This is a genomic window from Roseibium sp. (assembly GCF_965232425.1).
In the GTDB taxonomy this organism is placed as follows: domain Bacteria; phylum Pseudomonadota; class Alphaproteobacteria; order Rhizobiales; family Stappiaceae; genus Roseibium.
The window spans coordinates 5058908-5113897 of the sequence record NZ_OZ246971.1; the positions used below are offsets into that span (position 1 = coordinate 5058908).

General features: G+C 59.9%; 62 protein-coding genes and 3 tRNA genes (2 of these 65 only partly in view). 51 read left to right on the forward strand and 14 right to left on the reverse strand.

Translation table 11 applies throughout. The features are described from left to right. Positions 1 to 93, reverse strand: partial view of a hypothetical protein gene (locus ACO08A_RS23020; RefSeq protein ID WP_422038252.1) — the 5' portion only. It extends 936 nt beyond the left edge of the window; the window shows 93 of its 1029 coding nt (coding positions 1–93); the start codon lies at positions 91 to 93; its stop codon lies off the left edge, out of view. A 385-nt stretch (positions 94 to 478) separates the two neighbouring features. Between ACO08A_RS23020 and ACO08A_RS23025 the strand changes: the two genes are divergently transcribed. The 5 genes from ACO08A_RS23025 to ACO08A_RS23045 all read left to right on the forward strand — a co-directional run bounded on the left by ACO08A_RS23025 (position 479) and on the right by ACO08A_RS23045 (position 5533). Continuing rightward, positions 479 to 1075 carry a nitroreductase family protein gene (locus tag ACO08A_RS23025; protein WP_422038253.1) on the forward strand — a complete coding sequence of 199 codons (597 nt, stop codon included), beginning with the start codon at positions 479 to 481 and terminating at the stop codon, positions 1073 to 1075. 1 nt (position 1076) lies between these two features. Then, entirely contained in the window at positions 1077 to 1679 is a 603-nt protein-coding gene (locus tag ACO08A_RS23030; protein ID WP_422038254.1) for a flavin reductase family protein, read from the forward strand. 309 nt (positions 1680 to 1988) lie between these two features. Beyond that, positions 1989 to 3245: a transglycosylase SLT domain-containing protein gene (locus ACO08A_RS23035; protein ID WP_422038255.1), complete on the forward strand. Its 1257-nt coding sequence runs from the start codon at positions 1989 to 1991 to the stop codon at positions 3243 to 3245. Between the two features lie 223 nt (positions 3246 to 3468). Then, positions 3469 to 4500 carry a DUF2336 domain-containing protein gene (locus tag ACO08A_RS23040; RefSeq protein WP_422038256.1) on the forward strand — a complete coding sequence of 344 codons (1032 nt, stop codon included), beginning with the start codon at positions 3469 to 3471 and terminating at the stop codon, positions 4498 to 4500. Between the two features lie 139 nt (positions 4501 to 4639). Continuing rightward, positions 4640 to 5533: a DMT family transporter gene (locus ACO08A_RS23045; protein ID WP_422038257.1), complete on the forward strand. Its 894-nt coding sequence runs from the start codon at positions 4640 to 4642 to the stop codon at positions 5531 to 5533. Between the two features lie 19 nt (positions 5534 to 5552). Here ACO08A_RS23045 and ACO08A_RS23050 read toward each other — a convergent pair whose 3' ends face one another. From ACO08A_RS23050 to phnX, 4 genes are all read right to left on the reverse strand, one after another. After that, positions 5553 to 6077 carry an Hpt domain-containing protein gene (locus ACO08A_RS23050; protein WP_422038259.1) on the reverse strand — a complete coding sequence of 175 codons (525 nt, stop codon included), beginning with the start codon at positions 6075 to 6077 and terminating at the stop codon, positions 5553 to 5555. 104 nt (positions 6078 to 6181) lie between these two features. Next, positions 6182 to 6994 (reverse strand): NAD kinase, encoded by an 813-nt coding sequence (locus ACO08A_RS23055; protein ID WP_422038260.1) that lies wholly within the window; start codon positions 6992 to 6994, stop codon positions 6182 to 6184. Positions 6995 to 7117: 123 nt separating this feature from the next. Beyond that, entirely contained in the window at positions 7118 to 7951 is an 834-nt protein-coding gene (locus tag ACO08A_RS23060) for a trypsin-like serine peptidase (RefSeq protein ID WP_422038261.1), read from the reverse strand. A 217-nt stretch (positions 7952 to 8168) separates the two neighbouring features. Beyond that, positions 8169 to 8951 carry a phosphonoacetaldehyde hydrolase gene (gene phnX / locus ACO08A_RS23065; protein WP_422038262.1) on the reverse strand — a complete coding sequence of 261 codons (783 nt, stop codon included), beginning with the start codon at positions 8949 to 8951 and terminating at the stop codon, positions 8169 to 8171. Positions 8952 to 9537: 586 nt separating this feature from the next. Between phnX and cyoA the strand changes: the two genes are divergently transcribed. The 5 genes from cyoA (at position 9538) to adhP (ending at position 14514) form a co-directional block, all read left to right on the forward strand. Then, positions 9538 to 10428 carry a ubiquinol oxidase subunit II gene (gene cyoA, locus ACO08A_RS23070; RefSeq protein WP_422038264.1) on the forward strand — a complete coding sequence of 297 codons (891 nt, stop codon included), beginning with the start codon at positions 9538 to 9540 and terminating at the stop codon, positions 10426 to 10428. Then, positions 10428 to 12467 carry a cbb3-type cytochrome c oxidase subunit I gene (locus ACO08A_RS23075; protein WP_422038265.1) on the forward strand — a complete coding sequence of 680 codons (2040 nt, stop codon included), beginning with the start codon at positions 10428 to 10430 and terminating at the stop codon, positions 12465 to 12467. Before cyoA ends, ACO08A_RS23075 begins: the two co-directional genes overlap by 1 nt. Next, positions 12467 to 13072 carry a cytochrome o ubiquinol oxidase subunit III gene (gene cyoC / locus ACO08A_RS23080; RefSeq protein WP_422038266.1) on the forward strand — a complete coding sequence of 202 codons (606 nt, stop codon included), beginning with the start codon at positions 12467 to 12469 and terminating at the stop codon, positions 13070 to 13072. Before ACO08A_RS23075 ends, cyoC begins: the two co-directional genes overlap by 1 nt. 8 nt (positions 13073 to 13080) lie before the next feature. After that, positions 13081 to 13386, forward strand: coding sequence for a cytochrome o ubiquinol oxidase subunit IV (cyoD, locus tag ACO08A_RS23085; RefSeq protein WP_422038267.1), 306 nt, complete (start codon positions 13081 to 13083; stop codon positions 13384 to 13386). Positions 13387 to 13497: 111 nt separating this feature from the next. After that, complete coding sequence (gene adhP, locus ACO08A_RS23090) at positions 13498 to 14514, forward strand: alcohol dehydrogenase AdhP (RefSeq protein WP_422038268.1); 1017 nt, start codon at positions 13498 to 13500, stop codon at positions 14512 to 14514. Between the two features lie 67 nt (positions 14515 to 14581). Here the strand turns inward: adhP and mscL are convergent, their stop codons facing one another. Beyond that, positions 14582 to 15016, reverse strand: coding sequence for a large conductance mechanosensitive channel protein MscL (gene mscL, locus ACO08A_RS23095; protein WP_422038270.1), 435 nt, complete (start codon positions 15014 to 15016; stop codon positions 14582 to 14584). A gap of 233 nt (positions 15017 to 15249) precedes the next feature. On the opposite strand from mscL, the gene ACO08A_RS23100 reads away from it, so the two are divergent. From ACO08A_RS23100 to ACO08A_RS23120, 5 genes are all read left to right on the forward strand, one after another. Then, complete coding sequence (locus tag ACO08A_RS23100; RefSeq protein ID WP_422038271.1) at positions 15250 to 15519, forward strand: hypothetical protein; 270 nt, start codon at positions 15250 to 15252, stop codon at positions 15517 to 15519. A gap of 115 nt (positions 15520 to 15634) precedes the next feature. Continuing rightward, complete coding sequence (locus ACO08A_RS23105) at positions 15635 to 16561, forward strand: TAXI family TRAP transporter solute-binding subunit (protein WP_422038272.1); 927 nt, start codon at positions 15635 to 15637, stop codon at positions 16559 to 16561. Positions 16562 to 16638: 77 nt separating this feature from the next. Then, complete coding sequence (locus tag ACO08A_RS23110) at positions 16639 to 18531, forward strand: TRAP transporter permease (RefSeq protein WP_422038273.1); 1893 nt, start codon at positions 16639 to 16641, stop codon at positions 18529 to 18531. 16 nt (positions 18532 to 18547) lie between these two features. After that, complete coding sequence (locus ACO08A_RS23115) at positions 18548 to 19132, forward strand: cupin domain-containing protein (protein WP_422038274.1); 585 nt, start codon at positions 18548 to 18550, stop codon at positions 19130 to 19132. Positions 19133 to 19168: 36 nt separating this feature from the next. Next, entirely contained in the window at positions 19169 to 19693 is a 525-nt protein-coding gene (locus ACO08A_RS23120; protein ID WP_422038275.1) for a ricin-type beta-trefoil lectin domain protein, read from the forward strand. 41 nt (positions 19694 to 19734) lie between these two features. Here the strand turns inward: ACO08A_RS23120 and ACO08A_RS23125 are convergent, their stop codons facing one another. Continuing rightward, on the reverse strand, positions 19735 to 20724 hold the full coding sequence (locus tag ACO08A_RS23125; RefSeq protein WP_422038276.1) for an ester cyclase: 990 nt from the start codon (positions 20722 to 20724) through the stop codon (positions 19735 to 19737). A 150-nt stretch (positions 20725 to 20874) separates the two neighbouring features. Here ACO08A_RS23125 and ACO08A_RS23130 point away from each other — a divergent pair, with 150 nt between their 5' ends. The 16 genes from ACO08A_RS23130 (at position 20875) to ACO08A_RS23205 (ending at position 39227) form a co-directional block, all read left to right on the forward strand. Continuing rightward, positions 20875 to 21930, forward strand: a complete 1056-nt coding sequence (locus ACO08A_RS23130) for an ABC transporter ATP-binding protein (RefSeq protein ID WP_422041797.1) — start codon at positions 20875 to 20877, stop codon at positions 21928 to 21930. A 77-nt stretch (positions 21931 to 22007) separates the two neighbouring features. Beyond that, complete coding sequence (locus ACO08A_RS23135; RefSeq protein ID WP_421983478.1) at positions 22008 to 23213, forward strand: ABC transporter substrate-binding protein; 1206 nt, start codon at positions 22008 to 22010, stop codon at positions 23211 to 23213. 132 nt (positions 23214 to 23345) lie between these two features. Continuing rightward, positions 23346 to 24371, forward strand: coding sequence for a carbohydrate ABC transporter permease (locus tag ACO08A_RS23140; RefSeq protein ID WP_422038277.1), 1026 nt, complete (start codon positions 23346 to 23348; stop codon positions 24369 to 24371). Continuing rightward, positions 24368 to 25525 carry a carbohydrate ABC transporter permease gene (locus ACO08A_RS23145; RefSeq protein WP_422038278.1) on the forward strand — a complete coding sequence of 386 codons (1158 nt, stop codon included), beginning with the start codon at positions 24368 to 24370 and terminating at the stop codon, positions 25523 to 25525. The genes ACO08A_RS23140 and ACO08A_RS23145 overlap by 4 nt, the downstream gene beginning before the upstream one ends. Before the next feature lie 41 nt (positions 25526 to 25566). After that, entirely contained in the window at positions 25567 to 26103 is a 537-nt protein-coding gene (locus tag ACO08A_RS23150; RefSeq protein WP_422038279.1) for an ester cyclase, read from the forward strand. A 146-nt stretch (positions 26104 to 26249) separates the two neighbouring features. Then, positions 26250 to 27560, forward strand: coding sequence for a histidinol dehydrogenase (gene hisD, locus ACO08A_RS23155; protein WP_422038280.1), 1311 nt, complete (start codon positions 26250 to 26252; stop codon positions 27558 to 27560). A gap of 1 nt (position 27561) precedes the next feature. After that, positions 27562 to 28611, forward strand: a complete 1050-nt coding sequence (locus ACO08A_RS23160; protein ID WP_422038282.1) for an ester cyclase — start codon at positions 27562 to 27564, stop codon at positions 28609 to 28611. Continuing rightward, on the forward strand, positions 28608 to 29375 hold the full coding sequence (locus ACO08A_RS23165; protein ID WP_422038283.1) for an SDR family NAD(P)-dependent oxidoreductase: 768 nt from the start codon (positions 28608 to 28610) through the stop codon (positions 29373 to 29375). The genes ACO08A_RS23160 and ACO08A_RS23165 overlap by 4 nt, the downstream gene beginning before the upstream one ends. Next, on the forward strand, positions 29375 to 30406 hold the full coding sequence (locus tag ACO08A_RS23170) for a LacI family DNA-binding transcriptional regulator (protein WP_422038284.1): 1032 nt from the start codon (positions 29375 to 29377) through the stop codon (positions 30404 to 30406). Before ACO08A_RS23165 ends, ACO08A_RS23170 begins: the two co-directional genes overlap by 1 nt. After that, complete coding sequence (locus ACO08A_RS23175) at positions 30393 to 31361, forward strand: ester cyclase (RefSeq protein WP_422038285.1); 969 nt, start codon at positions 30393 to 30395, stop codon at positions 31359 to 31361. Before ACO08A_RS23170 ends, ACO08A_RS23175 begins: the two co-directional genes overlap by 14 nt. 19 nt (positions 31362 to 31380) lie before the next feature. After that, the gene (locus ACO08A_RS23180) at positions 31381 to 32346 is read left to right on the forward strand and encodes a cupin domain-containing protein (protein WP_422038286.1); all 966 of its coding nucleotides are present in this window, start codon (positions 31381 to 31383) and stop codon (positions 32344 to 32346) included. A 42-nt stretch (positions 32347 to 32388) separates the two neighbouring features. Beyond that, positions 32389 to 33522, forward strand: a complete 1134-nt coding sequence (locus ACO08A_RS23185; RefSeq protein WP_422038287.1) for a cobalamin-independent methionine synthase II family protein — start codon at positions 32389 to 32391, stop codon at positions 33520 to 33522. Next, entirely contained in the window at positions 33519 to 34214 is a 696-nt protein-coding gene (locus tag ACO08A_RS23190) for an alpha/beta fold hydrolase (protein ID WP_422038288.1), read from the forward strand. Before ACO08A_RS23185 ends, ACO08A_RS23190 begins: the two co-directional genes overlap by 4 nt. Continuing rightward, entirely contained in the window at positions 34211 to 34906 is a 696-nt protein-coding gene (locus ACO08A_RS23195) for an RraA family protein (protein ID WP_422038289.1), read from the forward strand. Before ACO08A_RS23190 ends, ACO08A_RS23195 begins: the two co-directional genes overlap by 4 nt. 258 nt (positions 34907 to 35164) lie before the next feature. Beyond that, complete coding sequence (locus ACO08A_RS23200; RefSeq protein ID WP_422038290.1) at positions 35165 to 37957, forward strand: bifunctional aconitate hydratase 2/2-methylisocitrate dehydratase; 2793 nt, start codon at positions 35165 to 35167, stop codon at positions 37955 to 37957. A gap of 472 nt (positions 37958 to 38429) precedes the next feature. Then, positions 38430 to 39227 (forward strand): outer membrane protein, encoded by a 798-nt coding sequence (locus ACO08A_RS23205; RefSeq protein ID WP_422038291.1) that lies wholly within the window; start codon positions 38430 to 38432, stop codon positions 39225 to 39227. A 61-nt stretch (positions 39228 to 39288) separates the two neighbouring features. On the opposite strand, the gene fumC is transcribed toward ACO08A_RS23205, so the two are convergent. The 7 genes from fumC to ACO08A_RS23240 form a co-directional block, all read right to left on the reverse strand. Further along, entirely contained in the window at positions 39289 to 40683 is a 1395-nt protein-coding gene (gene fumC / locus ACO08A_RS23210; protein ID WP_422038292.1) for a class II fumarate hydratase, read from the reverse strand. A gap of 342 nt (positions 40684 to 41025) precedes the next feature. Then, positions 41026 to 41664, reverse strand: coding sequence for a hypothetical protein (locus tag ACO08A_RS23215; protein WP_422038293.1), 639 nt, complete (start codon positions 41662 to 41664; stop codon positions 41026 to 41028). 541 nt (positions 41665 to 42205) lie between these two features. Further along, positions 42206 to 42763, reverse strand: coding sequence for a hypothetical protein (locus ACO08A_RS23220; RefSeq protein WP_422038294.1), 558 nt, complete (start codon positions 42761 to 42763; stop codon positions 42206 to 42208). 326 nt (positions 42764 to 43089) lie between these two features. After that, positions 43090 to 43165, reverse strand: a tRNA-Thr gene (locus ACO08A_RS23225). Between the two features lie 280 nt (positions 43166 to 43445). Further along, positions 43446 to 44267, reverse strand: coding sequence for a TrmH family RNA methyltransferase (locus ACO08A_RS23230; RefSeq protein ID WP_422038295.1), 822 nt, complete (start codon positions 44265 to 44267; stop codon positions 43446 to 43448). Between the two features lie 242 nt (positions 44268 to 44509). Then, positions 44510 to 45013 carry a PaaI family thioesterase gene (locus tag ACO08A_RS23235; RefSeq protein WP_422038296.1) on the reverse strand — a complete coding sequence of 168 codons (504 nt, stop codon included), beginning with the start codon at positions 45011 to 45013 and terminating at the stop codon, positions 44510 to 44512. Between the two features lie 24 nt (positions 45014 to 45037). Then, the gene (locus ACO08A_RS23240; protein WP_422038297.1) at positions 45038 to 45535 is read right to left on the reverse strand and encodes a MarR family winged helix-turn-helix transcriptional regulator; all 498 of its coding nucleotides are present in this window, start codon (positions 45533 to 45535) and stop codon (positions 45038 to 45040) included. A 408-nt stretch (positions 45536 to 45943) separates the two neighbouring features. On the opposite strand from ACO08A_RS23240, the gene ACO08A_RS23245 reads away from it, so the two are divergent. From ACO08A_RS23245 to rplF, 20 genes are all read left to right on the forward strand, one after another. Next, positions 45944 to 46028 (forward strand) — tRNA-Tyr (locus ACO08A_RS23245). A 22-nt stretch (positions 46029 to 46050) separates the two neighbouring features. Then, positions 46051 to 46124: transfer RNA gene (locus tag ACO08A_RS23250), tRNA-Gly, on the forward strand. A 169-nt stretch (positions 46125 to 46293) separates the two neighbouring features. Next, the gene (gene tuf / locus ACO08A_RS23255; protein ID WP_422038298.1) at positions 46294 to 47484 is read left to right on the forward strand and encodes an elongation factor Tu; all 1191 of its coding nucleotides are present in this window, start codon (positions 46294 to 46296) and stop codon (positions 47482 to 47484) included. Between the two features lie 72 nt (positions 47485 to 47556). Further along, positions 47557 to 47865, forward strand: coding sequence for a 30S ribosomal protein S10 (gene rpsJ / locus ACO08A_RS23260; RefSeq protein ID WP_006936455.1), 309 nt, complete (start codon positions 47557 to 47559; stop codon positions 47863 to 47865). 22 nt (positions 47866 to 47887) lie between these two features. Next, a complete protein-coding gene (gene rplC, locus ACO08A_RS23265; RefSeq protein ID WP_306143911.1) occupies positions 47888 to 48598 on the forward strand; it encodes a 50S ribosomal protein L3 in 711 nt (236 codons plus the stop codon). Continuing rightward, complete coding sequence (gene rplD / locus ACO08A_RS23270; RefSeq protein WP_422038299.1) at positions 48598 to 49218, forward strand: 50S ribosomal protein L4; 621 nt, start codon at positions 48598 to 48600, stop codon at positions 49216 to 49218. Before rplC ends, rplD begins: the two co-directional genes overlap by 1 nt. Next, on the forward strand, positions 49215 to 49508 hold the full coding sequence (locus tag ACO08A_RS23275) for a 50S ribosomal protein L23 (RefSeq protein WP_319382503.1): 294 nt from the start codon (positions 49215 to 49217) through the stop codon (positions 49506 to 49508). The genes rplD and ACO08A_RS23275 overlap by 4 nt, the downstream gene beginning before the upstream one ends. 18 nt (positions 49509 to 49526) lie before the next feature. Further along, the gene (gene rplB / locus ACO08A_RS23280; protein WP_319382502.1) at positions 49527 to 50360 is read left to right on the forward strand and encodes a 50S ribosomal protein L2; all 834 of its coding nucleotides are present in this window, start codon (positions 49527 to 49529) and stop codon (positions 50358 to 50360) included. Between the two features lie 11 nt (positions 50361 to 50371). Next, positions 50372 to 50650 carry a 30S ribosomal protein S19 gene (rpsS, locus tag ACO08A_RS23285; protein ID WP_148632529.1) on the forward strand — a complete coding sequence of 93 codons (279 nt, stop codon included), beginning with the start codon at positions 50372 to 50374 and terminating at the stop codon, positions 50648 to 50650. Between the two features lie 2 nt (positions 50651 to 50652). Beyond that, complete coding sequence (gene rplV / locus ACO08A_RS23290) at positions 50653 to 51033, forward strand: 50S ribosomal protein L22 (RefSeq protein ID WP_319382501.1); 381 nt, start codon at positions 50653 to 50655, stop codon at positions 51031 to 51033. Then, positions 51033 to 51761: a 30S ribosomal protein S3 gene (rpsC, locus tag ACO08A_RS23295; protein ID WP_299481553.1), complete on the forward strand. Its 729-nt coding sequence runs from the start codon at positions 51033 to 51035 to the stop codon at positions 51759 to 51761. The genes rplV and rpsC overlap by 1 nt, the downstream gene beginning before the upstream one ends. A gap of 47 nt (positions 51762 to 51808) precedes the next feature. Next, positions 51809 to 52222 carry a 50S ribosomal protein L16 gene (rplP, locus tag ACO08A_RS23300; protein WP_319382500.1) on the forward strand — a complete coding sequence of 138 codons (414 nt, stop codon included), beginning with the start codon at positions 51809 to 51811 and terminating at the stop codon, positions 52220 to 52222. Positions 52223 to 52242: 20 nt separating this feature from the next. Continuing rightward, positions 52243 to 52443 (forward strand): 50S ribosomal protein L29, encoded by a 201-nt coding sequence (gene rpmC / locus ACO08A_RS23305; RefSeq protein ID WP_319382499.1) that lies wholly within the window; start codon positions 52243 to 52245, stop codon positions 52441 to 52443. Positions 52444 to 52453: 10 nt separating this feature from the next. Then, on the forward strand, positions 52454 to 52684 hold the full coding sequence (gene rpsQ / locus ACO08A_RS23310) for a 30S ribosomal protein S17 (RefSeq protein WP_421983450.1): 231 nt from the start codon (positions 52454 to 52456) through the stop codon (positions 52682 to 52684). Positions 52685 to 52752: 68 nt separating this feature from the next. Beyond that, positions 52753 to 53121 (forward strand): 50S ribosomal protein L14, encoded by a 369-nt coding sequence (gene rplN / locus ACO08A_RS23315; RefSeq protein WP_008191626.1) that lies wholly within the window; start codon positions 52753 to 52755, stop codon positions 53119 to 53121. Then, entirely contained in the window at positions 53121 to 53438 is a 318-nt protein-coding gene (rplX, locus tag ACO08A_RS23320) for a 50S ribosomal protein L24 (RefSeq protein ID WP_319382497.1), read from the forward strand. Before rplN ends, rplX begins: the two co-directional genes overlap by 1 nt. Then, positions 53431 to 53988 carry a 50S ribosomal protein L5 gene (rplE, locus tag ACO08A_RS23325; protein ID WP_319382496.1) on the forward strand — a complete coding sequence of 186 codons (558 nt, stop codon included), beginning with the start codon at positions 53431 to 53433 and terminating at the stop codon, positions 53986 to 53988. Before rplX ends, rplE begins: the two co-directional genes overlap by 8 nt. 21 nt (positions 53989 to 54009) lie before the next feature. Beyond that, positions 54010 to 54315: a 30S ribosomal protein S14 gene (rpsN, locus tag ACO08A_RS23330; protein ID WP_319382495.1), complete on the forward strand. Its 306-nt coding sequence runs from the start codon at positions 54010 to 54012 to the stop codon at positions 54313 to 54315. 12 nt (positions 54316 to 54327) lie between these two features. Further along, a complete protein-coding gene (rpsH, locus tag ACO08A_RS23335) occupies positions 54328 to 54726 on the forward strand; it encodes a 30S ribosomal protein S8 (protein ID WP_306143904.1) in 399 nt (132 codons plus the stop codon). 41 nt (positions 54727 to 54767) lie between these two features. Continuing rightward, positions 54768 to 54990, forward strand: the beginning of a protein-coding gene (gene rplF / locus ACO08A_RS23340; protein ID WP_421983449.1) for a 50S ribosomal protein L6. Its footprint extends 311 nt past the window's final position; the window shows 223 of its 534 coding nt (coding positions 1–223); it begins with the start codon at positions 54768 to 54770; the stop codon falls past the right edge of the window.

Here is a 54990-nt window from a genome sequence, read left to right on the forward strand (position 1 = left end):
CGGGTCCGGTTTTACCCTTGGAGGCATCGGCGCTTCCGCGGTCTGCGCAGGCACGGTGGCACTTGTGAAGATCGCGACCGGAAAAACCATCATTGTTGCGCAAACGACGTTTCTCGCCAAACGCTTCGCCGACGCGGTAAATGGTGTCGAACCTTTTTCCAACATGCCCACTTCTTATTCTTGTTGACTGTGAAAAGTGACAGTCCTTTGACTTTTATACCAATTCAGGCCGGAACGATATACCGCTTTGTGTCCAACCTTCTTTCAAGGTGAAGCATGCCCGGTCACATGCGCTCGCCGAGGTGATTCCGGTCAAATGAACACGGGCCGGGAACGGAGACGCTCCGGCAGCAGGATCCAACCTTTTCAGATGCGCCTGAAAATCGGGCAAATTCAAGACATCGAATCTAAAGTTGACAATTGCCGTCAATGAATTACGTGCAGGATCACAATCGAAACACCGAGAAGTACGAGGCTCATGTCCACTTTCAGCCCCCGTGCACCAAGCGTCCTGGACTTCCTGCGCAAGCGGCGTTCACATCCCTCGATCACCATGGCGGAGCCTGGACCGAGTGCGGACCAGATCAAGGACCTGCTGACGATCGCCGCCCGCGTTCCGGATCACGGCAAGCTTGCGCCTTGGCGCTTCATCCTTTTTGGCGCCGCACAGGGGGAGGCCGTCGGACGCAGGCTTGCAACGATACACGAGCAGCGGCAAGGTCCTCTTGACGAGGACCAGAGGCAGAAGGAACTGACCCGTTTCACGCGTGCCCCGCTCGTGATCGGTGTTGTCAGCACGGCAGCCGAACACCCGAAGATCCCGGTCTGGGAGCAGCAATTGTCTGCGGGGGCCGTTTGCATGAACCTGGTCACGGCCGCGGCTGCGGCCGGATTCGCGTCCCAGTGGCTGACCGAATGGTACAGTTTCGACAAGGAAGCCGCGCGGTTTCTGGGCGCCGGGGACAATGAGCAATTTGCCGGGTTCGTGCATGTGGGCACACCGACACAGGCGCCGGTGGAAAGACCGCGTCCAGACCTTTCAGCCCTTGTCAGCGAATGGAGCGAAGACAACTGACATGTTTTATGAAACCGCAAAAAACGACCATGGTCTTCCTCACAATCCCTTCAAGGCGATCGTTTCTCCAAGGCCGATCGGCTGGATCTCTTCGCTCGACGGGGAAGGGCGCACGAACCTCGCTCCCTACAGCTTCTTCAACGCCGTCGGTGATCGCCCGCCGATCGTGATGTTTTCGTCGTCCGGCTACAAGGACAGCGCTGCCAATGTGGATGCAACGGGCGAGTTCGTCTGCAACATGGCAAGCTGGGATCTAAAGGATGAAATGAACGTGTCCTCGGCTCCCGTTTCCGGCGACACCTGCGAGTTTGAACTGGCCGGCCTGGAAATGGCGCCCTCGCGGCTGGTCAAGACCCCACGAGTTGCCAAGGCCGCGACGGCACTGGAATGCAGGCACCTTCAAACGATCAAGCTGAAAGACCTCGATGGCGTCGAAACCGACAACTGGATCGTGTTCGGACAGGTTGTCGGCGTTCATATCGACGAGACGATCCTCGTTGACGGCAAGGTCGACGTCACCCGCTTCAAGCCGCTGTCGCGTCTGGGTTACATGGAGTATGCCGCGGTCACCGAAGTGTTCGAAATGGTTCGCCCGAACGTCTAGGGTACGGACCCATTAATAAAGCGAAATGGTCTTCGGCGAAGTGGCCCGCACCGTGGCCAGTTCCGCATCCCGGCGAATCCGGCTGCCGGAACCGTCCGCTCGGGCATCTTTTCCGTTGTGAACGCAAACAATGCCCGCCCTCCGCGCATAGATTTGGCCGGATGTATTGAGAGATTTGCTGAAGCAGCAATTCTTTCAGCTCCGATTTCCCAAAGAATGAACGCGCACTGTGTACTGTTAAGACTTTGTTAACCATTTCGGCGCGAAGGTTAACAAAGTCATAATCAGTTCCGTCGAGGAGACTAGGTCATGCATGTGACTGACACACCCTCGGTCGCGTCTCGGATCGAGCTAGCGTTTCAGTCTGCGAGTAGTTCCACGGGTACTTCGTTCGAGTACCTGGTGAAGACCGCTGCGCGCGAGTCGTCTTTCAATCCGTCGGCGAAGGCCAGGACATCGAGTGCGACCGGATTGTTCCAGTTCATCGAATCGACCTGGCTGGAAACGATGAAGGAGGCGGGCCCCAAACACGGACTTGAGAAATATTCGGACCAGATCCTGCAAACGAAAAGCGGCAAGTATTACGTCAACGATCCCCAGGTGAAGCGCGAGATCCTGGATCTGCGCAAGGATCCGGAGATCTCGTCGATGATGGCCGGTGCGCTGACACAGAAGAATGCGGCTTACCTGGAACGCAAGATCGGACGCGAGCCGACGGACGGCGAACTTTACATGGCGCACTTTCTCGGCGCCCACGGCGCCAGCCGCCTGATCGACGCGACGAATGCCAATCCGGACATGCGCGCGGACAAGATGTTTTCGGCGCAGGCACGGGCGAACAAGCCGATATTCTTTCATGGCAACGGTAAGGCCCGATCCATGCAGGAAGTCTACGAGGTCATCGTTTCAAAGCATGATGCCGTGACAATGATCGCCCAGGCGAGCGGCAAGACCGATCTTCGCAACTCCGGTGAACTTCTCAATGTCGCTGCCCTGCCGACGGCGAAGCCCGTGCAGGCGATGCCGGGTGCCGATCCGCAAAATTTCGACCATCTTGCGGGCGATACGGCAGCCTCCTTTGCGATGCGGTCCAAACCGCCGGGTCCGGAAGAGCTGGCGCGTGCACAGGCAGCACTGCCAGACGGCAATCCGGTCGAGCTGGCCGAAGCGGCAACGTCCCTTCCGCGAGGAGGGGAGACGCAAGCTGCTGAGGGGAATCGCGGCAATTCCGCGCCACAGGATCCCCGGACCGCCTCGATAAACCCGGCAGATCCGGCGGCGTCACAGCGTGTTGTTTCCGCATTCCAGGCAACGGAAACGGAGAGCCCCTTCGAAGCTCTTTTCAGAAATGACCAGGGATCCTCCCAGGCAGACCTGAACCCGCGATTCGCTTCCGCCTTTGCGGCGGTCGAGGAGGCTGGAATGTTCAGCACCTTTACCGGTGTTTCCAGTCAGGTTGCCGCTCAGGAACTTGCACTCGCCGATCAGGGTGGCCCCCTCGATCTGACGAGATTCTTGAGATTGAAAGCGGAAGAGGAGCAGAAGGATCTGCTGCCACCAGCCTGATTGCGTATTTTTACAGGCATCGTGAAAATTATGGTGAACAGATCGTTAAGTGTTTGCTGTCAGTGTGTGAGTCGAAACTCAAACAGCACTGATTGCCACCATGACCGCACACGACCTTTTGCTTTTCGAAGATGATCACACTCCCGAGCGCGACGTCGATGCCGCTAGGGAATTCGCAGAACGTTATTTGCAAGCCGAACACGGCAGTCAGGAACGGGCCAGCATGGCGACAGCTCTCACAGTTCTTCTGGACGATCCGAGCCGGGCGATCCGCAAGGCGATCTCCAAGACCTTGGCGTCGAGCGCCTACGCGCCCGCTCACGTGGTGCGCTCTCTTGCCAGCGATGTCGATGATGTTGCTGTTCCCGTTCTGAAGGAATCTCCCATTCTCACCGACGCGGAGCTTGTGGACCTGCTTGCGCAGGGCAGCGAAACCGTTCAATGCGCCATTGCGGGCCGCGCAGGTCTGCCTGCATCCATCAGCGCGGCCATCTGCGAGGTCGCTAGCGAACGCGCCTGTCAGGTTCTCCTCGACAATGGCAGTGCGGAAGTGTTGCAGTCTTCACTCTTGCGTCTGGCTCAGCGGTTCGAGAACCGGCCCGACATCTGCGACCAGCTGCTGCGCACCCGGGATCTGCCTCTTGCGAATCGCTACGAGCTGCTGATGCGGCTTGCCGAAAGTCTTGATGATCACCCGATCGTGCTGGAGCGTGTTCCCGAGAACCAGAGACACACGTTCCTGAGCGACGCGGAAGACAAGGTTGTTCTCAGGCTGGCTCTGGAGGCAAGCGTGGAAGAGCTCCCGGATTTTGTCGAACATCTGCGGAGCCGGGGCAAACTGAATACGCGGCTTCTGCTGCGCTCGGTATGCTGCGGCCGCCTGCGGTTTTTTGCGGCCGCTCTCGCGAACCTCGGACAGGTGCCGTTGCCGCGGCTCTGCAAGCTGCTCGTCACGGTCCGGCGTTCGGCCCTTCAGGCGATCCTGCGCAAGGCGGGCCTGCCGATCCGGTCCCATCAGGCGTTCCTGCTGGCCATCGACATCGCCCGCCAGGCCGAGGCCGATTTCACCTACGATCTGGCGCTTGACGAAGCCAGGATGCTGACCGAGACCCTTCTGGAAGAAATGCAGGACGGGGCACTGGGAGCGGACGAAGATGTCGCCGCCTTCCTGCGCCGTTTCGCGATTGAAGTCGCGCGGCTGGAAGCACGCCTTCTGGTGAAGAACGGTTCGCTGCAGATCACCGCCGCCGCCTGATCTTCTTTCAGGCCTTGCAAGGCCGGTGCGCGTACCAAGGTCCGCTTCCATTCGAACTGTACGTTTCTAAGCAAAATGTGGCTTGCCGCCTTCATCGGGCAATGGTTATGTGCCTGCCCGATTTCAAAAAGGTGGCGTCATGCAATCTGCGACGGGCGGCGTGCGGTCCCAAGCCTCGATGGGCATTCTCCTCATGTGTGCTGGCATTGCCAGCCTGAGCGTGAGCGACGCGATCGCAAAGGCTCTGACGTCGGGCTACACACCCATCCAGATCCTGTTCATGCGCAATCTGATCGCTTTGCCGTTTGCGGTGCTGATTGCTTTGCGAATGGGCGGTACCGGTGCCTTGCGCTCCTATCGTCCAGCGGCGCACCTGCTGCGCGGTGTTCTTTGGCTGTTCGCGGCCGGCCTGTTTTTCACCAGCCTGAAATATCTGGAAATCGCAGAGGCAACGGCCCTTGTTTTCATGGCACCCGTGTTCATCACCGCCATTTCCGCACTCGCGCTCAAGGAGACCGTCGGCTGGCGCCGTTGGCTCGCCGTTCTTGCCGGTTTCGCCGGGGTCCTGATCGTGGTCAGACCGGGTGCCGGGACGTTCCAGAATGCGTCATTGCTGCCGATCGTGGTCGCGTTTTTCTATGCGGTTCTGATGATCAGCGCACGCTGGGTCGATCCGCGCGAAAGCGTGTGGACATTGATGCTTTACCTTGTGGGGGCAGGCGCCCTGTTGAGCGCGCTGGTGGTCCCCTTCGTCTGGGTCGCGATCCGGCCGGAAGATATGTGGCTGTTCATCGGAATAGCGATCTTCGGAACCGCGGGCATAACGCTGATCACGCAGGCTTTCCGATTTGCACGCTCTGCGACGCTCGCACCATTCGAGTACAGCGCGCTGATCTGGGCGACGCTGCTTGGATGGCTGATCTGGAACGAGATTCCGGACCTGCTGACTTACGTCGGCGCAGCGTTCATCATCCTCAGCGGATGCTACATCGTTTTCCGGGAGCAACGGCTGGCAACCGATGCCGCGGACTGAGCTGTCGGGTGTTTGAAGGTCACGCGTCGTCCGGTTCGGGCGGAAACTGCTTCAGGAACTCGTCCGTGACGCTTTCCAGCGTTTCGAGCAAGGCGACACCGGTGGAGTTGCCTTCGTCCTTGGCGCCTTCCATGACCATTGCACGGATGGCTTCGACGTAACGTTCCGCAAGTTCCAGCGGGAGCTTGTCGGGCGAGGGCACCGTCTCGATCAGATGGCAAAAGCTTGCGGCAACCTGTCCGACGAGCGGAAAGCCGAGGGTCAGGGCCTGGCCCTTGATGTTGTGAGCGGCCTGAAAGAGGGGCGCGATCGTTTCTTCCGTGAGACCGTCGGCCGGCACGTTTTCCCATGCCTGATTGAGCGTCACGGTTTCGTTCACCATCCAGTTGCCGAAGTGGCTCGACAGCCGGCTTATGGCGGCTTCAGCGGCCTTGACCGGATCGAATTTCTTGGCTTCCCGCGGTGTCAGTTCCCGAACCTTGCTGCGCAGGTTGGTCGGGGGAGTCAGGATTTCGTAATCCTTGTCCTCGGCAGTTTCGGCCATGCTAGCAATGCCCTTTGTCAACGGGTGCGGGTTCAAACGTCTCCGGAGTATGATCTCAGTCGCTTAACAGGCTGTTGCCAGGAGCGGTTTTTTCTAAGAAACGTTCAGTAACGGAACATCTCCGACAGGATGCGCTCGTCCCAGCCGTGATCGGAGTCGAACATGATCACGCCCTTCGCCCGGGTGGATTCCCGCACACTCACGCGCGTCACGCGGCGGATTTCCGTGTGATCGGCGGACGCACTCACCGGGCGTTTGTCCGCCTCGAGGATCTCGATGTCGACCTGTGCGCCATTGGGAAGAAGGGCCCCGCGCCATCGCCTCGGACGGAAGGCACTGATCGGGGTGAGGGCCAGCAACTGCGCGGTGATCGGCAGGATCGGGCCGTGAGCGGACAGGTTGTAAGCCGTGCTGCCGGCAGGTGTTGCGACAATGATGCCGTCGCAGACAAGCTCTTCCAGCCGGACTTTCCCGTCGACAGAGATTCGAAGGCGGGCTGCCTGAGAGGTTTGGCGAAGCAAAGAGACTTCATTGATGGCAAGCGCCTTGTGCTCTTCGCCGTGTTCGTCGAGGGCTGTCAGTTCGAGCGGCCGAATGGTGGTTACATCCGCTTTTGCAAGACGGTCCGGCAGGTTGTCTTCCCGGTACTCGTTCATCAGGAAACCGACCGAGCCCCGGTTCATTCCGTAGATCGGCTTGCAGCTCGCCATGTGCGCATGAAGTGTCTGCAGCATCAAACCGTCGCCGCCGAGCGCGACGACCATGTCGGCGTCATCGGCATCGACGTTGCCGTAGCGCTCAGACAATGCGGTCAGTGCACGTTGTGCCTCATCGGTCTCGCTCGCGACAAAGGCGAGCTTGCGTGTCGCGACGGCCCTGCTTTCAGTCGACGTCGGAAGAGGTGCGGATTGGTTCATCGTCCAAAGCTCGTGCAAATCTGAAAGGTGCGCGGCTGCCCGGCACAGATCGGCGTCCTTTCGGCAACCGGACTATCACAATACCGGCAATGGCAGGTTGGCACAGTGACTTTTTCGTCCATGTCAATTCGACTGCGCATTTGCCCCATCATCCGTCGATGGAACTTCGCCTTCCAATTCACGATCGCAGGACGCCGATGCGACGAGATCCTGCCATTCCGGAAAAGGTACGACGATGGATCGCTCGTCGTTGATCTTGGAAGACATGACCGCCGCGACCCTCGGACCGAAAAGCGTGTTGACCATGAGCGGTCCTCCCGAGGCACCCGACTCGGTGTTGCAATCGGTGATCCAGACATCTTCCTGGCTTCCGAGGACCGAACAGGACGAGACGACGGTCGGGAGATATGGTCGGCTCCGGCGATATCCCACGGATAGAAAACGCGGTGAAGCACGAAGCCTGCGCGATTCGTCCGGAGTCAGCGGAGGCAGCGGAAACAGGGTGCTGGGCTCCTTGAGCACAATGAGGCCGAGATCCTTGCGGATTTCGTTGAGTTTCGGGCGGCGTCTGGGAACATAATCCTCCGGCGTCAGCAGGCATTCCGCCTCTAGCCTTGCGGCGTACTGATCACGCCTGACGCCCGCAATGAAAAGCACTTCGTCGGCCGGTAGTTTCTGCTTCGTTTTGGAACTCACGATGCAATGCGCGGCCGTCAGAACCAGATTAGGTGCAATCAGGGTGCCGGTGCAACTTGACACGGACTTGTATCCGGCCCGGTTGACGCGCCCGATCGAATGCCAAGGATAATCCGTGCTGTCGATGACCTTGAGTTCAGCCTTGGCAAGTGCGGTCTGTATTGGGGCTGGCGTGACCACCAAGGCCAAGACAACTGAAGCACAGGCCGGGAGCCAGCTTTTCGATCTGGCAAGTTGGTGTCCGCGTCTGATGAGGCGCATGTCGTCCAATCCCGTTTCGCACATCCGGCGCCACCGGTTTCCCGCATCGAGAACCAGCCAAGGCGCACTTGACTAGCGATAGTAGTCCCAGACAATGGTTCTTGCCAATGTCCGTCGTTCAAACGCATCCGGGCATGTCCGTTTCCTAGTGTCGGAATTTCAAAACCGCGCTGTTCTGCCGGGACGTGGGCAACGGGTAGAATGTTCGGCCTTTTGGTCAGTCAACATCCAGCATTTCGATCAGGGCAGGGAGATCTGCAACAGTGTCGATGACATGGTCCGCGCCCGCTGCTTTCAACTTCGCCGTCGCATGTTGACGCAACTGATCGATCTCAGATTCCGAAAGGGCGGCAAGTTCGTCCGGCGTCTTGCCGGCGTAGTTTCCGGAAAGCGCAAGCCCGACCGTCAGACACCCCGCCGCGACGCCTTCCGCGATGCCCGGTTCCGTGTCGTCGACCTTGATCACGGTGGACGGCGGATAGGCGACGAGGTCCACGAAGCATTTGTACATGCCGAGAGGACCCGGCCGGCCCTCGGGCAGGTCGTCGGAGCAGACGAGGTTGTCCGGTTCGTAACCCTGTTCTGCCGCCCTTGGCAGAACGTTTTCCATGATCGAGCGCGTGTACCCGGTGGTGGAGCCGATCTTGAGGCCCCTGGCTCTCAGGGTCTTGACCATCTCGGCGGCGCCAGGCACGAGGTCCGCAAAATCCGCCACGACCTTTTCATTCATGGGGACAAAGATCTCGTAGACCTTGTCGACATCGGCATCTGTTGGTGCCGAGCCGTATTTTGCTGTCCACTGCGCGGAAATACCGGGGTCGTCCATCATGTCGCGGATATGATCCCACTTGGGCTTGCCCATCGGTCCGCGCGCTTGTTCGATCGATGCCGAAATGCCGAATTCTTCGAAGGCCTTGACGAAGACACCCATCGGCGCGAACGAGCCGAAGTCGATCATTGTTCCGGCCCAATCGAAGACCACAGCTTTGAACTTGCTCATTTTCTGTCCTTATGGCCAAAGGCTTGAGGTGATTTCCCCGCCGGTTGCAAAGGTTGCCGTTGTTCCGCGATTGACAGCTCGCTGGACAAACCGGGTCGCATTCCGGGGAGCGTCCGTCAAGCGCTCGTGGTCAAGCGCAGACGCATATTTGCGGATCCTGAACGGGCCGTGCCGGTAGGGGTGGATTTCATTAGTTTTGTGCATGTTGTTCTGAAAATGTTGTTGATGAATTGCCGGACGGCAGCCCTGTGCACCGTTAAAGCCGTTTGTGGCCCTGGACCGTGCGGTTGCCATACAGTGATCGCATGACGATCGGGTGAACAGGCCTGAAAAACAGTGTTTGGCGTCCATCACGTACCGAACTCTTCCTCTGATTTCCGCAGCGCAACCCTTTCAAAGCTCGAATGGCTCGGCTAGGCTTGATTCCATTCGGTTCAGGGTTTTTCGTCGCCGTTGAAATCGCTCGATAATGAGGAAGGTCGCCATGGCTGACTTCTTGAGTGTTCGGGAAACAGGTGGGGTTTTGTTTGCCCCGAACGGCGGAGCATAGGCCAACGTGAATATCCCGCGAACCTTCCGTTTTCCCATGAAGTTGATCGGTTTTGCCGGTGTCCTCGGGATAGCCCTGATGCTGCAGGGCTGCGGCCTTTCGAATGCGCCTGTCCTTTATCCGAAGGGGCCGATCGCGCTGGCGGAGCGGGACCTTCTCTTCACTGCATTCTGGGTGATGATGATTGTTGCGATCCCGGCGATTGTCCTGACGCTCTTCTTCGTCTGGCGCTACCGGAGCGGGGCCAGGACGGCTGCCTATTCTCCTGATTGGGACAGTTCCTGGAAAATCGAGATGGTGGTCTGGCTGGTGCCGGCCGCAATCATTGTCGTTCTCGGAACGCTGGTCTGGCAATCCACGCACAAACTTGATCCCTACAAGGCAATTGCCTCGGACAAGGCCGCCTTCAAGGTGCAGGCGATTGCACTCGACTGGAAATGGCTGTTCCTCTACCCCGAACTCGGCGTGGCCAGCGTCAACGAGCTTGCCTTTCCTGCGGATCGTCCCGTTTCGATCGAGATCACGTCGGATACGGTCATGAACTCGCTCATGATCCCGGCGCTGGGCGGTCAGATCTACGCCATGGCGGGCATGCGATCCGAGCTCAATCTATTTGCGGACGAACCCGGCACCTTCATCGGCCGGAACACGATGTATTCCGGCGACGGATTTCCCGACCAGCACTTCAAGGCGCATGCGATGAGCGAGGCGGATTTCACCAGCTGGAAGACCAAGGTTTCCGGGCAGGGGACATCACTTGACTGCAAAAGCTATATTGAGCTGCACAAGCAGAGCGTTGCCGATCCGGTTGCCTATTTTTCGTCCTTCGAAGCTGACCTGTTCAAGCTGATCCTGCAAAAATACGCGCCGGCAGGGGGACCCGGTGCAAGCAAGGCGGCCGAACTCTTCTGCAAGGGGGCTGCGTGATGCTGGGACGTCTGACTTTTGAGGCCATTCCGCTTTATTCGTGGGTTGCGATGGGCGGTGCAGCCGTGACCGTCGGCGGCGGTCTCGCGGTGTTTCTCCTGATCACCTATCTGAGAGCCTGGAAGGTGCTCTGGACCGACTGGCTTACAAGCCTCGATCACAAGAAGATCGGCATCATGTACGTGGTGCTTGCGCTGGTCATGCTCGTGCGCGGTTTCATTGATGCCCTGATGATGCGTGCGCAGCAGGCGATTGCGCTCAACAACGAAGGCTATCTGCCGCCGGAGCACTTCGAGCAGATCTTTTCCTCGCACGGCACGATCATGATCTTTTTCGTGGCGATGCCGTTTCTGACCGGGCTGATCAACATCATCGTGCCGCAGCAGATCGGTGCGCGCGACGTCGCGTTTCCGTTCCTGAACTCTGTCAGTCTCTTCCTGACGGCAGCGGGGGCGGGGCTGGTGCTGATTTCCCTCGCAATCGGAAAGTTCTCAACGGCGGGTTGGACCGGGTATCCGCCCTATTCGGGGATCGACTACAATCCCGGCGTGGGGGTCGACTACTGGCTCTGGGCGCTGATCGTCAGCGGAGTCGGCAGCACCGCGTCCGGGATCAACTTTATCGTGACGATCGTCAAGAACAGGTGCCCGGGCATGACCTATATGCGCATGCCGATGTTCACCTGGACGACGCTCTGCATCTCGATCCTGATCGCCTTCGCGTTCCCGGCCCTGACCGTGGTCGCGGCTCAACTGGCGCTGGACCGGACGCTGGGCTTCCATTTCTTCACCAACGGGGACGGCGGCAACATGATGCTGTTCGCCAACCTCCTGTGGATCTGGGGGCACCCGGAGGTCTATATCCTGATCCTGCCGGCTTTCGGCATCTTTTCGGAAGTGGTGGCGACCTTCTCGCGTAAACGCCTGTTCGGTTACAAATCACTGGTCTATGCGACCGCGTGCATCGCCATTCTGTCCTTCACGGTCTGGCTGCACCACTTTTTCACGATGGGATCTTCGGCCAACGTGAACGCGGTTTTCGGCATTGCAACCATGATCATCGCCGTGCCGACGGGCGTGAAGATCTTCGACTGGATGTTCACCATGTATCGCGGCCGGATCGAGTTCCATCCGTCGATGGTGTTCACGATCGGCTTCATGGTGACATTCGTCATCGGGGGCGTGACCGGCGTCCTGCTGGCGCTGCCGCCGGCGGATTACCTGATGCACAATTCCACCTTCCTGGTTGCGCATTTTCACAACATGCTGATTCCCGGCGCGTTGTTCGGTTACTTTGCCGGTCTGAACTACTGGTTCCCGAAGGCCTTCGGCTTCAAGCTGGACGCCAAGTGGGGGATCCGGTCCTTCTGGTTCTGGATTATCGGATTCTATCTCGCCTTCATGCCGCTTTACGTGCTCGGGTTCATGGGCATGAGCCGGCGCATGGAGCACTACGCCGATCCGAACTGGCAGCCTTACCTCGTCGTGGCCGCGCTCGGCGCCGTGTGTGTGCTGCTGGGTATCGTCTGTATTGCGATCCAGCTTTACGTCTCGGCGAAGAATTGGGGGTCAGCGCGTGACCTGACCGGCGACCCCTGGAACGGGCGGACACTGGAGTGGGCAACCGCGTCGCCGCCGGCGCCTTACAATTTTGCCGTCGTGCCGACGGTGAATGACATCGACGCCTTCCACGACATGAAGCTCAACGGAACCGCTTATCAGCATCCGGGAGCCTACGAAGACATCGTGATGCCAAAGAGCAGCGGGCTTGGCCCGGTCCTCGGGGCACTGTCATTCGCGCTCGGGTTCGCCATGGTCTGGTACATCTGGTGGCTTGCGGCGCTGGCCTTTGTCCTGGCCCTTGTCTGTGTCGGCATCCGGTCCTGCGACGACGACAGCGAGTTCATCATTCCGGCGTCGGAGGTCGCCCGTATCGAGGCGGCTCGTCTGGGGCAGATAACCGCAGCGGACATGCATGACATGCGCGACTTCCAGCCGCTCGGCCCCGCTTCGGGCGCACCAATGCCGGGGAGGGCGTGATGTCGGAGACAACCTTGAACAGCGAGCTTCTCGAGCACGAAGAGAAAAAGTCCCTCGCGTCGCGCGAATTCGGCTTTTGGGTCTATCTGATGACCGATGCCGTGATTTTCGCGCTGCTGTTTGCGTCCTATGTCGTGCTTTCGAAGAACTCTGCGGCAGGTCCGACATCAAAGGAGCTTTTCGACCTGGGCCATACCGCAGGTGAAACCGCTCTCTTGCTGCTGTCCAGTCTGACCTTCGGCCTGGCGACGATCGCCATGACGGCCGATCGCGCCGGACGTGTCGTGCAGTGGCTCTTCGTGACCCTGATCCTGGGCCTCGGCTTTCTCGCGATGGAGATGATCGAGTTTCACGGCATGATCGCCCAGGGCGCCGGGCCGGGCACCAGCGGCTTCCTGTCGGCATTCTTCACGCTTGTCGGGACACACGGGCTTCATGTCGCCTTCGGGGCGATCGGGATCTGCGTGATGATCGGGCAGGTGATGGTCAAGGGCCTGACGCTGCCGGTGCGCTCGCGTCTCGTCCGGCTCGGCCTGTTCTGGCATTTCCTCGATATCGTCTGGATCGGTATCTTTTCCGTCGTTTACCTGCCGGGTGTCATGTAGGAGGGATCATGGATCATTCAGCTGAACGCAGTCTGTCGACCTACCTGACCGGATTCGCGCTTGCCGTGGTTCTGACCGCCATTCCCTTCGCGCTCGTCTGGGGTGGGCTGCTGACCGGTCCCGCGGTCTACGCGGTCATAGCGGTTGCCGCCGTTCTGCAGGTGATCGTGCACCTGGTCTTCTTCCTGCACATGGATTTCAAGTCGACGCCGGGTGAAAATCTCTTCTTCCTCGGTTTTGCTGCCGTTCTGATCTGCATCATGGTCGGCGGCAGCCTGTGGATCATGATGGATCTTCATCACCGCATGATGTGATGCGCGTGTCCTGACAGCCTTTCGCGGATAGATTGCTCTCGATCAATGACGCCGGCCCAATTCCCGTGGGATCAAGACCCAGTGTTAGGTCTGAAGAGGAAGGGATCGGCCATGCCAAAGATGAATGCTGCCGTTGTTCGCGAGTTCGGAGCGCCGCTCGACCTTTGCGAGGTTGAAAAACCGGAGGTCAAGGACGGCAAGATCGTCGTGAAAGTCGTGGCCTCGGGTGTCTGCCACACCGATCTGCATGCGGCGAACGGCGACTGGCCGGTCAAGCCGAGCCCGCCCTTCATTCCCGGTCACGAGGGTGTCGGGTTCGTCGCCGAGGTCGGTGCCGGGGTCACTTCGGTGAAGGAGGGGGACCGGGTCGGCATCCCCTGGCTCCATTCGGCCTGCGGGCACTGCAGGCACTGCATGGGCGGTTGGGAAACGCTCTGCACCGATCAGCAGAATACCGGTTACAGCGTGAACGGCGGCTTTGCCGATTATGTTCTGGCGGATCCGGACTATGTCGGACACCTTCCGGACGGACTTGAATTTGCACCTGCCGCGCCGGTCCTGTGTGCAGGCGTGACGGTCTACAAGGGTCTCAAGGAAACGGATACGCGGCCGGGACAGACGGTGGTGATCTCCGGTATCGGCGGTCTCGGCCACATGGCGGTGCAATACGCAAAGGCCATGGGGCTTCACGTGATCGCGGTCGATATCGCCGATGACAAACTGAAGCTTGCCACGTCTCTCGGAGCGGATCAGGTGATCAATGCACTGGAGACGGACCCGGTCGCCGAAGTTCAGGCCGGCGGCGGCGCCGAGGGTGTACTGGTGACCGCGGTTGCCGGCAAGTCCTTCGAGCAGGGTGTCGGGATGCTGGCGCGGGGCGGTACCATGAGTCTCGTCGGGTTGCCGCCCGAGGATTTCCCGCTTTCCATTTTCGATACGGTTTTGAACCGCAAGACCATCCGCGGTTCCATTGTCGGAACACGTTTAGACCTTGCCGAGTCGCTGCAATTTGCCGCCGAGGGTCTTGTGCATTCACACTACACGGAGGAAACGCTGTCGGACGTGAACAGCATTTTCGATCGCATGAAAGCGGGCACCATTGACGGCAGGATCGTCATGGCGATCTAACCGGCGTTGCCGATATCGTTCGGCCAGCACCTTTCAGGAACGTGCTGGCCGGATTTACGGTTTCGCGTCAGGCCTGTGCCTTGAGCATGTCGCGGATTTCCGCGAGCAGTTCTTCGGTTGTCGGCCCCTTTGGTTCTTCCGGTGCAGGCTCTTCCTTGGGTGTTGCCGCGTCCTTGATGCGGTTGACCGACTTGACCAGCATGAACACGACCCAGGCGATGATCAGAAAATTGATGACCGCCATGATGAACGCGCCATAGGCGAACACGGACGCCCCGGCTTCGCGCGCGGCTTCCAGCGAGGCACCTGCGGGCACTTCACCCGCGAGAACCGCGTAATTGTTGGTGAAATCGACCCCACCGGAAACCAGCCCGATGATGGGGTTGATCAGATCGCCCACCAGGGATGTCACGATTGCCGTGAAGGCGGCACCTATGATGATGCCGACCGCCATGTCCATGACATTGCCCTTGGCAATGAAATCCTTGAATTCATTAATCATTATTCCCTCCAACCCTAGGGTCCGTACCCCAATTTGTGAAATGGGTCCCCGTCCGGCCCCGAACGGAGGCAGCCTACTAAATTTTTACAGTGTTGTATTGTTTGGATGCGCCATTCCCTTGGCCCTGCAAACGCGGGGCAAATGTTGCGCGCTGGCGTCAGATCCCCATCCGGACACCAGAATTTCACAATCGCTTGTCAAGGTTGGCGGTATCGACTGTTAGGAGGAATTCCATGCGATTTTTTTCCGCCCGCGCGGCCCTTTATACCTGCTCTGCTCTCTTCCTGGCAGGCCTCACCCAGAATGCGATGGCAACCTGTGCCGCCGATATCAGCAAGGTTGAATACGCCATCGATCGCGCGAAGCGCACCGGGATCGACATTACCGACGCCGAACGGATGCGGGCGCTGCTGGAGGATGCGAACAAGGAACGCAAGGCCGGCAACGAGAAGAAGTGCCAGGAACTGATCGACCAGGCGAAACGAATGGGCAACGTGGAGTAATCTGCAGGGTGAGAAAGCCCAAGCCTCAGAAAATCGATCAAATACAAAAATATCGATAAAAAAATTGAAAAGATCAAATTATCGTCTATCCTGATCACAAACTCGGGAGGACATGATGTTTGACGTGATTAAATCGGCCGGTCTCGCGTGCGGACTGCTTTTCTCGGTATCGATGGCGCAGGCGGAAGAGCTGCGTATCGGCACGGCGAGCCTGGGCGGCGCCTTTTATCCGATGGGGCAAAGCATCTCCAACCTCGTCAACAAATATGCGGGCGGGGACATCACGATGGTGCCGGTCGTCACCGGCGGATCTGTTCAGAACCCGCGGCTCATCGACAGCGGCGAGGTGGAGATCGCAATCACCAACAACAATCTCGCCGTGCTGGCCGTCAACGGGAAGGGCCCCTACAAGAGCGGTGCGATCGAGATGAGCGCGGTTGCGGCGCTGCACCCGAGCGTTCTGCACATGATCGTGCTGGAAGGCTCGGATATCCAGACCATCGAGGACATCAAGGGCAAGCGCGTTGCGGTCGGTCCGGCAGGCGGCGGTACACTCGGCTTCATGAACTTCCTGCTGCCGCTGCATGGCATGTCCATGGATGACATCACACCCAGCTTTCTGTCCTATTCGGACGGTTTCAGCCAGCTGAGCGACGGCAATGTGGACGCGGCATTTGCCCTGTCCGGCTATCCGGCGGGTGCCGTGATGCAGGCCGCGGCCGGCAACAAGCTGCGTTTCATCAGCTTTTCGGACGGCATACTCGACAAGGCCCTGGAAAAGAACAGCGCCTTCAAGGCGGTCGAGATTCCGGCGGATGTCTACGGCACCGCTGAACCCGGAACGGTGATCGGTGTCAACAACATGCTCATCGTGCCGAACACGCTATCGGCGGATGTCGTGGAGAAAATCGTGTCGTCGGTGTTCGACAATCTTGAGGAATTCCAGGCAGAGAATGCGAATGCCAAACAGATCGATCCGGCAAATTCCCTGAAACTGGCAATTCCGCTGCATGAAGGTGCGGCACGCTATTTCAACAAATGATATCGTGGTAACGGACCGGATCGGAGGCGGACCCGCTTGAGCGGGTTCGCATCGGGTTCCGGCATGAGGGCGTCCCGGTGGCGAGCCAAACCTTCCGAAAACTGTCCTTCAGCAAAGAGGCTGTGATCTACACCGCGGCCCTGTGTCTCGGACTGTTCCATCTTGCCGTCGTCGCCGGTGTGGTGTCGATCTCGACCATGCCGCTGCGGCTGATCCATGTCGCCATGGCCTTTTCGCTGCTTTTCGCGCTCCGGCCCGCATCCGCGCGGCTGGAAGGGACGACAACGGACCGCGTCCTTTCCCTTATCCTGGTCGCCGCGGCGGTCGGTGCGAGCGCTTGGCTGTTGTCGCGCTGGAAGGCGATCGCCTTCAGCGGAGGGTTGACGACGGACGGCGACTATTATGCGGGAATCGTCATACTTCTGCTGGTTTTCGAAGCGGCCCGCCGGGGTGTCGGGCTGGTGCTCGCCCTGATCACGCTGGTCTTCTTCTGCTATCCGTTCGTGAGCCCTTACCTTCCGGGCATCCTGAGCGGGCGCGGATATGGTCTGGAACGCATGGTCCTGTTCCTGACGACCGACACCCAGGGTGTCTATGGCATCCCGATCGGTGTTGCCGCGACCTACATCATCGTCTTCACCATCTTCGGCGCGATGCTGTCTCGTTTCGGTGCGGGAGATTTCTTCTTCGAGATTTCCATCCGGCTGACAAAGGGCCTCAGGGCGGCCAGCGCCAAGTCCGCCGTGCTGTTCTCGACCCTGATCGGCATGGTGTCCGGCTCGGCTGCCGGAAATGTCGCCGTTACGGGGACCGTGACCATTCCCATCATGAAGCGGGAGGGCTATCAGCCTCACCAGGCGGGTGCGATCGAAGCCGTTGCTTCGACGGGCGGTCAGCTGATGCCGCCGGTCATGGGGGCCGCCGCCTTCATCATGGCCGAAATCGTCGGCGTGCCCTACACATCCGTCATGGCGGTCGCGATCCTTCCGGCATTGCTGTTCTTCGGATCCGCGTTCGTTGTCGTGCATCTTCAGGCGGTGCGCTCCGGGATCATGCCGCGGCAGACGGATCAGAGCGACGGCCGGCCGCTGGGCGCCGTTCTCCTGGAGGGCGCACCGTTCATCGGGGCCTTTGCCGTTCTGCTTGGTCTGATGCTCGCGGGGTTTTCGCCGTTCAAGGCATCGCTCTGGGGCATGGCGGTGCTGATCGTACTCTACATAGTCAGGACCCGCCGCATTGACGGCGAACTGATCGGAAAGATTGCGGGCAGTGTTTCCGAAGGTGCGCGCAATGTCATCACGATTTCGGCCGCCTGTGCCGCCGCAGGCGTCATTTCGGGCACGCTCGGGATCACCGGGCTCGGGTCCAAGATCGCGCTGCTGATCGACGTCGCCTCCAACGGCTACCTCATCCTGGCGCTCCTGTTCACGATGATTGCCTCGATCGTTCTGGGCATGGGACTGCCGACAACGGCGGCCTACCTGATCCTGGCAACCGTCGTCGCTCCGGCGCTGGTCAAGCTGGGCGTGCCGATGCTCACGGCGCATTTCTTCGTTTTCTATTACGGCTGCATTTCAACGATCACGCCGCCCGTCGCGCTTGCGTCCTATGTCGCCGGCGGGATTGCCGGAGCCGATGTCAACAAGGTTGGCTGGACGGCAGCTTCCTATGCGCTCACCAGCTTCGTTCTGCCGTTTGCCTTTGTCTTTGGTCCCGGCTTGCTGATGCAGGATGGTGTTGCCGCAAATCTTGTCGCCGTCGTCACGGGTTTTGCCGGCGTGGGCGCGGTTGCCGCCGGTGTCATCGGCTGCGCGATCCGGCCGCTGTCCGCCTTGAACCGGGCCATCGCGCTCTGCGCCGGGCTCTGCCTTCTGATCCAGGCCTGGCCGACGCTGGTCGTCGGCATCGTGCTTCTCGCCTACCTGCTGATCCAGCAGAAGGCGCTTCCCCAAATGTCCCTGAAATCCTGAAACGAGCGGAATGGAAATGGCTAGAGAATTCAGACGTGTCGTGACCGGCCATGACAGCAACGGCGTTGCCATTGTTGAAAGCGACGGCGTAGCGACCCACCGGCTGCAACGGGAGAACAGGCCCGGCGTCACCCTCACCAACTTCTGGCTGTCCGACGGAACGCCTGCGGAATATGACGGTCCGACCGAGACCTGCGACGGGCCGTTCATTCTGCACCCGCCGGAAAACGGCAGCGTGTTCCGGGTGGTCGAATTCATGCCGGAAGATCCGGAAGTCATGAAGACGCTGGACGGCAAAGCGGCATTCGCGGAAATGGGCGCGGGCGATAATATCGTGGAAGATGCGCGGCACCCCTGGATGCACCGGACCAACAGCGTCGACTATGCGGTGATCCTGACAGGTGAGATCTACATGCTGATGGACGAAGAGGACGTCCTCCTGAAAGCCGGTGACGTGGTTGTCCAGCGCGGGACCAATCATGCCTGGTCGAACCGTGGAACGGAGCCGTGTTCGATCGCCTTCGTGCTTGTCGATGGCGTGACGCAGCGTTCCGCGCCGCCGGAGGATCGCAAGGGTATTCCGAAAAGGCAGGGCGCCTGAGCGGCAGCTCGTCATTCATCAAGAGAGGACAATCAAATGCGCAAAACCGCAACCTTCCTTGCCTGCCTGCTCATGGGTGTCTCGTCCCAGGTGAGCGCCGAGGCGCCCGATCTCAAGACACCGGCACCGGTGATCTATCTTGCGGACAATCTCGACGAGGCCGACAATCTCGGCTGGTGCATCGACACGCAGGGGCGCGGGTTCGGTGAAAATCTCCATGCCCATTCGTGCAAGCCGCGCGGAGGGGACGTCCAGTTCACTTTCGACACGGCGTCCGGGCAGATCCGCTCCGTTGCCTTCGATGGCAAGTGCATGGAACTCATCGCACCAGGCGATCCTGCGATTGCGTTCGGGTTGCGCGACTGCGCCGATGGCAAAGCGGAGCAGGTCTTTGCCTTCGATGCGCCAAGCGGACACATCACCCCCGGGAGCAGGCCCGGGGACTGCGTGGCGGCCGGGGCTGCCAGCCGCGCCGCCGGGCCGTTCATGTCCCGCGACCTGATCCTTGCGGCCTGCGCGACTGCCGATCCCGCGGTCATAAAATGGCGCGAGAAGAAATAGGCCGGCCGGAAGTCCTTCTCAAGGAGCAGCGGGTGGTTGCGTCAGGCGCGCGCCTGTTCGCCGATCAGATCCCGCCCCATCTGCCTGAACAGGTCCACATAATCGAGCATGACCCAGTTCTCCATGATCTTGCCGCCGGTGCAGCGGTAGAAGTCCATGACGCGGAGCGTCAGCGCCCTGTTGGTCGCCGGAACACCGATATAGTCGCCCTTGTGGGTCATGGTCATGGAGGGCCAGCCGCTGACGGCAGCGTAATCGCCGTCGCCGATCCGGCAATAGTGATTGCCGCCGACACGATCGGGAAACGCCGTCAGGAATGACGCCCGGTGATCCTTTTCAAAACCGCTCCAGCGATAGTTGGAACCGATCCCGCCCGGTCCGTACCAGAGCATGTCGTCATGCCAGTAGCCGTCCTTTCCGGTTTGTCCCTTCGAGGTGAAGTTTTCCGGATCATAGGCCTTCAGATCCGCCAGCATCGCCTCGCACAGGTCGAGGGTTGTCTCACCGTCTGCCTGGCCGACCGGCATCACACCGTCATGCGTGGCCGGGCCGGGGAACAGCATCTCCGTACCGAGGATGCGGGGCAGGGGAAAGCGTCCGACCTGGCGCATGAGGTCGATCAGGTCGAGAATGATCTTGGCTTCCGAGATCCGTCCATCGTCCTCGATGCGGTAGAATTCACCCGAGCGCAGGAAGACCAGGCGGTTCGATGGTTCGACGCCGAAGAGCGGCTTTTCGAAATTGCCGAGATAGTGTGTGAAGGAAGCGCACCAGTGCCCGCCGGGTTCGCGGCGGTTCGGTCCGCCGATGAAAATCTCGTCGCGGCGGCGCACATGCGACAAGGCCTCCTTCAGGGGCTCGAAAAAGGCGTTTCGCACGCTGTCGCGTCCGCTCAGACGGTTCACAGGGTCTGAAACATCGAAGATCACGTCTTCCTTCAGATGGCGGGCGAGAAGGTCATCGGTCTCCTGTGCCGGAGTGGCCAGAACGGTGTTCAGGAAGCTGTGGGGGATGCGCCGGAAATCGGACATTGGGTACCTTGCAGGTTTCAGAGATATGAAGGTATAGCAACAATTTTGCATTCGTATGCAAAAAAACGTTGCCAAAGTCTTTTCGCTGTGTCTAGCTGTTTTGCATAGGAATGCAAAATTGATCTGAAAACAGTCGAAGAGGGGATGGCTGTGGCAGAAATTCAGCTCAAGAATGTGTCGAAGCGGTGGGGATCTTTTGTCGGTGTCGACAATTTCGATCTCACGATCGCCGACCGTGAGTTTCTGGTACTTCTCGGCCCGTCCGGTTGCGGCAAGACGACCACGATGCGCATGATCGCCGGACTGGAAGATGCAACCGGCGGCGAGATCATCATAGGCGACAGGGTCGTGAACGACCTGGATCCGAAAGATCGGGACATCGCCATGGTGTTCCAATCCTACGGCCTCTACCCGAACATGAATGTCTACGAGAACATTCGCTTTCCCCTGAAAGTGCGGAAGGTCGATCCGGCAACGCATGACGAACGTGTGCGCCGGGCAAGCGCCATGGTCGAGCTGGACGAGTTCCTGCACCGCAAGCCCGCGGAGCTCTCCGGCGGCCAGCGCCAGCGCGTCGCCCTGGCGCGCGCGATCGTGCGCGAGCCGAATGTGTTCCTCATGGACGAGCCGCTTTCCAACCTCGACGCAAAGCTCCGGGTGTCGACGCGGGCGCAGATCAAGAACCTTCAGCACGAACTGAAAGTCACGACCATCTACGTGACGCATGACCAGATCGAGGCGATGACCCTGGCGGACCGGGTCGTCGTGATGAAGCGCGGGATCATCCAGCAGGTGGGCTCGCCGACCGAAATCTACGACCGGCCGGCAAACACGTTCGTTGCCAGCTTTATCGGATCGCCCGCGATGAACCTCATGGAGGGGACGCTGTCCGGCGGGACCTTCACCGGCGAGAACGTGTCGATCCCGGGCCTCAACGCCCCTGACGGCCCGGTCACGCTCGGCTTCCGCGCGGAGGACGCGGCTGTCGCCGGTTCGAGCGCCGAGGCGGAGATCAGCGCTCCGGTCTACACGATGGAACTCCTGGGTGATGCCACCATGATCACGGTGAAAGCCGGGGGCGCGCTGGTGTCGGTCAAGGCCAACAAGGACTACCGCATCGAGATCGATGAAACGGTCGGTTTGCATATTCCGCCGGAAATCTGTCACCTTTTCAATCACGAGACAGGCGCGCGCATCGACGCGTAAGCCGGTCCGGACCCGGCTCACAGCCGAAAACCAGAAGAGCGCCAGACGGCGCATGGAACAGCAGGGAGACCTGACGCATGCTCAAGAAACTTCTTCTCGCCAGCGCAATGACGCTGGCCGTCACAGGTGCGGCGAGCGCTTGTGACTTTGAAAATACCACGCCGGTGAAATCGCTCTCCGCCGGTTTCGAGGCCTGGAAAGCGGTCACGTCCTTCATGGCCAAGTGCGGCGATTTCGAAGCCGAGCTCGACCAGGAATTTCGCACCAAGCAGCCGGCGGCGTTCGCTGCCGACCCGTCGCTCTACCAGATTGGCGGCGTCGCCAATGGCACGCTCGTGCCGCTTCTGAACGAAGGCACGATCCGTCCGCTCGACAGTCTCATCGAGAAATACGGTCAGAACCTGACACCGAACCAGCTCATCAAGATCAACGGTGAGACCATGGCGGTCGCCATGATGGTCAACGCCCAGCATCTGATGTACCGCGAGGACATCCTGACGGATCTCGGCATTCCGGTTCCCAAGACCTATGACGAGGTGCTCGCGGCCGCAGCCAAGATCAAGGACGCGGGCGTCGTCGATTATCCGATCGGGGGCACGTTCAAGACCGGCTGGAACCTCGGCGAGGAATTCGTGAACATGTATCTTGGCATGGGCGGCGAATTCTTCGGTCCGGACAATTCGGCAACGATCGACAACGAAGAGGGCGTTGCCTCGCTCGAAATGCTCAAGAAGCTGACCGAGTACATGGACCCGGAATACCTCGTATCCGACAGCACCTACGTTCAGCAGCAGTTCCAGCAGGGCAAGATCGCCATGGCGAACCTGTGGGCGAGCCGCGCGGGTGCCATGGATGATCCGAACGAGTCCCAGGTTGTCGGCAAGGTCAAGATGGCCGGCGCACCGACGGCAAATGCCCGCGCAGCCTCGACCCTGTGGTGGGACGGGATCGTGATTGCCAAGAATGCGTCGGACGAAGAGGCTGAGGCCGCGTTCCGGGTTGCCATGAACGGCATGACCCCGGAAATGGTCAAGCAGAACAACGATGTCGCTGTCTGGCTTGTCCAGGGCTACGAGCCGGGCCCGCTTGCGCTCGGTGTCGTTCAGACGGCCGAAGCCGGTGCGCTTCCCTATCCGGCCAGCTCGCAGATGGGCCTGATGCACACGGCACTTGGAAACGGTGTCGCCGACTACCTGACCGGCGCAAAGGATGCCCAGACGACGCTTAAGGATATCTCGGCGGCGTACACGACCTCCGCCAAGGAAGCCGGCTTGATCAAGTAAGCAACCGACGTCTCAGCGAAGGGCGTTCGCGCCCTTCGCCCTGGAGCGCTTTTGAAGAATTCGGGGCAGCCGGCCGCGTATTCGTCAAAAGGCCTCCGGCCACGCTCACCGCGCGATTCAAGGGAGGGCAGCATGAATGCCAAGACCTTTGCCGCCTTTGTCGGCCCGTCCATCTTTTTGATGCTGCTCTTCATTGCTGCGCCGCTGATCAGCGTGTTCATGCAAAGCTTTTACATCACCCAGCCCGTCTTCGAGACGGTGCAGGTCGAGACCTGCACGCCCGGTTTCCCGAACCAGACCTGCGTCACCGAGGAAAAGGTGCAGCCGGTCCTCGGCGAGGACGGCAAGGTGGTGACCACCGTCAAGTATGTCGGGCTGGAAAGCTACGTGAACGTTCTGGAACCCGATCGCGCCTGGGCGGCCCTGAAAGCGCTGGATTTCAGCGCGCTGCTTACGATCGATTTCTGGAAAGCCCTCCGTTTCACCCTGACCTTCACGCTGGTGACGCTTCCCCTTGTCATCGGCGTCGGACTGGCGATCGCCGTAACGGTCAACAACGCCACCCGCATGATACGCGGTCCGATCATCTTCATATCGCTGCTTCCGTTCATCATCACGCCGGTGATCGGGGCCCTGTCGATCCGCTGGCTGTTCATCGGTGACGGCATCATGACGGCGTTTCTGGAATGGTGGCTCGCACGCGACATTTCCATGTTCGCGCAGGGCTGGACGATCGAACTCCTGATGATGTTCTACCGGGTCTGGCACGTGGCGCCGTTTGCCTTCGTGGTCTTCTATGCCGGCCTTCAGACCGTCAACCAGGACACGCTGGAATCGGCCGTGATCGACGGCGCCAGCCGTTGGGAGCGCCTGCGCTATGTGGTCATTCCGCACCTCATGCCGCTGATTGTCTTCATCTCGCTCATTCACCTGATGGATTCCTACCGGGTCTTTGAGGAGATCGTCGGCTTCTCCAGCCAGGCCTACCGGATCTCGCTGCAGTGGCTGACCTACGATCTGCTGACGCCCGATGACAGCGGCAACCGTTCCATTTCGCGCGCATCCGCCAGCGCGATGCTCACCATGATCGGAATTGTCGTGCTGCTTGTGCCGCTCCTGCGCAAGACCTGGCGCGATCACAAGGGGGGACGGGTATGAGTTCGCCGAAATCCATGCAGCAGCCCATGGCGCTGCGTCTGTCCTCCGCAGGGTTCCTTGCGTTCTGGTGTCTGCTGGCAGCCTTCCCGATCTTCTGGATCGCGGTGATGAGCTTCAAGGACCCGATCGATGCCTTCGCGGCGAACCCGCTCAGCGTGATCTTCGGACCCGAAACGGTTGCCACCGGACGCGGTCTGTCGATCGTCAGTATCGTCGTTGGCGTTGCCGTGCTCTGGTACACCGTCCATCTGGCCGTGACCAAGCTTCCGCGTCTCGTCACGCAGCTTACGCCGCCGGAGTTGATCGTTCCGGGATGGATCATCGGTGCGCTCGCATTCGCACTCGCCTTCCTGATCGTTTTCTTCGGTATCCTGCCGCCGGTCCTGGGAGCGCTGAATTCCGTCCTGGGGCCGCTTGGAAAGCCGATCCTCGGCCTGACGACGGAGCACTACCAGGCGGTCTGGGTGGAAAATGCGTTCTACGAGAACTTCATCAACTCCCTGATCATCACCGTCGGGGTCGTGACGGTGTCGCTGACCGTCGGTACCCTGGCCGGCTATGGCCTAGCCCGGTCCGGCTCCAGCCTGGCCTTCTGGATCCTGATCGTGGCCCTGGTGTTCCGCGCGCTGCCGCATTCGGTTCTTGTCGCGGGTTACCTGCCGCCGTTCATTAATTCGGCGGAGATCCTGCGCCCGCTCCTCGGGGAGGCGGCGCCGACGCTCTACGGCAAACCCTGGGCGGTCATTGCCGTGCTCGTCTCGATCAACCAGCCCTTCACGATCTGGATGCTGCGCTCGTTCTTCCAGAACATCCCCAATGAACTGGATGAGGCGGCGCGCGTTGACGGCTGCACGCATTTCCAGGCGTTCAGGTGGGTGATCATGCCGGTCATGTGGCCGGGCGTGATCACGACCGGACTGTTCAGCTTCCTCCTGGCCTATAACGACTATCTCGTCTGTTCGCTGCTTCTGGATGCCCAGAACCAGACGATGGTTCCGGCGATTGCCGGTTACTTCAACCGGGAAACGACGACGACGGACCAGGTCGAGGCCGTGGCGGCCGCCGTATCGATCATCGCACCTCTGTTCCTCCTGATCATGATCTTCCAGCGTCAGATCGTCAGTGGCCTGACGGCGGGCGCGGTCAAGGGCTAGGTGATGAGAAATTCGCAAAAACACGTTCCAACAGGTGAAACATGAAGGGTTCGCGTCCCGAACAGGCGGTCCTCAGCCGCGACACGGATATGAGCAAGACGGATGATACGCGCCGTGTCATCGAGGATATGGTCGACGGTCTCAACGATCACCGGATTGCCGATATCGGAGAGTTCTTTTCAGATGGTTTCCGCTGGCTGGGCAACACAGGCTGCGGCACCAAGACAGGGTTGAAGGAGTTTCAGGACAACTGGCAAAAACCGTTTCAGGCGGCGTTTTCCGACAAGATTTGCGTTGATGAAGCCCGGCTCTACATGGGCGAATGGGCGGCGGCCTTCGGACGCCAGGAAGCAACGCATTCCGGGGAGTTCATGGGGATTGCACCGACCGGAAAGCGGGTCGAGATCCGCTACATGGATTTCTGGAAGGTCGTCGACGGCAAGATTGTCGACAACTGGGTCATGGTCGATTTTCCCCATGTTCTGGCCCAGCTCGGCAAGGATGTGTTCGACGGGCAGGGCTGGGAAGGCTTTGACCGCGGCGAGCGCGTTCCGCCCGCACCGAACAAGGCTGCCTGACCTTGAACTACGCAGTTTTGCGTGTTGCACTTTTAGTTGCTTGAAGTTTCTGCATACGTATGCAATTTGATGAATGGTGGTACGGGCGAACCGGTGAGAGGACTCCTTCAGAAGATGTTCCGCCGGCGCTTTGAAAGGGAAGAAACATGGCCATTGAGTATCTGAAGCGCGGTAAGCCGGAAGCCGAGCGGTCCGAAGACGATGCCAAGGTTCGCTCCATCGTGGAGGGAACGCTCAAGGAGATCGAAACGCGTGGTGATGCCGCCGTGCGCGAGCTGTCCGAAAAGTTCGACAATTATTCTCCGGCCTCCTTCCGCCTGAGCACCTCGGAGATCGAAGCCCTGATGAACCAGGTCTCCGCCCGGGACATGGAAGATATCAAGTTCGCGCAGGAGCAGGTTCGAAAGTTTGCCGAGGCGCAGCGTGCCTCGATGCTGGATATCGAGGTTGAGACGATGCCCGGCGTGATCCTCGGCCACAAGAACATTCCTGTGCAGTCGGTCGGCTGCTATGTGCCCGGCGGCAAGTTTCCGATGGTTGCTTCAGCGCACATGTCGGTGGCAACGGCGTCGGTGGCCGAGGTGCCGCGCATCATCGCGGCCACGCCGCCCTTCAAGGGTGCGCCGAACCCGGCCGTGATCGCCGCCATGCAGCTCGGCGGGGCGCATGAAATTTATGTCCTCGGCGGTATTCAGGCCGTCGGTGCCATGGCGCTGGGGACCGAGACGATCGATCCCGTGCACATGCTGGTCGGTCCGGGCAACGCGTTTGTCGCCGAAGCCAAGCGCCAGCTCTTCGGCAGGGTGGGTATCGACCTGTTCGCGGGCCCGACAGAGACGATGGTGATTGCCGACGAAACGGTCGACGCGGAAATGTGCGCAACCGACCTGCTCGGCCAGGCCGAGCACGGTTACAATTCTCCGGCTGTCCTGGTGACCAACTCCCGCAAGCTTGCGAGCGAGACGCTGTCTGAAATCGAGCGGTTGCTCAAGATCCTGCCGACTGCCGACACGGCCTCCAAGTCGTGGGAGGACTATGGCGAGGTGATCCTGTGCGACACCTATGACGAAATGCTGTCCGTCGCCGACGATATCGCGTCCGAGCACGTGCAGGTGATGACCGACCGTGACGACTGGTTCCTGGAAAACATGACCTGTTATGGGGCACTGTTCCTAGGGGCGCGGACCAATGTCGCCAACGGTGACAAGGTCATCGGTACCAACCACACGCTGCCGACGAAAAAGGCCGGCCGGTATACCGGCGGGCTCTGGGTCGGCAAGTTCCTGAAAACCCATTCCTACCAGAAGGTGCTGACCGACGAGGCGGCTGCCGAAATCGGGGCCTATTGCTCGCGCCTGTGCATGCTGGAAGGGTTTGTCGGCCACGCCGAGCAGGCCAATGTCCGTGTCCGCAGATACGGAGGCGGCAACGTGCCTTACGGAGAGGCCGCCGAATAACATGGACAGGCATACCCGCCATAAAGAGCTGATCGCGCCGCTTCGTGCAGCCATGTACGACTTCGAGGAGACCGCGGTCCGAGGGGCGCTTGCCGACCTCTGCACGCCCGATGTCCTGTTCAGATTGTGCCACCCGTTCGGCGATACGGCGGGAACGGACGCCTTTTACGAAAAGGCCTATGCACCGCTGTTCAGGGCGATCCCGGATCTGGAGCGGCGCGATACCATCGTCATGGCCGGTCCGACACCGGAGGGCAACGACTGGGTCGGTTGCGGGGGATACTATACCGGATCTTTCGACCGGCCCTTTCTGGATATTCCGGCAACGGGTCACCAGGTGGCCATGCGGTTTCACGAATTCTACAAGTTTGTCGACGGCAAGGTCGTGGAGTTTCAGTCGCTTTGGGACATTCCCGAGGTGATGATGCAGGCAGGCGCCTGGCCGATGGCACCGAGCCTCGGCCGCGAGTGGCATGTGCCGGGGCCGGCGACCGAGGACGGCATCGTGCCGGGCCCCTATGACGAAACAACCGGCAAAGCGACCTGCCAGTTGATCATCGACATGCTGGAGCACATGAAACGGCATCCGTCGCAAGGCGGGCCCGAGGTCATGGAGATGCCGAAATTCTGGCATCCGCGGATGAGCTGGTACGGGCCGTCCGGGATCGGTACCGGCCGCGGAATAAACGGCTTCCGCAAGTGGCACCAGATCCCGTTTCTGAAGGCCATGCCGGATCGCGGCCAGTATGTCGACCAGATCGAGTACCACTTCTTCGGCGACCGCAACTACGCGGCCGTGACTGGATGGCCCGACATGATCCAGTCCGTCACGCATGACGGCTGGATGGGGATTGCACCTGCAGGCAAGAAGATAACCATGCGCAGCCTCGATTTCTGGCGCGTGGAGAAAGGCCTGATCCGCGAAAACTGGGTCATGGTCGATCTTCTCGACGCTTATGCGCAATTGGGTGTTGACGTTTTCAATCGACTTCGGGATTTCAACAAGGCCCGTACGGGCTTTGACCCAGAAACCGGAGTTGCGCTTCCATGATCAACCTGCCTTCCACTCCCAGCTTTTCACTTCACGGCAAAAAGGTGCTCGTCGCCGGGGCGTCTTCGGGGATCGGCCTTGCCTCTGCCGTGGCGCTGGCGGAGGCGGGGGGAGATGTGGTTCTGGCGGCGCGCCGGACCGACAAGCTCGAGGAGGCCGTCGAGGCGATCCGGGCGAAGGGCCTTGCTGCCTCTGCGCTTCAGCTGGATGTCGCCGATGTCCTTGAGGTGCAGGTCAGCATTGACAAACACGGCCCCTTCGATGTCCTGGTCAACAGCGCCGGACTGGCGCGCCACAGCGCAGCCGTCGATACCACCCCGGAAGACTTTGATGCCGTGATGAACGTGAATGTGCGCGGGGCATATTTCGTGACGCAATGTGTTGCGAGAGGCCTGATTGCGGCAGGCAGATCCGGGTCGCTGATCAACATGAGTTCGCAAATGGCGCATGTCGGCGGCATCGACCGCGCGGTCTACTGTGCATCGAAATTCGCGGTTGAGGGCTTCACCAAGGCCATGGCACTGGAGTTCGGGCCGCACAAGGTCCGGGTCAACACGATCTGCCCGACTTTCATCCGCACGCCGCTGACCGAGCAGACTTTCGACAATCCGGACCGGGTCCAGTGGATCGAGGAGAAGATCAAGCTTGGCCGCACGGGTGTCGTCGAGGACATCATGGGGGCGGTGCTTTATCTTGCGAGCGATGCCTCCTCGCTGGTGACCGGGACATCGCTTCTCGTGGACGGAGGTTGGACGGCGGACTGATGCGCTCCGAAAAAGTCACTTCCGTAGATGTAGCCCGGAAGGCCGGTGTCAGTCAGTCGGCCGTCAGCCGCGTGTTCACGCCGGGCGCATCGGTTTCACCGAAGATGGCCGACAAGGTGCTCAAGGCCGCAGACGAACTCGGCTACCGCCCCAATGTGCTTGCACGGTCGCTGATCACCGGCCGGTCGAAGATCATCGGTCTGGTGGTGGCCTATCTTGAAAACCAGTTCTACCCGGATGCATTGGAGAAGCTGTCGACGGCCCTTCAGGAACACGGCTATCACATCCTAGTCTTCATGGTCTCGAACGACGATGCCAGCGTCGACAAGGTGATGGGAGAGCTGCTTGACTACCAGGTCGACGGCATCATCACCGCATCCGTGGGCATGTCCAACGCGCTTGCCGCACGGTGTTCGGCCGCCGGGGTTCCCGTGGTTCTGTTCAACCGTGGCCAGGACGATGACAGGCTCAACCAGGTGACGTCCAACAACCTCGCCGGCGGACGCAAGATCGCGGAATTCCTGCTTGCCGGCGGCCACCGGAAAATCGCCCATATCGCCGGCTGGTCCGGTTCGTCCACCGGGCGCGACCGCGAGGCCGGGTTCCGTGCCGGGCTGGCGGCGGCCGGTCTGGAGCCGGTCGCCTGTATCGACGGCATGTACAATCGCGAGACTGCAGCCGCTGCGGCCCGCGAAATTTTTTCCGCCAGCGACCGTCCCGATGCCGTCTTCGTCGGCAATGATCACATGGCCTTTGCGGTCATGGACGTGCTGCGTTTTGAACTCAAGCTGGATATTCCGGGTGACGTTTCGGTCGTCGGATATGACGACGTGTCCCTGGCGTCCTGGCCTGCCTACGACCTGACAACGCTGCGTCAGCCCTCGAACAGGATGGTGGAGGCAACAGTCTCCACGCTGCTCGGCTGGATCGAGGAGAGCCGCAACGATGTCCGGAAAATTCAGATAGACGGACCGCTGATGATCCGCGGTTCCGCACGCATACCCCAAGGATGGCCCGATGAAAGGCTTTGACCCGCGCTGGAAGGATTTCCCCGATTACATCATCGGAATCACCAGGGAAATCTGGGAAGAGCGCAAGATTGCGACGCTGCACCACTACTATTCGGACGATATTGTCGTCCGCTCGCCCGCGTCCGTTGTTGTCGGAAACCAGGATGTCATCGGTGCAACCATGGCAACGCTGGCCGAGTTTCCGGACAGGACCCTGCTCGGGGAGGACGTGATCTGGTCGGGCTCGCCGGAAGACGGGATGCTTTCATCTCACAGGATCATATCGACCGCGACACATCTTGGCGACGGCGTCTATGGTCCTGCCAGCGGCAAGAAACTCCAGTACCGGATCATTGCCGACTGTCATGCCATCGACAACCAGATCAACGACGAATGGCTCATCAGGGACCAGGGCGCGATCGTCCGTCAGATGGGCTTGGATCCCAAGGACTATGCGCGCGACCTGATTGCACGGGAAGGCGGCCCGGAACTCTGCGTTCATCCCTTCACACCGGCCATCGACAAGCCCGGACCCTACAAGGGCATGGGAAACGACAATGAGTGGGGCGAACGCTACGCGGATATCCTGTCGCGGATCATGGGTGCGGACATGGCGGTCATCGAAGCGGAGTATGACAGGGCCTGCGCGCTGTATTACCCGGGGGGTGTCAACGGTCATTCCTGGGGAGCAGCCGATCGCTTCTGGATGGGGCTGCGCGCGAGTTTTCCCTCCGCCGAGTTCCGGATCGAGCACCGGATAGGCCGGGACGACCCGTCGATGCCGCCGCGCGCCGCCATTCGCTGGTCCCTCAATGGCAAGCATGACGGATGGGGCGCCTTTGGCGAACCCAGTGGCGCGCAGGTCCATGTCATGGGCGCGTCGCATGCCGAGTTCGGGCCCTGGGGTCTGCGCCGCGAATATACGCTTTTTGATGAAACGGCGATCTGGAAACAGATCGCCCTGAAAACCGGATAACTTGAAAGCAGGTTTGGTCATGAGCCCTGAAGAAATGGAAACCCGGATCGTACGCTACGGAGACCTCAAACCCTGCCGTACAGCTTTCATCGACGCCCACACGCCTGGATCGGATCAGAAGGAGAACTTCACGATCATCGGCGGCGGTGTCTCCGAAAGTCCGGACCAGCATGTCCACATCAAGGACACGCCGGGTTTCAACATCGGTGCCGCGGGCCAGCCGCCCAAGTGCCGGAACTCGCTGCATTCGCACACGACCGCGGAAGTCTTTTTCGTGCTGAAGGGCAGGTGGCGCTTTTTCTGGGGGCGCTGGGGAACGGCGGGCGAGGTCACTCTTGAAGAAGGCGACATCTTCAATATCCCGACAGGCATTTTCCGCGGATTTGAAAATATCGGTACCGACTACGGAATGATCATGGCGATCCTCGGCGGTGACGATGCCGGAGGCGGGGTCACCTGGGCGCCGCAGGTCATCGAGGATGCCAGTGATCACGGCCTGGTGCTGGGGCAGAACGGCGTTCTTTACGACACGAAGAAAGGCCAGTCGCTTCCTGAAGGCGTCAGCCCGATGCCGCTTCTGAGTGACGAGGAACTCAAGGTTTTTCCGGAGCCCGGAAACGATGCTGTCGTGAAGGATTATGTCGCGCGCTACTGGGACATGATGGCGCTCAGCGCCAAGTCACCCTGCCGGGTGATCGGCGAGCACGGCCTGTTGAAGGACAGGCCGGGGTTCGAGGTCGACTTCCTTTCCCGCGGATCGCTTCCCGAGACGCCCTACAGCCTCAAAAGTCATGAGATCCTGATGATCGTGCGCGGCCACTGGAAGCTCGGCTGGTCCGGTGGTGAAAAAGTGCTGGCGCCGGGTGACACCTGTGCCGTGCCGCCGGGACTGGAGCACTCTCTGGTTCCGTCGATGAGCGGCGAGGCCAGCCTTTACCGCGTCATGAACACCGATGACCCGGCGGGGCCGACCTGGGTGGGATAACAACAGAGCGGGGTTGACCCGTCGAAACAACTGGGGGGACCCATGAGCAAGATCGATGTGACCCATGTCGGCTCGTTGCCGCGAACACAGGAAGTCGTTGATTTCATCTTTGCCCGGGAAAAGGGCGAGCCATTCGACCAGGCCGCCTTTGATGCCGCGATGGCAACGGCCGTTTCGGAAACCGTGCGCAAGCAGGTTGATGCCGGCGTGACGATCGTCAGCGACGGCGAGACCTCGAAGATCTCTTACGCCACCTATGTGAAGGATCGGTACACGGGTTTTTCCGGTGACAGCCCGCGCAACGCGCCGGCGGACCTGAAGCTCTACCCGAGTTTCCTGAAGCGGATCGCGGACAGCGGCGGGACGCCGCAATACGCCCGTCCGATGTGCACGGGCGAGGTGCGCTCCAAGGGGCAGGGGGAGCTGATCAAGGACATCAAGCATCTGAAGGACGCGATGGCGACACACGGCGCAACGGCCGGTTTCATGAATGCCGCGTCGCCCGGCGTGATTTCACTCTTCCTGCAAAACGATCACTATCCGACACGCGAGGCGTATCTGCAGGCCCTGGCCGATGTCATGAAGGACGAATACGAGACGATCGTTGCCTCGGGTCTTGATCTCCAGCTCGACTGTCCCGATCTCGCGCTGTCCCGGCACATGCTGTTCACAGATCTGTCGGACGAGGAATTCCTGAAGATCGCAGCAAGCCATGTCGAGGCGCTGAACCATGCGCTGCAGAACATCGATCCCACAAAGGTGCGCATCCATATCTGCTGGGGGAACTATGAAGGCCCTCATGTCTGCGACATTTCGATGGACAAGGTCTTTTCGACCCTGATGTCGGCGCGTGCGCGCTACGTTCTGTTTGAAACATCCAACCCGCGCCACGCGCATGAATGGACGGTATTCCGCGACCGCAGGTCGGAGATCCCGGACGACAAGATCCTGGTGCCGGGCGTTGTCGACACGACCACCAACTTCGTCGAACACCCTGAAGTGGTTGCGCAAAGGCTTGACCGGTTCGTCGGCATCGTCGGCATGGACCGCGTGATCGCCGGTTCGGACTGTGGCTTCGGCACGTTTGCGGGCTTCGGGGCGGTCGATCCAGAGATAGCCTTTGCAAAGCTCAAATCCCTGGCGGACGGGGCTGCCATCGCGGAGGCGCGTGCGTGACACCGCTGGTCCTGCTGCCGGGGATGATGTGCGACGCGCGGCTCTATGGGCCGCAGATCGCCGCATTGTCCGGCAGCGTTCCACTCCATCTGGCCCCCATCACGGCCCTCGACACGATCCAGGCTCTCGCGGAAGACATTCTGCAAAAGGCCCCGCCGGCATTTGCCCTGGCCGGACTTTCCATGGGCGGGATCGTCGCGATGGAAGTTTACCGGCAGGCACCGGACCGCGTCTCCCGGCTGGCGCTGCTCGATACCAACCCGCGCGCGGAACGCGAAGACGTCCGGCAGCGCCGCGAACCCCAGATCGACGCGGTACGGGCCGGCGGCCTGCGCGACGTCATGCGGGATGAGCTCAAACCCAACTACCTCGCCAACGGGCCGCTCCGGCAGGATGTCCTGCACACGTGCATGACGATGGCGCTGGATCTCGGACCCGATGTGTTCGAACGTCAGTCCCGGGCCCTGCAGCGCCGTCCCGACCAGCAGGAGAGCCTCAGGTCGGTCGATGTTCCGACGCTGATCCTGATGGGCAAGGAGGACCGGCTCTGTCCGCTGGAGCGGCATGAACTGATGCACGCGCTCATCGCAGGTTCTGAATTGACGATCATCGAGGGGGCCGGACATCTGCCGACCCTGGAGCAACCCGAGGCCGTCAACGCGGCCTTCAAGAGCTGGCTGGACATCGCATGAATACCGAGCTTCTGGACCTTCTGAAATCCGTCGACACGCCGACCGTCTGCAATGCAATCGAAGTGGCGCAGGGCAGGCGCGGCTTCAACCGTTTCACGCGCGGGACGATGCTCGCCTCCGATCCCGCGGCCGGTGCCATGGTCGGTTATGCCAGAACCGCCAAGATCTCCGCGCTGGCACCGCCGACCGAGACGGCGGATGTGATCAAGACCCGGCGCATGGACTACTACCGCTACATGTCCGAAGGCCCCCGGCCGGCGCTCACCGTGGTCGAGGACGTTGACTATCCGAATGCAATCGGTGCCTATTGGGGTGAAATCAACACGACCGTTCACAAGGGGCTCGGGCTCTGCGGGGCCCTGACCAACGGCGTCATGCGCGATCTCGGTGATCTGCCGGATGACTTTCCCGTTGTTGCCGGGTCCGTCGGACCGAGCCACGGATTTGTCCATGTGAAGGAAATCGACACACCGGTGAAGATCTTCGGGCTGGACATTCATCCGGGAGAACTGGTGCATGCCGACCGGCACGGGGCCCTGGTCATCCCCGAGGACGTGATACCGGTGCTTGCTTCCGCGATCGGCAAGCTGCTGGAGACCGAAAAGCTCGTTCTTGAGCCCGCGCGTCAGCCCGGCTTCGATTTCGAGAAATTCCAGAAAGCCTGGGCGGCATTCGAAAAGGCCAGAACCTGACGACGGGCCGCCAACGCCGATCCGCAAGGCAAGACCGCGCGCACAGCGCCGAGAGCTGTCAATTCGGCTGATTTTGGTATATTCGGTGGCGCGTCATACGGTCGGATTCGACCGCAATTGAACGCGCGTCGCGTGATCTCTTCTTGCATTCCGGCGAGAAATAGTATACCGCCGCATACAATTCATTTTATCCGGCTTCCGGCGCCTCAGGAGAGGCTGCGCCGAAGCATAAAGAAACCCCAGTTCCCGAGGACGCCCATGAGCCTGTACACCGCCTACCTTGAAGAAATCGAAAGCCGCAAAGAGCAGGGCCTGCATCCCAAGCCGATCGACGATGGTGCGCTTGTGAGCGAGCTCATCGCGCAAATCAAGGATGCCGGCAATCCGCACAGGCAGGATTCCCTCAAGTTTTTCATCTACAACACGCTTCCCGGGACGACGAGCGCCGCGGGTGAAAAGGCGCGGTTTCTGAAAGAGATCATCCTTGGCGATGCCGTGGTTGATGAAATCTCGCCGGCATTCGCGTTCGAACTGCTGTCGCACATGAAGGGTGGACCGTCCGTCGAGGTCCTTCTCGACCTGGCGCTCGGAGACGATCAGCCGACTGCGCAGGCCGCCGCCGATGTCCTCAAGACACAGGTCTTCCTCTACGAAGCCGACACGGACCGCATCAAGGAAGCTTTTGCCGCCGGTAACGAGATTGCCAGGGACATTCTGGAAAGCTACTCCAGGGCGGAGTTCTTCACGAAGCTTCCGGACGTCGACGAAGAAATCAAGGTGGTGAGCTTTATCGCCGCCGAAGGCGATATCTCCACCGATCTCCTGTCCCCGGGCAACCAGGCCCACTCCCGCGCCGACAGGGAACTGCACGGCAAATGCATGATCTCGGAACGGGCGCAGCAGGAGATCCAGGCGCTGAAGCTGCAGCATCCGGACAAGCAGGTGATGTTGATCGCCGAAAAGGGCACCATGGGTGTCGGGTCCTCGCGCATGTCGGGCGTCAACAACGTGGCACTGTGGACCGGCAAGCAGGCCAGCCCCTATGTTCCCTTCGTGAACTACGCGCCGATCGTTGCCGGCACGAACGGTATTTCACCGATCTTCCTGACAACCGTCGGCGTCACCGGCGGTATCGGCGTCGACCTGAAGAACTGGGTCAAGAAGCTGGACGAGGACGGCAATCCGATCCTGAACAATGACGGCAACCCGGTTCTGGAACAGAAATACTCGGTGGAGACGGGAACCGTCCTGACCATCAACACCAAGAGCATGAAACTGCTGAATGAAGCCGGCGACGAGGAACACGCCGATCTGAGTTCGTCCTTCACGCCGCAGAAGCTTGAATTCATCAAGGCCGGCGGATCCTACGCGATTGTCTTCGGCAAGAAGCTGCAGAGCTTTGCCTGCGAGACCCTCGGGATCGAGCTGAAATCCGCCTTCGCACCGTCGAAGGAGATCTCGCACGAAGGGCAGGGCCTGACGGCTGTCGAGAAGATCTTCAACGCAAATGCGCGCGGCGTGACACCGGGTGCCGTGCTGCATGCCGGATCCGATGTCCGGGTCAAGGTCAACATCGTCGGCTCGCAGGATACGACGGGTCTCATGACTTCCCAGGAACTTGAGGCCATGGCCGCGACGGTTCTGTCTCCGAGCGTGGACGGCGCCTACCAGTCCGGCTGTCACACGGCATCAGTCTGGGACCTGAAGGCGCAGGCCAACACGCCGAAACTGATGGCGTTCATGCACAAGTTCGGCCTGGTCACAGCGCGCGATCCCAAGGGCGTCTACCATTCCATGACGGACGTCATTCACAAGGTTCTGAACGACATCACGGTGGATGACTGGGCGATCATCATTGGCGGGGACAGCCACACAAGGATGTCCAAGGGCGTGGCTTTCGGCGCCGACTCCGGCACCGTGGCGCTTGCCCTTGCAACTGGGGAGGCGACCATGCCGATCCCGGAGTCCGTCAAGGTCACGTTCAAGGGGGCCATGGCCGAGCACATGGACTTCCGCGATGTCGTCCATGCGACGCAGGCGCAGATGCTGAAACAGTTCGGCGACAACGTCTTCCAGGGCCGCATCATCGAGGTTCATATCGGCACGCTGCTGGCCGACCAGGCCTTCACCTTCACCGACTGGACCGCGGAGATGAAGGCAAAGGCCTCCATCTGCATCTCCGAGGACGAGACGCTGATCGAGTCCCTGGAGATTGCGAAGCACCGTATCGAGATCATGATCGAAAAGGGCATGGACAATGACGCGCAGATGCTGCGCGGCCTTGTTGACATTGCCGAGAAGCGGATTGCTGAAATCCGGTCCGGTGAAAAACCCGCTCTCGCCCCCGACGCCAACGCCAAGTATTTCGCGGAGGTCGTTGTCGACCTCGACGAAATCAATGAGCCGATGATCGCCGATCCGGACGTGAACAACGCCGATATATCCAAGCGTTACACCCATGATACGATCCGGCCGATCTCGCACTACCGGGCCGAAAAGAAGGTCGATCTCGGCTTTGTCGGCTCCTGCATGGTGCACAAGGGAGACGTGAAGATCGTTGCCCAGATGCTGCGCAATCTGGAAAAGGCCTCCGGCAGCGTCGAATTCAACGCCCCGCTCGTTGTGGCCGCGCCGACCTACAACATCATCGACGAGTTGAAGGAAGAGGGCGACTGGGCGGTATTGCAGAAATACTCCGGCTTCGAATTCGATGACACGGCTCCGAAGAGCACGGCGCGTACGGAATATGAAAACATCCTCTATCTGGAGCGTCCCGGCTGTAACCTGTGCATGGGGAACCAGGAAAAGGCCGCCAAGGGCGACACCGTTCTTGCCACGTCCACGCGCCTCTTCAAGGGCCGCGTTGTCGAGGACTCCGATGACAAGAAGGGTGAATCGCTGCTCGCCTCGACACCGGTCGTGGTTCTGTCCGCCATTCTCGGCCGCACGCCCACGATCGATGAATACAAGACGGCGGTCGAGGGGATCGATCTGACCAAGTTCGCGCCGCCGCTGCAGAAGCCGCTGGACACCCAGTCCGTGCATTTCTGAGCTGGAGACGCGCAGGACTGCATATCGATTGATTCGGTTCTCCGACCTGAATCCCGGCACGAAGGCCTTCGTGCCGGGATTTGTTTTGTGCATAGGCGGTAGTCTTCTGATTCGAAAAGGCTAAATGTTTTATTTGCAGAGGCTTGGCTGGACACTTGAAGTTCCTGAATCAAGTTCGCTGCGCTTGCCGGGGCCTGACGTCAAGTCCGGAATTCGCGCCTGACGCTAGGAAAACTGGCGTGCAATTGTTGCCGGAACAAACAAAATCCAAGCGAAACGGCCATTCGTAAAGCCCATCGACGGCAAAATCCCGCCGTTGAGCGTGTGCGTCGGGTGGCTGTGACGCGGCGGAGAAGTCTAACGCTGCGTAACAATGTCCTAAATCAGACCCTCGCGTTTCCGAACTGTTAACCATGATTGTGTGTTCCTGTTCGTGAATGGAGAGGCGACCATTTCGATAGGAGAGCCTTGGATGGATCGGAAACTGAACAAATGGTACGCGGGACCCGTCGCGGGTGCGGCGTTCCTCTTGACATCAACTGCCGCACTTTCCGCAGATCTTGCGGTAACACCAGTGATTGAGTACAGCCCGTCGTGGTCCGGATTCTACGCTGGAGCCTTTGTTGGCTGGGGCTGGTCAAACGATGACGCGGACACCACGGGAACATCCGGTTTCCAGAGCCTTGGCAGCACCATTGTTCCGGGCAGCCTGAGCCTTGACGACAACGGTTTCAACGGTGGTATCACCGCCGGTTACAACATGCAGAGCGGCGGCTGGGTCTACGGTCTGGAAGGGGACATCTCCTATCTCGACTACGATGAGGCAGACTCCTTTACCGGCGTCGCGGTGCTCGGGACGCGGCTCAACACGCGCGCCGAGCGGGAAATGAAGTTTTTCGGAACGTTCAGGGGCCGCCTCGGATATGCGCCGAGCGACCGCTTCCTTCTGTTCGCGACCGGTGGCCTTGCATTCGGTCAGGTCAACTATTCGGCCAGTGTGACGGGTGTTGATGCGCCAACCCTGGTCTGGTCAGGCAGCGAGGACGAGTTCAAATTCGGCTGGACCCTCGGCGGCGGCGGCGAATACAAGGCAACCGAAAACATATCCATCAAACTGGATGGGCTTTACTACGACCTTGCCGACAGCAGCGTGACGGCGAGCGGGAACGCCGCGGTAAGGGCCGTGGGCGCGCTAAACGGCATCGACTACCAGAGTGAAACGGACAATACGGGGTTTCTGGCCCGGATCGGGGTCAACTACCAGTTCTGATCCTGAGACCTCCGCCGGCTTTTCGGCCGGCGGAGGTCACTATCGGTTGCAACGTGCCGTTTCAGGCCGGACCGATCATCTTTTCCGGGCGCACGAGCCTGTCGAATTCCGTTTCCGTGACATAGCCGAGCTTCAACGCTTCTTCGCGCAGCGACGTGCCGTTCTTGTGGGCGGTCTTGGCGATTTCGGTTGCCTTGTCATAGCCGATTGCAGGCGCAAGGGCGGTCACCAGCATCAGGGACCGCTCCATCAGCTCCTTGATGTTGTCCTCGTTGGCCGTGATGCCGGTGACGCAACGGTCAGTAAAACTGACACTGGCGTCTGCCAGAAGCCGGATGGATTGCAGCATGTTGTAGGCCATGACGGGCTTGTAGACGTTGAGTTCGAAATGTCCCTGGCTGCCGGCAACCGATATCGTCGTCTGATTGCCGAAAACCTGCGTGCAGACCATGGTCATCGCCTCGCACTGGGTCGGGTTGACCTTGCCGGGCATGATCGACGATCCGGGTTCGTTTTCCGGTAGCGACAGTTCGCCCAGCCCGGAGCGCGGGCCGGAGCCGAGCAGGCGGATGTCGCTGGCGAGCTTGAACAGCGACGCGGCGACCGTGTTGAGGGCGCCATGGGCGTAGACATAGGCATCGTGGGCGGCAAGGGCCTCGAACTTGTTGGGCGCCGTCCGGAAGGGGAGGCCGGTAATGTTTGCGACCTCGGCTGCGAAGTCTTCCGCAAAGCCTGCCTTCGTGTTCAGTCCGGTGCCGACGGCGGTGCCGCCCTGTGCAAGGTCAAAGAGCCCGTCCGAGGCTTCCGTGACCCGCCGGATACCCATTTCCAGCTGGGCGGCGTAGCCGCCGAATTCCTGCCCGAGCGTGAGCGGCGTCGCGTCCTGCGTGTGGGTCCGCCCGATCTTGAGGATCTCATGCCACTGTAACGACTTGGCCGCGAGAGCCGAATGCAGGTGCTGAAGTGCCGGCAGCAGCCGGTGATGGATCTCGCGCGAAGCGGCAATGTGCATGGCCGTCGGGAAGGTGTCGTTCGACGACTGGCTCATGTTGCAGTGATCGTTCGGGTGAACAGGCGTCTTTGTGCCTATCTCGCCGCCAAGGATCTCGATCGCCCGGTTGGCGATGACCTCGTTGGCGTTCATGTTCGACTGGGTGCCCGATCCGGTCTGCCAGACAACCAGCGGGAAATTGTCGTCGAACTTTCCGGACGCGACTTCTCCGGCGGCGCGGTCGATCGCGTCCGCGATGTCGGGGTCAAGCTTGTCCTGGTCGCGGTTGACGCGTGCGGCGGCCTGCTTGATCACGCCGAGCGCATGAACCAGCGGCAGCGGCATGGTCTCACCACCGATCGGGAAATTGATCAGCGAACGCGCGGTCTGCGCGCCGTAATACTTGTCCGCTGGAATTTCCAGAGCTCCGAAGGAATCGCTTTCAGTGCGGACGGGTGTGGACATCATGACCTCGCGGACTTGTCAGACATTGAGCGGAGCCTTGCCGCAGCCTTTCGCTGAGCACGGCGGGCATCGGATGATTTTCACACGGTTCGGCGCGACAGGGTCCTGGCGAACCATACTGCGGGACGTGATGCAGTGATACGGGAAATCGGAAGGGGAGAGGTCAAACGACCGAGAAGAGGGCGGGCGCCGTTCAGCCTGCCAGTTCATACCTTGAAACCGCTACCGTCCGGATCCGATATCTATCAGCGAGCAAGGCGCGGTTTCCCCAGGCTGGCACCACACACGAAAAAAGCGGCCCGGGAAGGGCCGCTTTCGATTTCCAGCAGTTTGGTGCAGTTGTTACGCTTCGCTGCGCTTGCGCCGCCATCCTAGGAAGCCACCAATCGCAAGAGCGCCGCCCAGAAGCGGAAGCGCTGCCGGGATCGGCACTGTTGTCGCGGTCACAACACGGATCCAGTCACCCGGTTCCGTGACCTTCATGCCGAGCGTCAGGACATTTCCGTTGATGGAGTAACCATCGTTCGAACCATCGCCTTGCCCATCGTTCTGTTCCAGGCCGCGCGCATTGAACGGTGCTGCCGCACCGCTGCCAGGGAACGGCACGGTATAGTTGGTGCCCAGAGCACCGAGAACGGAGGATGTCGCAGCCTCAAGGGTCCCCCCTTTGTCGGACATCACTCCGAGGATCGTGCCGCTGAACGTCCAATCAACACTGAAGTGGCTGATTAGAGCGTTGCCGCTGCTGTTGAGGAAGATCATGTGGCTGTTGACTGTCGTCCCAGCCGCGATCGATCCGCCGTCAACGGAGATGGCCGATCCGAGCACGACGTTCTGTGCTTCATTGAAACCCTGCTGACCGCTGTTGGTTGTCACGTCGTCGAGGACGTGCGCAGGGTTCGCGATAATTGCGGCGGCCACACCGGCGCTTGAATTAGGACCCGAAACGCTCGTGATTACAGCGTTTGCATTCGTTGCCATTACCATGCTCGCACAACTCATACCTGCGATGCACATGAATTTCTTAAACTTTGTCATCATTGGAAAAACTCCCAGCACATAAAACCGATTAACCATATTCATTAACACTGTGTTAGTCAAATATTAACTAATTTGAAATCAATTTTCGAGCATTGTTCATCGAGAAAATTGACAATAGTCACCTACGGGGGATCGCGCAGCGTCTTTGTGGACCCCTTGTCTTGTACCCGCCGTGTTTCATATTGCCGCCGCCCTCGGGACTAAAGACGCATAAAGTCGGGAAAGAGGGTCGATGGCCTTCAGGTGCAACAGAAAAGCTTCGGCAGGGTGGCAAACCCAGGCGCTTAAGAGGAGCACGATGCTGGCAAGTTCCCTCAAACCTAGTATCGAACCAGGTCAGAACTGATGGCCATACCAAACTCTTGATGTCTTGGCTGGGACCGACTCCTTTCCTCAAGCCTTGATTTCGGATCAACTCAAAACAGTCGGCAAAATCCAGGTTCCTTCGCTACATAAATTGTCTTTGAGGTTCGGACTTAACTCACGAGGAATTGCTTCTCCATTGCTTCAGATCCAACTTTCTTTCCAAGTAGTGCTTCTCTTCAATCCCCAGACTGACGTGTAGTGGTTCGATGTCGGACCGAAGCGCCCGCCGCAGATTGGTTCGCGCATCAAAAATCTTGTCAATCTGAGCTGTGGTGTAGGCTTCGGGGTTGCCTTGTCTTCCGCCGGGATTTTTTCCCAGAGCGGCCTCGAGATCTCGAAAAGCATCAATTGAGTTCCTCGATAGTATCAACTGTATCTGGCCGCTCCGCCACTCTCGCAACTCGTGCAGTCTTTTTCTAAGCTGAGCAGAATGCTCAAACTCGTGGTTGCTTGTATACTTGCGTATTTTATCAGTAATTTCAAAAGCCTGCCCGTATGTCGAAAGTCGCAACTCGAACAGCTTTGCAGACAGTTCGCGCGTCAGCTGCCGATCAAATCTTCTCCAATCAGCACGTACTTTCCGAGAAGCGACCAGAAATGAGACACCTGATACCGCGAGTGAGACGCACGCAGAAATGATCGCGGTCGTCACGGGTGCTGATAGCCAGTCCATCACCGTGCTCCTTTCAGTTTCCGAATCCAAAAACCAAGAACGATGCAAGTGCACAAAGCCAGTGTTGCCGTATTTACGTCACACAAGCTCAACACGCAATTCGAGACATCCTGAAGTCAGATTCCGATATCCTCTGTAAGCAATGAATGCTGAAAGGCGGCGCGAGGGTTCGCGCTGGGCTCCAAGCGTCGTGCACGGGAAGTCGACTTTCAAACACAATGAAAAATAAAGAAGGACATACGTGTCGCTTGGTGCCGGACAATGACACGAAGTTCTTCGTTACCCAATGTCCGGGAAAGCTAAGACGACAATAGTTTGGGAGAAACTGGTGCCGGCAGCAGGATTCGAACCCGCGACCCCGAGATTACAAATCACGTGCTCTACCAGCTGAGCTATACCGGCGCCGGGGATGGCTTCTACCAGATTGGACGCGCTTGTCCATGGTTGAAAGGAAAAAATTAACATGTGCTGCGAAAATTTCCCGCAAGCCTCTCTAACATCAGCTGAAATCTGATCGCTGCTGTGGATAATCGGGCGATTTGACAGGTGGCATTTGCCGCGGGTGCCGATTGCGCGGGGCAGCTTCACAGGAATTGACAAGCCGTTGCGCGCCGCGCTCTGATAACGTCCCGGCGACGACCCGGAACCCTTTGGGGAAACACCTGCTTTATGGGGGGCTGGACTAAAGACCCATCTTCATGCGGGCGACATAAAGCGACAGGACGGCGGCGTTGGAGACGTTGAGCGAGCGGATCGCGCCGGGCATGTCGAGCCGGGCCAGAAGACCGCAGGCCTCGCGCACACCCTGGCGGACACCTTTTCCTTCAGAGCCAAGAACCAGCACGGTCCTGTCGGTGAAGGCGGTGTCTTCGAGGCTGGACGGGCCGTCGCTGTCGAGCGCGATGCAGCCGAAGCCCTTTTCCTTCATCTCAGCGACAAACCTTGCCATGTTCTTCACGCGCACATGCTTGATCATGTCGAGGGCGCCGGAGGCTGACTTGGCAAGGACAGGGCCTTCTTCCGGCGCATGGCGTTCAGTGGTGACAACGGCGTCGGCATCAAGGGCAACGGCGGATCTGAGGATCGCGCCGACGTTGTGCGGGTCGGTGACCTGATCAAGCGCCAGCACCAGCCGCGCACCTTTAAGATGTTCCGCACCATAGGCGGGCAGGGGATCGGCTTCCAGGATCATGCCCTGGTGGACCGCGTCCTTTGTCACCATGCGGTCCAGCGCACGGGGCATCATGGTCTCGACGGGAACGTCAATGGCAACGCCACGCTCAGCCAAGCGGTTCTGCGCGTTTTCGGTGGCGTAAAGCTTCAGCCGCTTGCGGTCCTTGTTGGCAAACGCGGCCTCAACCGTGTGCAGGCCATACAAAAGAACCGGGCCTTCCGGCGGCAGACCGGGTCTGCGGGGCGCGGGCTTGCCGCCAGTCTTTTTCTTATAGAAAGGCTTCTGACCCGAACGCGGTCCGGGACGGCCAGATTTGGAGGTATCTGTCATGGCGATTGCTGTAGCGGCAAATTCGGGGGAGGGGAAGGGCGGAGGTCATCTTCTTGATGCGTGTGGCGTGAAAGAGCACCTGCCGTCCCGGCCTTGTGCCGGGACCCGTGTCATCTTGGCAAATGGCCCCGGATCGGGTCCGGGGCGGCAAGAAGGCAAGTGTTTGCTGCCTGGCGCGAGCGCGATCCGCGCTTCGGGCAGAAACAAATCGCCCGGATCAAGTCAGCCATTCCGTTCTGTCTTCAAGACGGCTTCAGGATCATGCAGCTCACCGTGCCGTGGGCGATCAACTTGCCGTCCGCGTTTCTGAGATCGCCTTCGGAGGTTGCAAGGCGCGAGCCGCGATGGACGATCCGGCCTTCGCAGATGACTTCGCCGCTGGTGGCCTGAAGCGGGCGGACCATGTTCACGTTGAGCGAGGTGGTCGTATAGAACTCGCCTAGCTTCAGCGTGGTGTGGACGGCGCAGCTGAGCGCCGTATCGATCAGGGTTGAGATCCAGCCGCCGTGGACGGTTCCAAGCGGGTTGAGAAACTCCTTCGCCGGCAGTCCGGTGAAGACGGCGCGGCCTTCCTCGAATTCCTTCATTCTTATATTGGAGTGGATCATGATCGGCGGGGCGGGCAGGTCGCCGGCCATCATGAGCCGGAAAATGTCGAGCCCGGTCATCTCCGAAAAGGCAGTTTTCGGCAGGGCGCCGATCTCGTGGGTGGTGCCGTTTTCGGTAATCGTGTCCGTGCTATTCATCGGATGTCCTTCACTCAGAAGCATTCAGCTGGTTTGTTCCACGTTTGCCGCGGCCTTGGCGTCGTTGTCTTCCAGGATGTGGACGGCTTTGCGCAGCGCGGACATATGGGCCCGGACCGCTTCGGCGCCTTCCGGGCCGAGCATGTCCGCCAGCTCCTTCTGGGCGTGCTGCCAGGCCGTGTGGATCTCAACGACCTTTTCTTCGCCTTCTGCGGTGAGCACGGGCAGGACGGCGCGTCCTGGCGTTTCCCGCCTCCGGATCAGACCGGCGGCTTCCAGCGGGCGAAGATTGCGCGCGAGTGTCGAGCGGTCGATGCCAAGATAGCGGGCAATCGCCGAGGCGGAGGGGGCGGTGCCGTCGGCAATGACCGCCAGAAGCTGTGCCTGGGTCAGTTCCAGGCCAAGCCCGGCCATGGCGCGATTGTAATGCCGCGTCAGCAGATTCGCCGTGCGCCGGGCCGCGTGGCCGAAGCAGGTTCTGCCCATTTCGGCAAAGTCGATGTCTTTCAGATCAGATGTCATTTGTTGTAGGTACAACACAACATGAGGGCTTACAACCGGAATGCGTGTGGGACGGCCCCCGAATGTGCGCTGATGCAACACGCGGCTCCTGAGTTTCGCGTCCCGGGCCGCGCTGATGAGTTGTCCACAGGCAGGGGCGATTCTTGGCTTAGTCTGAGGAAATGCATACGGAAACGGTGACATTGGAGGGCCGGGAAGGCACTCTTGGAAACACGGTAACCGGAGTGATCTCCAACGTTCGAAGCACCTGTTTCGAACGTCTTCCCGATTTTGTGCATTTCTTTGCAAAATCAGCGTTGACAGGGCAGGTCCGCATCTGCATAACACGCGCCACGGGATTGCTCGCCCCTTTCGGGCGGGTTCTCCGGTAAGCCATCCTGATCGCTTCGGCGTGAAGCAGGACGAGATGGAGGAGTGCCCGAGTGGCTAAAGGGGACGGACTGTAAATCCGTTGGCTATGCCTACGTTGGTTCGAATCCAACCTCCTCCACCATCGTACCTGTTTCTCTCGTTGTGCGGGTGTAGCTCAATGGTAGAGCAGCAGCCTTCCAAGCTGACGACGAGGGTTCGATTCCCTTCACCCGCTCCATCATGGGGCAAACCGGAGTGTCCGGAACGGAAGGCTCTTTCGCCCGGAAATCCTGACATAAGTTCTACGGGAAGCAATTCGACGCTCGCGGATCTGTCCAAGGCGCCGGAGGGCGTCCCGCCTCGAGCCTGTATCGACCGAACCGAGTATTGGACAGAGAGCGACGCCGATGGCGAAGGAAAAATTTGAGCGCAACAAGCCGCACGTTAACATTGGCACGATTGGCCACGTTGACCATGGCAAGACGACGCTGACCGCTGCAATTACGATGACGCTGGCCGAGGCTGGCGGCGCAGAAGCAAAAGCCTACGACGAGATTGACGGTGCGCCTGAAGAAAAGGCACGCGGCATCACCATCTCCACGGCACACGTTGAGTATGAGACGGAGAACCGTCACTACGCTCACGTTGACTGCCCTGGCCACGCCGACTACGTGAAGAACATGATCACGGGTGCGGCGCAGATGGACGGCGCGATCCTTGTTGTTTCTTCGGCAGACGGCCCGATGCCGCAGACCCGCGAGCACATCCTGCTTGCGCGTCAGGTTGGCGTTCCGGCTCTTGTTGTTTTCATGAACAAGGTTGACCAGGTCGACGACGAAGAGCTTCTCGAGCTCGTCGAAATGGAAATCCGCGAGCTTCTGTCTTCGTACGAGTTCCCGGGCGACGACATTCCGATCGTGAAGGGTTCGGCTCTCGCAGCTGTCGAGAACCGCGACGCCGAGATCGGCCGTGACGCGATCCGTGAGCTGATGGCTCAGGTTGACGAATACATCCCGACGCCCGAGCGTCCGAAGGATCAGCCGTTCCTGATGCCGATCGAAGACGTTTTCTCGATCTCCGGCCGCGGTACGGTTGTGACCGGCCGTGTCGAGCGCGGTGTGATCAACGTGGGTGAAGAAGTCGAGATCGTCGGCATCAAGGACACGCAGAAGACGACGGTTACGGGTGTTGAAATGTTCCGCAAGCTGCTGGACAGCGGCGAAGCGGGCGACAACATCGGTGCTCTGATCCGCGGCGTTGGCCGTGAGGAAGTTGAGCGCGGCCAGGTGCTTTGCAAGCCGGGTTCTGTTACCCCGCACACGAAGTTCAAGGCGGAAGCCTATATCCTGACGAAGGAAGAAGGTGGCCGTCATACGCCGTTCTTCACCAACTACCGTCCCCAGTTCTACTTCCGTACGACGGACGTGACGGGTGTTGTCTCCCTTCCGGAAGGCACGGAAATGGTGATGCCGGGCGATAACGTATCGGTTGACGTTGAGCTGATCGTGCCGATCGCCATGGAAGAAGGCCTGCGCTTCGCGATCCGCGAAGGTGGCCGTACCGTCGGCGCCGGCGTCGTCGCATCCATCATCGAATAATCGACAGCCGGGCCTGCCGGCGAAACTCAAGGTAACGCGGGCAGGCCCGCAGTCTTATTGGGAACAACAACAATGAACGGTCAGAATATCCGGATCCGCCTCAAGGCGTTTGACCACCGTATTCTCGACGCCTCCACCAAGGAGATCGTCAATACGGCCAAGCGGACCGGTGCTCAGGTACGGGGTCCCGTGCCGCTGCCGACGCGGATCGAGAAGTACACCGTGCTTCGCGGACCGCACATCGATAAGAAAAGCCGCGATCAGTTCGAGATGCGTACGCACAAGCGTCTTCTCGACATCGTTGATCCGACGCCCCAGACGGTGGACGCGCTCATGAAGCTCGACCTGGCCGCTGGTGTCGACGTCGAGATCAAGCTCTAAGGCGGGGTCAAGGGGACACATCATGCGTTCTGGAGTGATCGCTCAGAAAGTGGGCATGACCCGCATCTACAACGATGCAGGCGAGCATGTTCCGGTCACTGTTTTGCGGCTGGAAAACTGCCAGGTGGTTGCCCACCGGACTGACGAAAAGAATGGTTACACGGCGCTGCAGCTCGGCGCAGGTACCCGGAAAGTTAAGAATACGCCGAAGGCACTGCGCGGTCACTTTGCTGTTGCAAAGGTCGAGCCGAAGCGGACGGTGGCCGAGTTCCGCGTTTCCGCGGACAACATGATCGACGTCGGTTCGGAAATGACTGCCGACCACTACGTCGAGGGCCAGTTCGTGGACGTGACCGGCACGTCGATCGGTAAAGGTTTTGCCGGTGCGATGAAGCGTCACAACTTCGGTGGTGGCCGTGCATCCCACGGTAACTCAATCTCGCACCGCTCGCACGGTTCCACGGGTCAGTGTCAGGACCCGGGCCGCGTGTTCAAGGGCAAGAAAATGGCCGGTCACATGGGCGATGCCCGTGTCACCACGCAGAACCTGAAGGTTGTGCGCACTGATGTTGAGCGTGGCCTGATCATGGTCGAGGGTTCCGTTCCGGGCGCCAAGGGCGGCTGGATCCTGGTCCGCGACGCGATCAAAAAGGCGCTGCCGGAAAACGTTCCGGTACCGGGTGCTTTCAAGGCGTCCGATGCGGCCGAGGCTGCCGGGAAGGAGAGTGAGTGATGGAACTCCAGGTCAAGACCCTCGAAGGTGGGGCGGCCGGTTCGATCACGGTGTCTGACGAGATCTTCGGTCTCGAGCCGCGCACCGATTTGATCCACCGTGTGGTGCGCTGGCAGCTGGCGAAGCGCCAGGCGGGCACCCACAAGACGCTGAAGCGTTCGGAGATTTCCGGCACGACGAAGAAATTCGTCCGTCAGAAGGGTTCGGGCGGCGCACGTCACGGCAACAGGAAGGCTCCGCAGTTCCGCGGCGGTGGCAAGGCATTCGGCCCGGTCGTTCGCGATCACGGCCATGACCTGCCCAAGAAGGTTCGCGCCCTCGGCCTGAAGCATGCTCTGTCCGCCAAGGCGAAAGCAGAAAGCATCGTTGTCGTTGAAGACGCAAAGGCAGCCGAAGCAAAGACCAAGGCACTCAAGGAACAGCTGCAGAAGCTCGGACTGACCAGTGCCCTGGTGATCGACGGCGCTGACGTCGACAACAACTTCGCACTGGCTTCGCGCAACATCCCGCACGTGGATGTACTGCCGATCCAGGGCATCAATGTCTACGACATCCTGCGGGCCAACACCCTGGTGTTGACCAAGGCAGCGGTGTCCGCACTTGAGGAGCGCTTCAAATGAGCAAACTTCCTCACTACGACAAGATCGTTGGTCCGGTGATCACCGAAAAATCGACGATGGCTTCGGAAGAGAACAAGGTTGTCTTCAAGGTCGCCAACGACGCAACGAAGCCTGAGATCAAGGCTGCTGTCGAGGCACTGTTCGGCGTCAAGGTCATGGCTGTGAACACCCTGGTCCGCAAGGGCAAGGTGAAGCGCTTCCGTGGACGTCTTGGCCGCCAGTCCGACTTCAAGAAGGCCGTCGTAACGCTGCAGGAAGGTCACGGCATCGACGTGACCACCGGGCTCTAAGACGGGGACTTTAGAAAAATGGCACTTAAGACATTCAATCCAACGTCCCCGGGCCGCCGTCAGCTTGTTCAGGTTGACCGCTCCGGTCTGCACAAGGGCAAGCCGGTCAAGACCCTGACCGAGGGCCTGTCCAAGAAGGGTGGCCGCAACAACACCGGCCGCCTGACGTCCCCGAACCGCGGTGGCGGTCACAAGCGGTCCTACCGTCTTGTCGACTTCAAGCGCCGCAAGTGGGATGTACCGGCAACGGTCGAGCGCCTTGAATACGATCCGAACCGGACCGCGTTCATTGCCCTGATCCGCTACGAAGACGGCGAGCTGAGCTACATCCTGGCGCCGCAGCGCCTGGCCGCCGGCGACACCGTTGTTGCCGGCAACAATGTCGACGTCAAACCGGGCAATGCCGCGCCGCTGGCAAGCATTCCTGTTGGAACGATCGTGCACAACATCGAGCTGAAGCCGGGCAAAGGCGCCCAGATCGCTCGTTCTGCCGGTGCTTTCGTTCAGATCGTGGGCCGTGACCAGGGCTACACCACGCTGCGCCTGATGTCTGGCGAGCAGCGTCGTGTCCTCGGCACCTGCATGGCCACCATTGGCGCCGTGTCCAACCCGGACCACGCCAACATCAATCTCGGCAAGGCAGGCCGTTCCCGCTGGCTTGGCATTCGCCCGCATACGCGCGGTGTCGCCATGAACCCGATCGACCACCCGCACGGTGGTGGTGAAGGGCGGACCTCCGGCGGTCGTCATCCGGTTACTCCCTGGGGTAAACCGACCAAAGGCAAGCGTACGCGGAGCAACAAGCAGACCGATAAGTATATCGTCCGCAGCCGCCACGCGCGTAAGAAGTAAAGGACAGGATCGTGGCACGTTCGATCTGGAAAGGTCCGTTTGTCGACGGGTATCTGCTGAAGAAAGCTGACAAGGTCCGTGAGTCCGGCCGGAACGAGGTCATCAAGACCTGGAGCCGCCGCTCAACGATCCTGCCGCAGTTCGTCGGCTTGACCTTTGGCGTCTACAACGGACAGAAGCACGTTCCGGTGCTGGTGTCTGAAGAAATGATCGGTCACAAGTTCGGCGAGTTCTCGCCGACGCGGACCTATTACGGACATGGCGCCGACAAGAAGGCGAAGAGGAAGTAACGATGGGCAAGCCGAAGCGTGAGCGGACGCTCGCTGACAACGAGGCAAGGGCAATGACCCGCATGCTGCGCGTTTCCCCGCGCAAGCTGAACCTCGTTGCGGCTTCGATCCGTGGCAAAAAAGTCGGCTCCGCGATCGCGGACCTGACGTTCTCCCGCAAGCGCATCGCGCAGGATGTCAAGAAGACCTTGATGTCGGCGGTTGCGAATGCGGAAAACAATCATGACCTGGACATCGACAACCTGGTGGTTGCCGAGGCCCATGTTGGCAAGGCTTTTGTCATCAAGCGGTTCCAGGCCCGCGCCCGCGGCCGGGTCGGCCGGATCGAGAAACCCTTCTCGAACCTGACCATCGTCGTGCGCGAAGTTGAGGAGACCGCCTGATGGGACATAAAGTAAATCCGATCGGCATGCGCCTCGGGATCAACCGCACCTGGGATTCCCGCTGGTATGCGAACAAGAACGAATACGGTGATCTTCTCCACGAAGATTTCCGCATCCGCGAGTTCCTGCTGAAGGAACTCAAGCAGGCAGCCGTTTCCAAGGTCGTTATCGAGCGCCCGCACAAGAAATGCCGTGTTTCCATCCACTCCGGCCGTCCGGGTGTGGTCATCGGCAAGAAGGGTGCGGACATCGAGCGTCTGCGCAAGAAAATCGCCGACATCACCAATTCGGAAGTTCATCTCAACATCGTTGAAGTGCGCAAGCCGGAAATCGATGCGACCCTCGTTGCCGCTTCGATTGCTCAGCAGTTGGAACGCCGTGTTGCCTTCCGTCGCGCCATGAAACGGGCTGTTCAGTCCGCCATGCGTCTCGGCGCCCAGGGCATCCGGATCAACTGCGGTGGCCGTCTCGGCGGCGCGGAAATCGCGCGTATCGAATGGTACCGCGAAGGCCGCGTGCCGCTTCACACGCTGCGTGCCGACATCGACTACGGTGTCGCAAGCGCCCACACGGCTTACGGCGTGTGCGGTGTGAAGGTCTGGATCTTCAAGGGTGAAATTCTGGAGCACGATCCGATGGCGTCCGAACGCCGTGCGACCGCTGCTTCCGAAGGTAACCAGGGTGATCGCGGCGGACGCCGGGATCGGGGCCGCGAGCGCGCAGCTTAAGTCAAGCTGCCTGCCGCTCGTAAGACAAGAAAGACGAGAGAAGAACGATGCTGCAACCGAAGCGCACAAAGTTCCGCAAGCAGCACAAGGGCCGCATCCACGGCTTGTCGAAGGGAGGCACCGACCTCAACTTCGGCGCATTCGGTCTGAAGGCCTTGGAGCCGGAGCGTGTAACCGCACGCCAGATCGAAGCGGCCCGTCGTGCTATGACCCGTCACATGAAGCGTGCGGGTCGTGTTTGGATCCGTATCTTCCCGGACGTGCCGGTTTCCTCGAAGCCTGCCGAAGTCCGCATGGGTAAGGGTAAAGGTTCTCCGGATTACTGGGCTTGCCGTGTCAAGCCGGGCCGGATCATGTTTGAAGTCGATGGTGTTCCGGAAGATGTCGCCCGTGAAGCGATGCGTCTTGCCGCCGCCAAGCTGCCGATCAAGTGCCGTTTCGTTCAGCGTATCGGCGACTAAGGCAGGCGAGGAGTTAAGCCATGAAGGCGACCGATGTACGGGCAAAGACCCTCGACGAGCTCCGTGGTGAGCTTGAAGGCCTGAAGAAAGAGCAGTTCAACCTGCGCTTCCAGAAGGCCACGGGTCAGCTTGAAAACACTGCGCGTGTCCGGCAGATCCGCCGCGACATCGCGCGTATCCAGACGATCATGCGCGAAAAGCGCGTGTCGGCTAACGCGTAAGGAGACGGCAATGCCGAAGCGTATCCTGCAGGGCACCGTTGTCAGCGACGCGAATGACAAGACGGTGACGGTCAACGTGGAGCGCCGCTTCACGCACCCGCTGCTGAAAAAGACCGTGCGCCGGACGAAGAAGTACCGCGCACACGACGAAAGCAACCAGTACAAGGTTGGCGACACTGTTCAGATTGAAGAGTGCGCGCCGATTTCGAAAAACAAACGTTGGACCGTGGTCGCTCAGTGACCGCGCTCCATTAGTGAGCATCAGGCGCCCGTGACCCGTGCGCCGCTAGAAGAACAAGGCAGCCAGTCATGATTCAGATGCAAACAAACCTCGACGTCGCCGACAATTCCGGTGCCCGTCGTGTCATGTGCATCAAAGTGCTCGGCGGCTCCAAGCGCAAATACGCCCAGGTCGGAGACATCATCGTTGTTTCCGTCAAAGAGGCTATTCCGCGGGGCCGCGTCAAAAAGGGCGACGTGATGAAGGCTGTCGTCGTGCGCACGGCTAAGGATATCCGCCGTCCCGATGGCAGCGTGATCCGGTTCGACCGCAATGCGGCCGTGCTGGTCAACAACAACAAAGAGCCGGTCGGCACCCGTATTTTCGGCCCGGTGCCGCGCGAACTTCGCGCCAAGAACCACATGAAGATCATTTCGCTCGCGCCGGAGGTGCTCTGATGGCTGCGAAAATCAAAAAAGGCGACACGGTGGTTGTTCTGACCGGCCGTGACAAGGGCAAGTCCGGGGAAGTCATCCAGATCTTGCCGAGTGACAACAAGGCCCTGGTTCGCGGGATCAACATGGTCCGCCGCCACCAGAAACAGACCCAGACGCAGGAAGCCGGGATCGTGTCCAAAGAGGCGCCGATTCACCTGTCCAACGTCGCGCTGGCCGATCCGAAGGACGGCAAGCCGACCCGCGTCGGTTTCAAAGTGCAGGACGATGGCACCAAGGTTCGTGTGGCCAGACGTTCGGGAGACCTGATCGATGGCTGATACAGCTTATGAGCCGCGTCTGAAGACGCATTACAACGAAGTCGTGCGCAAGCAGCTTCTGGAAAAGTTCCAGTACAAGAACGTCATGCAGGTTCCGCAGCTGGAAAAGATCGTCCTCAACATCGGTGTTGGCGAGGCGGTCGGCGATTCCAAGAAGGCGCGCACGGCTGCTGAAGATCTCGCGGCGATCGCCGGCCAGAAGCCGGTCATCACCAAGGCGAAGAAATCCATCGCGACATTCAAGGTCCGCGAAGGCATGCCGCTGGGTGTCAAGGTAACCCTGCGCCGCCAGCAGATGTTCGAATTCATGGACCGTCTGATCACAATCGCGCTGCCGCGCGTTCGTGACTTCCGTGGCCTGAACCCGAAGAGCTTCGACGGTCGTGGCAACTACGCCATGGGTATCAAGGAACACATCGTGTTTCCGGAGATCGAGTACGACAAGGTCGACCAGATCTGGGGCATGGACGTGATCGTTTGCACCACGGCGCCGACTGATGACGAGGCGCGCGAGCTTCTGCGCGCGTTCAACTTCCCGTTCACGAAGTAACGGGCAAGGAAGGGAACGACGATGGCGAAGAAAAGCGCAATCGAGAAAAACAAGCGCCGCGAGAAGCTTGTCAAGAAATACGCTGAAAAGCGCGCCGCTCTGAAAGCGATGGCGAAGGACGAGAACCTTTCCCTCGAAGAGCGTTACAACGCACGACTGAAGCTGGCAAAACTGCCGCGGAACTCCGCTCCGAACCGCGTTCGCAACCGTTGCGAAGTGTCCGGCCGTCCGCGCGGTTTTTACCGCAAGCTGAAAATGTCGCGTATTGCGCTTCGTGAACTGGGCTCCCTGGGCAAGATCCCGGGCCTGGTCAAGTCGAGCTGGTAAGGAGAAACTCCGATGGCAATTTCTGATCCGTTGGGGGATATGCTGACCCGGATTCGCAACGCTCAGATGCGTCGCAAGAACAAGGTCAACTCACCTAATTCCAAATTGCGTGCACACGTACTTGATGTGCTGGCAAAAGAGGGATACATCCGTGGCTACACCACGGTTGACTACGAGGGCGGTAAGTCCGAGTTGGAAATCGAACTGAAGTATTTCGACGGCGAGCCGGTTATCCGCACCATTGAGCGTGTGTCCAAACCGGGACGTCGCGTGTACTCGTCGGTGAAAAACATCCCGCATGTCTCGAATGGCCTGGGCGTGTCGATCATTTCGACTCCGCGCGGCGTCATGAGCGACCATCAGGCGCGGGAAGAGAATGTAGGTGGCGAGGTTCTTTGCCGCGTCTTCTGATGCGGCACTCTCGCTTTTGAAACAACGACAAGGTTGGTCAAATGTCTCGTATTGGCAAAAAGCCAGTCCCCGTGCCTAGCGGGGTAACGGCATCGATCGACGGTCAGACGGTTACGATCAAGGGCCCGAAAGGCGAAAAGTCTTTCGTGCTCAATGATCTTGTTCTGGCCGAAATGACGGATGACGGGATCAAAATCGATCCGCGCAACAGTTCCAAGCCGGCTCGCTCCATGTGGGGCATGAGCCGCACCATGGTGTCGAACC

Excerpts from the sequence above, each read along its gene's own strand:
- ACO08A_RS23025 (WP_422038253.1), top strand. The coding sequence starts at position 479 with ATGTCCACTTTCAGCCCCCGTGCACCAAGCGTCCTGGACTTCCTGCGC.
- ACO08A_RS23030 (WP_422038254.1), top strand. The coding sequence starts at position 1,077 with ATGTTTTATGAAACCGCAAAAAACGACCATGGTCTTCCTCACAATCCC.
- ACO08A_RS23035 (WP_422038255.1), top strand. The coding sequence starts at position 1,989 with ATGCATGTGACTGACACACCCTCGGTCGCGTCTCGGATCGAGCTAGCG.
- ACO08A_RS23040 (WP_422038256.1), top strand. The coding sequence starts at position 3,469 with ATGGCGACAGCTCTCACAGTTCTTCTGGACGATCCGAGCCGGGCGATC.
- ACO08A_RS23045 (WP_422038257.1), top strand. The coding sequence starts at position 4,640 with ATGCAATCTGCGACGGGCGGCGTGCGGTCCCAAGCCTCGATGGGCATT.
- ACO08A_RS23050 (WP_422038259.1), bottom strand. The coding sequence starts at position 6,077 with ATGGCCGAAACTGCCGAGGACAAGGATTACGAAATCCTGACTCCCCCG.
- ACO08A_RS23055 (WP_422038260.1), bottom strand. The coding sequence starts at position 6,994 with ATGAACCAATCCGCACCTCTTCCGACGTCGACTGAAAGCAGGGCCGTC.
- ACO08A_RS23060 (WP_422038261.1), bottom strand. The coding sequence starts at position 7,951 with ATGCGCCTCATCAGACGCGGACACCAACTTGCCAGATCGAAAAGCTGG.
- phnX (WP_422038262.1), bottom strand. The coding sequence starts at position 8,951 with ATGAGCAAGTTCAAAGCTGTGGTCTTCGATTGGGCCGGAACAATGATC.
- cyoA (WP_422038264.1), top strand. The coding sequence starts at position 9,538 with ATGAAGTTGATCGGTTTTGCCGGTGTCCTCGGGATAGCCCTGATGCTG.
- ACO08A_RS23075 (WP_422038265.1), top strand. The coding sequence starts at position 10,428 with ATGCTGGGACGTCTGACTTTTGAGGCCATTCCGCTTTATTCGTGGGTT.
- cyoC (WP_422038266.1), top strand. The coding sequence starts at position 12,467 with ATGTCGGAGACAACCTTGAACAGCGAGCTTCTCGAGCACGAAGAGAAA.
- cyoD (WP_422038267.1), top strand. The coding sequence starts at position 13,081 with ATGGATCATTCAGCTGAACGCAGTCTGTCGACCTACCTGACCGGATTC.
- adhP (WP_422038268.1), top strand. The coding sequence starts at position 13,498 with ATGCCAAAGATGAATGCTGCCGTTGTTCGCGAGTTCGGAGCGCCGCTC.
- mscL (WP_422038270.1), bottom strand. The coding sequence starts at position 15,016 with ATGATTAATGAATTCAAGGATTTCATTGCCAAGGGCAATGTCATGGAC.
- ACO08A_RS23100 (WP_422038271.1), top strand. The coding sequence starts at position 15,250 with ATGCGATTTTTTTCCGCCCGCGCGGCCCTTTATACCTGCTCTGCTCTC.
- ACO08A_RS23105 (WP_422038272.1), top strand. The coding sequence starts at position 15,635 with ATGTTTGACGTGATTAAATCGGCCGGTCTCGCGTGCGGACTGCTTTTC.
- ACO08A_RS23115 (WP_422038274.1), top strand. The coding sequence starts at position 18,548 with ATGGCTAGAGAATTCAGACGTGTCGTGACCGGCCATGACAGCAACGGC.
- ACO08A_RS23120 (WP_422038275.1), top strand. The coding sequence starts at position 19,169 with ATGCGCAAAACCGCAACCTTCCTTGCCTGCCTGCTCATGGGTGTCTCG.
- ACO08A_RS23125 (WP_422038276.1), bottom strand. The coding sequence starts at position 20,724 with ATGTCCGATTTCCGGCGCATCCCCCACAGCTTCCTGAACACCGTTCTG.
- ACO08A_RS23135 (WP_421983478.1), top strand. The coding sequence starts at position 22,008 with ATGCTCAAGAAACTTCTTCTCGCCAGCGCAATGACGCTGGCCGTCACA.
- ACO08A_RS23140 (WP_422038277.1), top strand. The coding sequence starts at position 23,346 with ATGAATGCCAAGACCTTTGCCGCCTTTGTCGGCCCGTCCATCTTTTTG.
- ACO08A_RS23145 (WP_422038278.1), top strand. The coding sequence starts at position 24,368 with ATGAGTTCGCCGAAATCCATGCAGCAGCCCATGGCGCTGCGTCTGTCC.
- ACO08A_RS23150 (WP_422038279.1), top strand. The coding sequence starts at position 25,567 with ATGAAGGGTTCGCGTCCCGAACAGGCGGTCCTCAGCCGCGACACGGAT.
- hisD (WP_422038280.1), top strand. The coding sequence starts at position 26,250 with ATGGCCATTGAGTATCTGAAGCGCGGTAAGCCGGAAGCCGAGCGGTCC.
- ACO08A_RS23160 (WP_422038282.1), top strand. The coding sequence starts at position 27,562 with ATGGACAGGCATACCCGCCATAAAGAGCTGATCGCGCCGCTTCGTGCA.
- ACO08A_RS23165 (WP_422038283.1), top strand. The coding sequence starts at position 28,608 with ATGATCAACCTGCCTTCCACTCCCAGCTTTTCACTTCACGGCAAAAAG.
- ACO08A_RS23170 (WP_422038284.1), top strand. The coding sequence starts at position 29,375 with ATGCGCTCCGAAAAAGTCACTTCCGTAGATGTAGCCCGGAAGGCCGGT.
- ACO08A_RS23175 (WP_422038285.1), top strand. The coding sequence starts at position 30,393 with ATGAAAGGCTTTGACCCGCGCTGGAAGGATTTCCCCGATTACATCATC.
- ACO08A_RS23180 (WP_422038286.1), top strand. The coding sequence starts at position 31,381 with ATGAGCCCTGAAGAAATGGAAACCCGGATCGTACGCTACGGAGACCTC.
- ACO08A_RS23185 (WP_422038287.1), top strand. The coding sequence starts at position 32,389 with ATGAGCAAGATCGATGTGACCCATGTCGGCTCGTTGCCGCGAACACAG.
- ACO08A_RS23195 (WP_422038289.1), top strand. The coding sequence starts at position 34,211 with ATGAATACCGAGCTTCTGGACCTTCTGAAATCCGTCGACACGCCGACC.
- ACO08A_RS23200 (WP_422038290.1), top strand. The coding sequence starts at position 35,165 with ATGAGCCTGTACACCGCCTACCTTGAAGAAATCGAAAGCCGCAAAGAG.
- ACO08A_RS23205 (WP_422038291.1), top strand. The coding sequence starts at position 38,430 with ATGGATCGGAAACTGAACAAATGGTACGCGGGACCCGTCGCGGGTGCG.
- fumC (WP_422038292.1), bottom strand. The coding sequence starts at position 40,683 with ATGTCCACACCCGTCCGCACTGAAAGCGATTCCTTCGGAGCTCTGGAA.
- ACO08A_RS23215 (WP_422038293.1), bottom strand. The coding sequence starts at position 41,664 with ATGGCAACGAATGCAAACGCTGTAATCACGAGCGTTTCGGGTCCTAAT.
- ACO08A_RS23220 (WP_422038294.1), bottom strand. The coding sequence starts at position 42,763 with ATGGACTGGCTATCAGCACCCGTGACGACCGCGATCATTTCTGCGTGC.
- ACO08A_RS23230 (WP_422038295.1), bottom strand. The coding sequence starts at position 44,267 with ATGACAGATACCTCCAAATCTGGCCGTCCCGGACCGCGTTCGGGTCAG.
- ACO08A_RS23235 (WP_422038296.1), bottom strand. The coding sequence starts at position 45,013 with ATGAATAGCACGGACACGATTACCGAAAACGGCACCACCCACGAGATC.
- ACO08A_RS23240 (WP_422038297.1), bottom strand. The coding sequence starts at position 45,535 with ATGACATCTGATCTGAAAGACATCGACTTTGCCGAAATGGGCAGAACC.
- tuf (WP_422038298.1), top strand. The coding sequence starts at position 46,294 with ATGGCGAAGGAAAAATTTGAGCGCAACAAGCCGCACGTTAACATTGGC.
- rpsJ (WP_006936455.1), top strand. The coding sequence starts at position 47,557 with ATGAACGGTCAGAATATCCGGATCCGCCTCAAGGCGTTTGACCACCGT.
- rplC (WP_306143911.1), top strand. The coding sequence starts at position 47,888 with ATGCGTTCTGGAGTGATCGCTCAGAAAGTGGGCATGACCCGCATCTAC.
- rplD (WP_422038299.1), top strand. The coding sequence starts at position 48,598 with ATGGAACTCCAGGTCAAGACCCTCGAAGGTGGGGCGGCCGGTTCGATC.
- ACO08A_RS23275 (WP_319382503.1), top strand. The coding sequence starts at position 49,215 with ATGAGCAAACTTCCTCACTACGACAAGATCGTTGGTCCGGTGATCACC.
- rplB (WP_319382502.1), top strand. The coding sequence starts at position 49,527 with ATGGCACTTAAGACATTCAATCCAACGTCCCCGGGCCGCCGTCAGCTT.
- rplV (WP_319382501.1), top strand. The coding sequence starts at position 50,653 with ATGGGCAAGCCGAAGCGTGAGCGGACGCTCGCTGACAACGAGGCAAGG.
- rpsC (WP_299481553.1), top strand. The coding sequence starts at position 51,033 with ATGGGACATAAAGTAAATCCGATCGGCATGCGCCTCGGGATCAACCGC.
- rplP (WP_319382500.1), top strand. The coding sequence starts at position 51,809 with ATGCTGCAACCGAAGCGCACAAAGTTCCGCAAGCAGCACAAGGGCCGC.
- rpmC (WP_319382499.1), top strand. The coding sequence starts at position 52,243 with ATGAAGGCGACCGATGTACGGGCAAAGACCCTCGACGAGCTCCGTGGT.
- rpsQ (WP_421983450.1), top strand. The coding sequence starts at position 52,454 with ATGCCGAAGCGTATCCTGCAGGGCACCGTTGTCAGCGACGCGAATGAC.
- rplN (WP_008191626.1), top strand. The coding sequence starts at position 52,753 with ATGATTCAGATGCAAACAAACCTCGACGTCGCCGACAATTCCGGTGCC.
- rplX (WP_319382497.1), top strand. The coding sequence starts at position 53,121 with ATGGCTGCGAAAATCAAAAAAGGCGACACGGTGGTTGTTCTGACCGGC.
- rplE (WP_319382496.1), top strand. The coding sequence starts at position 53,431 with ATGGCTGATACAGCTTATGAGCCGCGTCTGAAGACGCATTACAACGAA.
- rpsN (WP_319382495.1), top strand. The coding sequence starts at position 54,010 with ATGGCGAAGAAAAGCGCAATCGAGAAAAACAAGCGCCGCGAGAAGCTT.
- rpsH (WP_306143904.1), top strand. The coding sequence starts at position 54,328 with ATGGCAATTTCTGATCCGTTGGGGGATATGCTGACCCGGATTCGCAAC.